The sequence below is a fragment of the Micromonospora alfalfae genome, from assembly GCF_022230925.1.
Taxonomy (GTDB): domain Bacteria; phylum Actinomycetota; class Actinomycetes; order Mycobacteriales; family Micromonosporaceae; genus Micromonospora; species Micromonospora alfalfae.
The window spans coordinates 56803-112539 of sequence record NZ_JAKKFH010000007.1; the positions used below are offsets into that span (position 1 = coordinate 56803).

The 55737-nt window shown below is 69.7% G+C and carries 61 protein-coding genes and 1 riboswitch (2 of these 62 cut by a window edge); of the genes, 52 read left to right on the forward strand and 9 right to left on the reverse strand.

The window, feature by feature from the left end:
- From rpsG to truA, 36 genes are all read left to right on the forward strand, one after another.
- Window positions 1-417 carry the 3' portion of a 30S ribosomal protein S7 gene (gene rpsG, locus MED01_RS06105; protein ID WP_007465317.1) on the forward strand. Its footprint begins 54 nt before the window's first position, so the window shows 417 of its 471 coding nt (coding positions 55-471); its start codon lies beyond the left edge, outside the window; the stop codon is at window positions 415-417.
- Window positions 418-491: 74 nt separating this feature from the next.
- Window positions 492-2588, forward strand: a complete 2097-nt coding sequence (fusA, locus tag MED01_RS06110; RefSeq protein WP_308193421.1) for an elongation factor G — start codon at window positions 492-494, stop codon at window positions 2586-2588.
- Between the two features lie 212 nt (window positions 2589-2800).
- Window positions 2801-3994, forward strand: a complete 1194-nt coding sequence (tuf, locus tag MED01_RS06115) for an elongation factor Tu (protein ID WP_030489585.1) — start codon at window positions 2801-2803, stop codon at window positions 3992-3994.
- Window positions 3995-4344: 350 nt separating this feature from the next.
- Window positions 4345-4653: a 30S ribosomal protein S10 gene (gene rpsJ, locus MED01_RS06120; RefSeq protein WP_007073037.1), complete on the forward strand. Its 309-nt coding sequence runs from the start codon at window positions 4345-4347 to the stop codon at window positions 4651-4653.
- An 11-nt stretch (window positions 4654-4664) separates the two neighbouring features.
- Complete coding sequence (gene rplC / locus MED01_RS06125; RefSeq protein ID WP_091402403.1) at window positions 4665-5330, forward strand: 50S ribosomal protein L3; 666 nt, start codon at window positions 4665-4667, stop codon at window positions 5328-5330.
- Window positions 5327-5977 (forward strand): 50S ribosomal protein L4, encoded by a 651-nt coding sequence (gene rplD / locus MED01_RS06130; RefSeq protein ID WP_030489587.1) that lies wholly within the window; start codon window positions 5327-5329, stop codon window positions 5975-5977. Before rplC ends, rplD begins: the two co-directional genes overlap by 4 nt.
- The gene (rplW, locus tag MED01_RS06135) at window positions 5974-6276 is read left to right on the forward strand and encodes a 50S ribosomal protein L23 (protein WP_007465304.1); all 303 of its coding nucleotides are present in this window, start codon (window positions 5974-5976) and stop codon (window positions 6274-6276) included. Before rplD ends, rplW begins: the two co-directional genes overlap by 4 nt.
- Window positions 6277-6288: 12 nt before the next feature.
- Window positions 6289-7128 (forward strand): 50S ribosomal protein L2, encoded by an 840-nt coding sequence (rplB, locus tag MED01_RS06140; RefSeq protein WP_053653944.1) that lies wholly within the window; start codon window positions 6289-6291, stop codon window positions 7126-7128.
- A gap of 12 nt (window positions 7129-7140) precedes the next feature.
- A complete protein-coding gene (gene rpsS / locus MED01_RS06145; protein ID WP_007465299.1) occupies window positions 7141-7422 on the forward strand; it encodes a 30S ribosomal protein S19 in 282 nt (93 codons plus the stop codon).
- A gap of 41 nt (window positions 7423-7463) precedes the next feature.
- Window positions 7464-7922 (forward strand): 50S ribosomal protein L22, encoded by a 459-nt coding sequence (rplV, locus tag MED01_RS06150; RefSeq protein WP_007465297.1) that lies wholly within the window; start codon window positions 7464-7466, stop codon window positions 7920-7922.
- Window positions 7922-8791 carry a 30S ribosomal protein S3 gene (rpsC, locus tag MED01_RS06155; protein WP_091402401.1) on the forward strand — a complete coding sequence of 290 codons (870 nt, stop codon included), beginning with the start codon at window positions 7922-7924 and terminating at the stop codon, window positions 8789-8791. The genes rplV and rpsC overlap by 1 nt, the downstream gene beginning before the upstream one ends.
- A 3-nt stretch (window positions 8792-8794) precedes the next feature.
- Window positions 8795-9220 (forward strand): 50S ribosomal protein L16, encoded by a 426-nt coding sequence (rplP, locus tag MED01_RS06160; RefSeq protein ID WP_053653940.1) that lies wholly within the window; start codon window positions 8795-8797, stop codon window positions 9218-9220.
- A complete protein-coding gene (gene rpmC, locus MED01_RS06165) occupies window positions 9220-9456 on the forward strand; it encodes a 50S ribosomal protein L29 (RefSeq protein ID WP_007465283.1) in 237 nt (78 codons plus the stop codon). The genes rplP and rpmC overlap by 1 nt, the downstream gene beginning before the upstream one ends.
- Complete coding sequence (gene rpsQ, locus MED01_RS06170; protein WP_030489590.1) at window positions 9453-9731, forward strand: 30S ribosomal protein S17; 279 nt, start codon at window positions 9453-9455, stop codon at window positions 9729-9731. The genes rpmC and rpsQ overlap by 4 nt, the downstream gene beginning before the upstream one ends.
- A gap of 97 nt (window positions 9732-9828) precedes the next feature.
- A complete protein-coding gene (rplN, locus tag MED01_RS06175; RefSeq protein ID WP_007465279.1) occupies window positions 9829-10197 on the forward strand; it encodes a 50S ribosomal protein L14 in 369 nt (122 codons plus the stop codon).
- Window positions 10194-10514 carry a 50S ribosomal protein L24 gene (gene rplX, locus MED01_RS06180; protein ID WP_172899047.1) on the forward strand — a complete coding sequence of 107 codons (321 nt, stop codon included), beginning with the start codon at window positions 10194-10196 and terminating at the stop codon, window positions 10512-10514. Before rplN ends, rplX begins: the two co-directional genes overlap by 4 nt.
- A complete protein-coding gene (gene rplE, locus MED01_RS06185; RefSeq protein WP_091402385.1) occupies window positions 10514-11080 on the forward strand; it encodes a 50S ribosomal protein L5 in 567 nt (188 codons plus the stop codon). The genes rplX and rplE overlap by 1 nt, the downstream gene beginning before the upstream one ends.
- A 1-nt stretch (window position 11081) precedes the next feature.
- Window positions 11082-11267, forward strand: a complete 186-nt coding sequence (locus MED01_RS06190; RefSeq protein WP_007465272.1) for a type Z 30S ribosomal protein S14 — start codon at window positions 11082-11084, stop codon at window positions 11265-11267.
- Window positions 11268-11383: 116 nt separating this feature from the next.
- Window positions 11384-11791, forward strand: coding sequence for a 30S ribosomal protein S8 (gene rpsH / locus MED01_RS06195; RefSeq protein ID WP_124816396.1), 408 nt, complete (start codon window positions 11384-11386; stop codon window positions 11789-11791).
- A 16-nt stretch (window positions 11792-11807) separates the two neighbouring features.
- Window positions 11808-12350: a 50S ribosomal protein L6 gene (gene rplF / locus MED01_RS06200; RefSeq protein ID WP_091402383.1), complete on the forward strand. Its 543-nt coding sequence runs from the start codon at window positions 11808-11810 to the stop codon at window positions 12348-12350.
- A complete protein-coding gene (gene rplR, locus MED01_RS06205) occupies window positions 12347-12736 on the forward strand; it encodes a 50S ribosomal protein L18 (RefSeq protein ID WP_030329901.1) in 390 nt (129 codons plus the stop codon). Before rplF ends, rplR begins: the two co-directional genes overlap by 4 nt.
- Window positions 12737-12769: 33 nt before the next feature.
- Window positions 12770-13384 carry a 30S ribosomal protein S5 gene (gene rpsE, locus MED01_RS06210; protein WP_074314587.1) on the forward strand — a complete coding sequence of 205 codons (615 nt, stop codon included), beginning with the start codon at window positions 12770-12772 and terminating at the stop codon, window positions 13382-13384.
- Entirely contained in the window at window positions 13384-13566 is a 183-nt protein-coding gene (gene rpmD, locus MED01_RS06215; RefSeq protein ID WP_007465262.1) for a 50S ribosomal protein L30, read from the forward strand. Before rpsE ends, rpmD begins: the two co-directional genes overlap by 1 nt.
- Complete coding sequence (gene rplO / locus MED01_RS06220; RefSeq protein WP_030329906.1) at window positions 13566-14009, forward strand: 50S ribosomal protein L15; 444 nt, start codon at window positions 13566-13568, stop codon at window positions 14007-14009. Before rpmD ends, rplO begins: the two co-directional genes overlap by 1 nt.
- Window positions 14010-14241: 232 nt before the next feature.
- Window positions 14242-15570, forward strand: coding sequence for a preprotein translocase subunit SecY (gene secY, locus MED01_RS06225; RefSeq protein WP_238667533.1), 1329 nt, complete (start codon window positions 14242-14244; stop codon window positions 15568-15570).
- Entirely contained in the window at window positions 15571-16224 is a 654-nt protein-coding gene (locus tag MED01_RS06230) for an adenylate kinase (RefSeq protein ID WP_088950228.1), read from the forward strand. It begins immediately after the preceding gene.
- Between the two features lie 87 nt (window positions 16225-16311).
- Window positions 16312-17163: a type I methionyl aminopeptidase gene (map, locus tag MED01_RS06235; RefSeq protein ID WP_238667534.1), complete on the forward strand. Its 852-nt coding sequence runs from the start codon at window positions 16312-16314 to the stop codon at window positions 17161-17163.
- A 144-nt stretch (window positions 17164-17307) separates the two neighbouring features.
- Window positions 17308-17850, forward strand: a complete 543-nt coding sequence (locus MED01_RS06240; RefSeq protein ID WP_238667618.1) for a DUF1707 SHOCT-like domain-containing protein — start codon at window positions 17308-17310, stop codon at window positions 17848-17850.
- Between the two features lie 326 nt (window positions 17851-18176).
- On the forward strand, window positions 18177-18398 hold the full coding sequence (gene infA / locus MED01_RS06245) for a translation initiation factor IF-1 (RefSeq protein WP_007073013.1): 222 nt from the start codon (window positions 18177-18179) through the stop codon (window positions 18396-18398).
- A gap of 91 nt (window positions 18399-18489) precedes the next feature.
- Entirely contained in the window at window positions 18490-18603 is a 114-nt protein-coding gene (gene rpmJ / locus MED01_RS06250; protein WP_043965539.1) for a 50S ribosomal protein L36, read from the forward strand.
- A 266-nt stretch (window positions 18604-18869) separates the two neighbouring features.
- Window positions 18870-19250: a 30S ribosomal protein S13 gene (rpsM, locus tag MED01_RS06255; RefSeq protein WP_030329917.1), complete on the forward strand. Its 381-nt coding sequence runs from the start codon at window positions 18870-18872 to the stop codon at window positions 19248-19250.
- A gap of 87 nt (window positions 19251-19337) precedes the next feature.
- On the forward strand, window positions 19338-19745 hold the full coding sequence (gene rpsK, locus MED01_RS06260) for a 30S ribosomal protein S11 (RefSeq protein ID WP_030329919.1): 408 nt from the start codon (window positions 19338-19340) through the stop codon (window positions 19743-19745).
- Window positions 19746-19758: 13 nt separating this feature from the next.
- The gene (gene rpsD, locus MED01_RS06265; protein WP_030489600.1) at window positions 19759-20385 is read left to right on the forward strand and encodes a 30S ribosomal protein S4; all 627 of its coding nucleotides are present in this window, start codon (window positions 19759-19761) and stop codon (window positions 20383-20385) included.
- 98 nt (window positions 20386-20483) lie between these two features.
- Complete coding sequence (locus tag MED01_RS06270) at window positions 20484-21506, forward strand: DNA-directed RNA polymerase subunit alpha (RefSeq protein WP_053653923.1); 1023 nt, start codon at window positions 20484-20486, stop codon at window positions 21504-21506.
- A gap of 34 nt (window positions 21507-21540) precedes the next feature.
- Entirely contained in the window at window positions 21541-22098 is a 558-nt protein-coding gene (gene rplQ / locus MED01_RS06275) for a 50S ribosomal protein L17 (protein WP_091402374.1), read from the forward strand.
- Between the two features lie 68 nt (window positions 22099-22166).
- Window positions 22167-22997 (forward strand): tRNA pseudouridine(38-40) synthase TruA, encoded by an 831-nt coding sequence (truA, locus tag MED01_RS06280; RefSeq protein WP_238667535.1) that lies wholly within the window; start codon window positions 22167-22169, stop codon window positions 22995-22997.
- A gap of 12 nt (window positions 22998-23009) precedes the next feature.
- Here truA and MED01_RS06285 read toward each other — a convergent pair whose 3' ends face one another.
- Window positions 23010-24110 carry a hypothetical protein gene (locus tag MED01_RS06285; RefSeq protein WP_238667536.1) on the reverse strand — a complete coding sequence of 367 codons (1101 nt, stop codon included), beginning with the start codon at window positions 24108-24110 and terminating at the stop codon, window positions 23010-23012.
- 102 nt (window positions 24111-24212) lie between these two features.
- On the opposite strand from MED01_RS06285, the gene MED01_RS06290 reads away from it, so the two are divergent.
- From MED01_RS06290 to MED01_RS06300, 3 genes are all read left to right on the forward strand, one after another.
- Window positions 24213-24818, forward strand: a complete 606-nt coding sequence (locus tag MED01_RS06290; protein WP_238667537.1) for a class I SAM-dependent methyltransferase — start codon at window positions 24213-24215, stop codon at window positions 24816-24818.
- 41 nt (window positions 24819-24859) lie between these two features.
- Window positions 24860-26539: an ABC-F family ATP-binding cassette domain-containing protein gene (locus MED01_RS06295; RefSeq protein ID WP_238667538.1), complete on the forward strand. Its 1680-nt coding sequence runs from the start codon at window positions 24860-24862 to the stop codon at window positions 26537-26539.
- A gap of 145 nt (window positions 26540-26684) precedes the next feature.
- The gene (locus MED01_RS06300) at window positions 26685-27647 is read left to right on the forward strand and encodes an aldo/keto reductase (protein WP_238667539.1); all 963 of its coding nucleotides are present in this window, start codon (window positions 26685-26687) and stop codon (window positions 27645-27647) included.
- A 176-nt stretch (window positions 27648-27823) separates the two neighbouring features.
- On the opposite strand, the gene MED01_RS06305 is transcribed toward MED01_RS06300, so the two are convergent.
- Both MED01_RS06305 and MED01_RS06310 read right to left on the reverse strand, forming a co-directional pair.
- The gene (locus MED01_RS06305) at window positions 27824-28378 is read right to left on the reverse strand and encodes a hypothetical protein (protein ID WP_238667540.1); all 555 of its coding nucleotides are present in this window, start codon (window positions 28376-28378) and stop codon (window positions 27824-27826) included.
- 72 nt (window positions 28379-28450) lie between these two features.
- Entirely contained in the window at window positions 28451-34282 is a 5832-nt protein-coding gene (locus MED01_RS06310) for a ThuA domain-containing protein (RefSeq protein WP_238667541.1), read from the reverse strand.
- Window positions 34283-34595: 313 nt separating this feature from the next.
- Window positions 34596-34705, forward strand: a riboswitch (TPP riboswitch).
- On the opposite strand from MED01_RS06310, the gene thiE reads away from it, so the two are divergent.
- The 7 genes from thiE (at window position 34700) to thiC (ending at window position 40585) form a co-directional block, all read left to right on the forward strand.
- The gene (thiE, locus tag MED01_RS06315; RefSeq protein ID WP_238667542.1) at window positions 34700-35326 is read left to right on the forward strand and encodes a thiamine phosphate synthase; all 627 of its coding nucleotides are present in this window, start codon (window positions 34700-34702) and stop codon (window positions 35324-35326) included. It overlaps the preceding riboswitch by 6 nt.
- Window positions 35323-36489: a glycine oxidase ThiO gene (gene thiO, locus MED01_RS06320; protein WP_274525363.1), complete on the forward strand. Its 1167-nt coding sequence runs from the start codon at window positions 35323-35325 to the stop codon at window positions 36487-36489. Before thiE ends, thiO begins: the two co-directional genes overlap by 4 nt.
- Complete coding sequence (gene thiS / locus MED01_RS06325; RefSeq protein WP_238667543.1) at window positions 36480-36680, forward strand: sulfur carrier protein ThiS; 201 nt, start codon at window positions 36480-36482, stop codon at window positions 36678-36680. Before thiO ends, thiS begins: the two co-directional genes overlap by 10 nt.
- The gene (locus tag MED01_RS06330) at window positions 36677-37456 is read left to right on the forward strand and encodes a thiazole synthase (RefSeq protein ID WP_238667544.1); all 780 of its coding nucleotides are present in this window, start codon (window positions 36677-36679) and stop codon (window positions 37454-37456) included. Before thiS ends, MED01_RS06330 begins: the two co-directional genes overlap by 4 nt.
- Window positions 37453-38193, forward strand: coding sequence for a thiamine phosphate synthase (locus tag MED01_RS06335; RefSeq protein WP_238667545.1), 741 nt, complete (start codon window positions 37453-37455; stop codon window positions 38191-38193). The genes MED01_RS06330 and MED01_RS06335 overlap by 4 nt, the downstream gene beginning before the upstream one ends.
- The gene (gene thiD / locus MED01_RS06340) at window positions 38190-38975 is read left to right on the forward strand and encodes a bifunctional hydroxymethylpyrimidine kinase/phosphomethylpyrimidine kinase (protein ID WP_238667546.1); all 786 of its coding nucleotides are present in this window, start codon (window positions 38190-38192) and stop codon (window positions 38973-38975) included. The genes MED01_RS06335 and thiD overlap by 4 nt, the downstream gene beginning before the upstream one ends.
- Window positions 38976-38992: 17 nt before the next feature.
- The gene (gene thiC, locus MED01_RS06345; protein ID WP_145790332.1) at window positions 38993-40585 is read left to right on the forward strand and encodes a phosphomethylpyrimidine synthase ThiC; all 1593 of its coding nucleotides are present in this window, start codon (window positions 38993-38995) and stop codon (window positions 40583-40585) included.
- A 338-nt stretch (window positions 40586-40923) separates the two neighbouring features.
- Here the strand turns inward: thiC and MED01_RS06350 are convergent, their stop codons facing one another.
- The 4 genes from MED01_RS06350 to MED01_RS06365 all read right to left on the reverse strand — a co-directional run bounded on the left by MED01_RS06350 (window position 40924) and on the right by MED01_RS06365 (window position 46160).
- A complete protein-coding gene (locus MED01_RS06350) occupies window positions 40924-44040 on the reverse strand; it encodes a hypothetical protein (RefSeq protein WP_238667547.1) in 3117 nt (1038 codons plus the stop codon).
- Between the two features lie 76 nt (window positions 44041-44116).
- Entirely contained in the window at window positions 44117-44425 is a 309-nt protein-coding gene (locus tag MED01_RS06355; protein WP_088987605.1) for a cupin domain-containing protein, read from the reverse strand.
- Complete coding sequence (locus MED01_RS06360) at window positions 44422-45372, reverse strand: LLM class F420-dependent oxidoreductase (RefSeq protein ID WP_238667548.1); 951 nt, start codon at window positions 45370-45372, stop codon at window positions 44422-44424. Before MED01_RS06360 ends, MED01_RS06355 begins: the two co-directional genes overlap by 4 nt.
- A gap of 2 nt (window positions 45373-45374) precedes the next feature.
- The gene (locus MED01_RS06365) at window positions 45375-46160 is read right to left on the reverse strand and encodes an ABC transporter ATP-binding protein (RefSeq protein ID WP_238667549.1); all 786 of its coding nucleotides are present in this window, start codon (window positions 46158-46160) and stop codon (window positions 45375-45377) included.
- A 270-nt stretch (window positions 46161-46430) separates the two neighbouring features.
- Here MED01_RS06365 and MED01_RS06370 point away from each other — a divergent pair, with 270 nt between their 5' ends.
- Entirely contained in the window at window positions 46431-47462 is a 1032-nt protein-coding gene (locus MED01_RS06370; RefSeq protein ID WP_238667550.1) for an ABC transporter substrate-binding protein, read from the forward strand.
- Window positions 47463-47565: 103 nt separating this feature from the next.
- Complete coding sequence (locus MED01_RS06375) at window positions 47566-48423, forward strand: ABC transporter permease (RefSeq protein WP_238667551.1); 858 nt, start codon at window positions 47566-47568, stop codon at window positions 48421-48423.
- Window positions 48424-48552: 129 nt separating this feature from the next.
- Here the strand turns inward: MED01_RS06375 and MED01_RS06380 are convergent, their stop codons facing one another.
- Window positions 48553-49731 carry an ABC transporter substrate-binding protein gene (locus tag MED01_RS06380; protein WP_238667552.1) on the reverse strand — a complete coding sequence of 393 codons (1179 nt, stop codon included), beginning with the start codon at window positions 49729-49731 and terminating at the stop codon, window positions 48553-48555.
- A gap of 444 nt (window positions 49732-50175) precedes the next feature.
- Between MED01_RS06380 and MED01_RS06385 the strand changes: the two genes are divergently transcribed.
- The 4 genes from MED01_RS06385 (at window position 50176) to MED01_RS06400 (ending at window position 54785) form a co-directional block, all read left to right on the forward strand.
- The gene (locus tag MED01_RS06385) at window positions 50176-53322 is read left to right on the forward strand and encodes a sensor histidine kinase (protein WP_238667553.1); all 3147 of its coding nucleotides are present in this window, start codon (window positions 50176-50178) and stop codon (window positions 53320-53322) included.
- Window positions 53319-53726 carry a roadblock/LC7 domain-containing protein gene (locus MED01_RS06390; RefSeq protein WP_007465177.1) on the forward strand — a complete coding sequence of 136 codons (408 nt, stop codon included), beginning with the start codon at window positions 53319-53321 and terminating at the stop codon, window positions 53724-53726. The genes MED01_RS06385 and MED01_RS06390 overlap by 4 nt, the downstream gene beginning before the upstream one ends.
- Window positions 53727-53815: 89 nt before the next feature.
- Window positions 53816-54181 (forward strand): DUF742 domain-containing protein, encoded by a 366-nt coding sequence (locus MED01_RS06395; RefSeq protein WP_007465174.1) that lies wholly within the window; start codon window positions 53816-53818, stop codon window positions 54179-54181.
- Window positions 54162-54785, forward strand: a complete 624-nt coding sequence (locus MED01_RS06400; protein ID WP_030329978.1) for a GTP-binding protein — start codon at window positions 54162-54164, stop codon at window positions 54783-54785. The genes MED01_RS06395 and MED01_RS06400 overlap by 20 nt, the downstream gene beginning before the upstream one ends.
- A 112-nt stretch (window positions 54786-54897) precedes the next feature.
- Here the strand turns inward: MED01_RS06400 and MED01_RS06405 are convergent, their stop codons facing one another.
- A protein-coding gene (locus tag MED01_RS06405) for a uroporphyrinogen-III synthase (protein WP_238667554.1) crosses the window boundary here: on the reverse strand, window positions 54898-55737 show its 3' portion. The gene runs 249 nt beyond the window's last position; 840 of the gene's 1089 nt are visible here — the last part of the coding sequence; its start codon lies beyond the right edge, outside the window; the stop codon is at window positions 54898-54900.

Here is a 55737-nt window from a genome sequence, read left to right on the forward strand (position 1 = left end):
AACTCGCCGCTGGTCACCCAGCTGGTGAACAAGATCCTGCTCCGCGGCAAGCGTCAGCTCGCCGAGTCCATCGTGTACGCGGCCCTCGAGGGCTGCCGCGAGAAGTCCGGCACCGACCCGGTCGTCACCCTCAAGCGGGCGATGGACAACGTCAAGCCGACCCTCGAGGTGCGCAGCCGTCGTGTCGGTGGCGCCACCTACCAGGTTCCGGTCGAGGTCCGCCCGACCCGGGCGACCACCCTGGGCCTGCGCTGGCTGGTCACGTACTCCCGCGCCCGGCGCGAGAAGACCATGGTCGAGCGGCTGATGAACGAGCTGCTGGACGCGAGCAACGGCCTCGGTGCCGCCGTCAAGCGGCGCGAGGACACGCACAAGATGGCCGAGTCGAACAAGGCCTTCGCGCACTACCGCTGGTAACACCCTGGTTCCGGCGCCTCCGGGCGCCGGAACCGCCACCAGTTGAGTCGAGACGACGATAAGTAGGGATTGAAGTGGCCGCCGCAGACGCGCTCGCCAAGGTACGCAACATCGGCATCATGGCGCACATCGATGCCGGTAAGACCACGACCACCGAGCGAATCCTGTTCTACACCGGCATCACGTACAAGATCGGTGAGGTCCACGAGGGCGCTGCCGTCATGGACTGGATGGAGCAGGAGCAGGAGCGTGGTATCACCATCACCTCCGCTGCTACCAAGTGTGAGTGGAAAGACCACACGATCCAGATCATCGACACGCCTGGCCACGTTGACTTCACGGTCGAGGTCGAGCGGTCGTTGCGGGTCCTGGATGGTGCGGTAGCGGTCTACGACGGTGTCGCCGGCGTGGAACCGCAGACGGAGAACGTCTGGCGGCAGGCCGACAAGTACAACGTCCCGCGTATGTGCTTCGTCAACAAGCTCGACCGGACCGGCGCCGACTTCTTCCGCTGCGTGCAGATGATGATCGACCGGTTGAACGCCACCCCGCTGGTGCTCCAGATCCCGATCGGGCTCGAGGGTGACCACATCGGTGTCGTCGACCTGATCGGCATGCGCGCGCTCACCTGGCGTGGGGAGACCCAGAAGGGTGAGGACTACGCGGTTGAGGAGATCCCGGCCGAGCTGGCCGACTCCGCGGCCGAGTGGCGCGAGAAGCTGATGGAGACCCTCGCCGACGTCGACGACGCGGTGATGGAGAAGTACCTGGAGGGCGACGAGATCTCCGTCGAGGAGATCAAGGCCGCCATCCGGCGTGCCACCATCGCCGGCAAGGCCAACCCGGTGCTCTGCGGCTCGGCGTTCAAGAACAAGGGCGTTCAGCCCATGCTCGACGCCGTTGTCGACTTCCTGCCGTCGCCGCTGGACGTTCCGGCGATCGAGGGTACGGCCACCGACGGCGAGACCCCGCTGCTGCGTAAGCCGTCCAACTCGGAGCCCTTCTCCGGCCTGGCCTTCAAGATCCAGACGGACAAGCACCTGGGCAAGCTCACCTACGTGCGGGTCTACTCCGGCACGCTCGATTCCGGTTCCCAGGTGGTCAACTCCACCAAGGACCGCAAGGAGCGGATCGGCAAGATCTACCAGATGCACGCCAACAAGCGGGAAGAGCGTCCGTCGGCGCAGGCCGGCGACATCATCGCCGTGCAGGGTCTCAAGCAGACCACCACCGGCGACACTCTCTCCGACCCGGCGAACCCGGTGATCCTGGAGTCGATGACCTTCCCGGAGCCGGTCATCTCGGTGGCGATCGAGCCGAAGACCAAGTCCGACCAGGAGAAGCTGGGCACTGCCATCCAGCGCCTGGCCGAGGAGGACCCGACCTTCCGCGTCCAGTTGGACGAGGAGACCGGTCAGACGGTCATCTCCGGCATGGGTGAGCTGCACCTGGACATCCTGGTCGACCGTATGCGCCGCGAGTTCAACGTCGAGGCGAACGTCGGCAAGCCGCAGGTGGCGTACCGCGAGACCATCCGCCGCAAGGTGGACAAGGTCGAGTACACCCACAAGAAGCAGACCGGTGGTTCCGGCCAGTACGCCCGCGTGATCGTGAGCGTCGAGCCGCTTCCGCTGGACAACGACTCGCCGACCTACGAGTTCGCCAACGCCGTCAGCGGCGGCCGCATCCCCCGGGAGTTCATCCCCTCGGTGGACGCCGGTGCGCAGGACGCGCTGCAGTACGGCATCCTGGCGGGCTTCCCGCTGGTCGGCGTGAAGCTGACCCTGCTGGACGGCCAGTACCACGAGGTCGACTCGTCGGAAATGGCATTCAAGATCGCCGGCTCGATGGTGATGAAGGACGCGGCCCGCAAGGCCGATCCGGCACTGCTCGAGCCGATGATGGCCGTTGAAGTCACCACTCCTGAGGAGAACATGGGTGACGTCATCGGTGACCTCAACTCCCGCCGCGGCATCATCCAGGCGATGGAGGAGCGCAGCGGCGCCCGCATCGTCCGGGCCCTGGTGCCGTTGTCGGAGATGTTCGGCTACGTCGGCGACCTGCGGTCGAAGACCCAGGGCCGGGCTAGCTACAGCATGCAGTTCGACTCCTACGCCGAGGTTCCGCAGAGCGTCGCGAAGGAGATCATCGCCAAGGCAACGGGCGAGTAACGCTCTGAGCAGGTGATTCGTGGTTGGTCGCGGGAGGGTTCACCCGCTCGCGGCCACCACGATCGGATCGCGTGAGACCGGGCCTGTAGGCTTCATCGCCGCAGAACCCACAAAGGCTCTCCGGCCGTCAGGCCGGAAAGGCTGTCGACAGAGTCCTAAGCGCCGACCGGCGCGCCGGGCGTACGAACCAAGAAGTCCACAGGAGGACACCAGTGGCGAAGGCTAAGTTCGAGCGGACTAAGCCGCACGTCAACATCGGCACCATTGGTCACATCGACCACGGTAAGACGACGCTGACGGCGGCCATCACCAAGGTCCTGCACGACCAGTACCCGGACCTGAACCCCTACACGCCGTTCGACGAGATCGACAAGGCGCCGGAGGAGAAGGCCCGCGGCATCACGATCTCGATCGCGCACGTCGAGTACCAGACCGAGTCGCGGCACTACGCGCACGTCGACTGCCCTGGGCACGCCGACTACATCAAGAACATGATCACCGGTGCCGCGCAGATGGACGGCGCGATCCTGGTGGTCGCGGCGACCGACGGCCCGATGCCGCAGACCCGCGAGCACGTGCTGCTGGCCCGTCAGGTCGGTGTGCCGTACATCGTCGTGGCGCTCAACAAGAGCGACATGGTCGATGACGAGGAGCTCCTGGAGCTCGTCGAGCTCGAGGTCCGTGAGCTGCTCTCCTCGCAGGAGTACCCGGGTGACGACCTGCCGGTCGTTCGGGTTTCGGCGCTGAAGGCCCTCGAGGGTGACCCCGAGTGGACCGGCAAGCTGCTGGACCTGATGACCGCTGTCGACACCTCGATCCCGCAGCCGGAGCGCGAGGTTGACAAGCCGTTCCTGATGCCGGTTGAGGACGTCTTCACGATCACTGGTCGTGGCACCGTCGTCACCGGTCGCGTGGAGCGCGGCGTTCTCCTGCCGAACGAGGATGTTGAGCTCGTCGGTATCAAGGAGAAGAGCTTCAAGACCAAGGTCACCGCGATCGAGATGTTCCGGAAGACCCTGGACGACGCCCGCGCAGGCGAGAACGTCGGCCTGCTGCTGCGTGGTACCAAGCGCGACGAGGTCGAGCGCGGCATGGTCGTCGTGAAGCCGGGCTCGAACACCCCGCACACGGAGTTCGAGGCGACGGTCTACATCCTCTCCAAGGAGGAGGGTGGCCGTCACACCCCGTTCTTCCAGAACTACCGTCCGCAGTTCTACTTCCGGACCACTGACGTCACCGGTGTCGTCACCCTCCCCGAGGGCACCGAGATGGTCATGCCGGGTGACAACACGTCCATGTCGGTGAAGCTGATCCAGCCCATCGCCATGGAGGAGAACCTCAAGTTCGCGATCCGCGAGGGTGGCCGCACCGTCGGCGCCGGGTTCGTCACCAAGATTAACAAGTGAACTAGGTAACCCCGATTAGACCCGCCGCCGGTCGTGCGGCATACTAGTCAGGTTGCGTAACGACAGTTCGTCGCCTGTGTTCGGCTTTCGCTGAACCTCCGGGTGGCGAGGCAGTCGAGCGTAGGGTGGTTGGCGGCCCAGTCGCCAACCACCCTCGTACGGCGTTCAGGTCGCGGTAATGCGATCGGCGCCTTGACCCCCCGTGCGGTCAGCACCACTCCGGTACCTAGGGGCGGAGCTCGGCCCGAGGGCGCGACACGCCCGACCGCGGGGGTCGGCGAAGTGGGCCTGTGCCAGCCGGTACAGGCGCCCGCAACACAGCGGCATCGAGAGAAGGAACAGAAGCCACCATGGCGGGACAGAAGATCCGCATCCGGCTCAAGGCCTATGACCACGAGGTCGTCGACTCCTCGGCTCGGAAGATCGTCGAGACGGTGACGCGCACCGGGGCGCAGGTCGCGGGCCCGGTGCCGCTGCCCACGGAGATCAACCGTTTCTGCGTTATCCGCTCGCCGCACAAGTACAAGGACTCGCGCGAGCACTTCGAGATGCGCACGCACAAGCGGCTGATCGACATCATCGACCCGACCCCGAAGACGGTCGACTCGCTCATGCGCCTCGACCTGCCGGCTGGCGTCGACATCGAGATCAAGCTGTAGGGACCGGACAAATGGACAGGCAAGTCAAGGGGATCCTGGGCGCCAAGCTCGGCATGACCCAGGTCTGGGAGAACAACCGTGTTGTTCCCGTGACCGTGGTCGAGGCCGGCCCGTGCGTCATCAGCCAGGTTCGTAGCGCCGAGAAGGACGGTTACTCCGCGGTCCAGCTCGCGTACGGCACCATCGACCCGCGCAAGGTCAAGAAGCCGATCAGCGGGCACTACGCCAAGGCGGACGTGGCGCCGCGCCGGCACATCGTCGAGCTGCGCACCACTGACGCTGGGGAATACTCGCTCGGCCAGGAAGTCACTGTCGAGGAGTTCCCGGCCGGCGTCACCATCGACGTCACCGGCAAGACCAAGGGCAAGGGCTACGCCGGCCCGATGAAGCGGCACGGCTTCCACGGTCTGGGCGCCGGGCACGGCGTCGAGCGCAAGCACCGCTCGCCCGGCTCCATCGGCGCCTGCGCCACTCCGGGTCGTGTCTTCAAGGGCACCCGGATGGCCGGTCGTATGGGTGGCGTGCGGTACACCGTGCAGAACCTCACCGTCCAGGCGGTCGACACCGAGAACAACCTGCTGCTCGTCCGGGGTGCCATTCCTGGTCCCAAGGGCGCGCTCGTTCTGGTCCGTACCGCGGCCAAGAGCAAGGTGAAGAAGGGCGGTGCGGCCAAGTGACCACCGTTGACGTGCGCACCGTCGAAGGCACCACCAGCGGCTCCGTGGAGCTGCCGGAGGACATCTTCGACGTGCAGGCCAACGTCGCGCTGATGCACCAGGTCGTGGTGGCCCAGCTCGCGGCGGCCCGACAGGGCACGCACAAGGCCAAGACCCGCGGCGAGGTCGCCGGTGGCGGCAAGAAGCCGTACAAGCAGAAGGGCACCGGTCGCGCCCGGCAGGGCTCGATCCGCGCGCCGCAGTTCGCCGGCGGTGGCGTCGTGCACGGTCCCGTGCCGCGCGACTACAGCCAGCGGACCCCGAAGAAGATGAAGGCCGCCGCTCTGCGGGGTGCCCTCTCCGACCGGGCCCGCGCCGGGCAGGTGCACGTCGTCGAGGCGTTCGTCTCGGGCGAGAAGCCGTCGACCAAGGCGGCCCTGGCCACGCTGACCAAGCTCACCGAGGCCCGTCGGGTCCTGGTCGTGCTGAGCAGCACCGACGAACTGAACTGGGTGTCGCTGCGCAATGAGCCGCGGGTGCACCTGATCGAGTCCGGCCAGCTGAACACGTACGACGTGCTCGTGGCCGACGACGTGGTCTTCACCAAGGACGCCCTGGACGAGTTCCTGGGCGTGCCCGCCGAGACCACCGAGGAGGGTGGCAAGTGAGCACGATCGCCGACCCGCGCGACATCATCGTGGCGCCGGTCGTCTCGGAGAAGAGCTACAGCGAGCTGAACCGGAACTGGTACACCTTCCTGGTGCACCCGGACGCGAACAAGACCGAGATCAAGATCGCTATCCAGCAGATCTTCAACGTCCGCGTCCTGACGGTCAACACGCTCAACCGCCAGGGTAAGCGCAAGCGCACCAAGACCGGTTTCGGTCAGCGCAAGGCGACCAAGCGGGCGATCGTGAAGCTGGCTGACGGTGACCGCATCGAGGCCTTCGGCGGCCCGGTCAGCTGAGGGGTGTAGACAATGGCTATCCGTAAGTACAAGCCGACGACGCCGGGCCGACGTGGCTCCAGTGTCGCTGACTTCGCCGAGATCACCCGGTCCACGCCGGAAAAGTCGCTGCTGGCTCCGTTGCCGAAGAAGGGCGGGCGTAACGCCCACGGCCGGATCACCACGCGGCACCACGGTGGCGGTCACAAGCGTCAGTACCGTCTGATCGACTTCAAGCGGGTCGACAAGGACGGCGTGCCGGCGAAGGTCGCTCACATCGAGTACGACCCGAACCGCACGGCGCGCATCGCGCTGCTGCACTACGCCGACGGCGAGAAGCGGTACATCCTCGCGCCGAAGGACATGAAGCAGGGCGACCGCGTCGAGTCCGGCCCGGGCGCCGACATCAAGCCGGGTAACAACCTGCCGCTGCGCAACATCCCGGTCGGTACCACGATCCACAACGTGGAGCTGCGTCCGGGTGGCGGGGCCAAGCTGGCCCGTTCCGCCGGCGTCGGCATCCAGCTGCTCGGCCGCGAGGGCGCGTACGCGACCCTGCGTATGCCGTCCGGCGAGATCCGGCGGGTGGACGTGCGCTGCCGCGCCAGCGTCGGCGAGATCGGCAACGCCGACCAGTCGAACATCAACTGGGGTAAGGCCGGCCGGATGCGGTGGAAGGGCAAGCGCCCGACCGTCCGTGGTGTCGCCATGAACCCGGTCGACCACCCGCACGGTGGTGGTGAGGGTAAGACCTCCGGTGGTCGCCACCCGGTCAACCCGCAGGGTAAGCCCGAGGGCCGCACCCGCCGTAAGGGCCAGCCGAGTGACCGGCTGATCGTCCGCCGCCGCTACGCCACGCGTAAGCGCGGCTGAGGGAGATAAGACATGCCTCGCAGCCTGAAGAAGGGCCCGTTCGTAGACGACCACCTGCTCAAGAAGGTGGAAGTTCAGAACGACAAGGGCTCCAAGAACGTGATCAAGACCTGGTCGCGGCGCTCGACGATCATCCCCGAGATGCTGGGGCACACGATCGCCGTGCATGACGGACGCAAGCACGTCCCGGTGTTCGTGACCGAGGCGATGGTCGGGCACAAGCTCGGCGAGTTCGCGCTGACCCGCACGTTCAAGGGTCACGAGAAGGACGACCGGAAGAGCCGTCGGCGCTGACGCCGCGGGCATACGGATAGAGGGAACAAGGGGTTACAGCGATGCCAGGAAAGGGCGACGCTCCGGTGCTTCCGGGCGCGCGGGCGGTTGCGCGGCACGTGCGCATCTCGCCGATGAAGGCGCGCCGGGTGGTCAACCTCGTCCGCGGCCTGCCCGCGAAGGAGGCGCTCACGGTGCTGCAGTTCGCGCCACAGGCTGCGAGCGAGCAGGTGTACAAGGTGCTCGCTAGCGCGATCGCCAACGCGGAGAACAACGAGCGGCTGGACCCCGACGCGCTGCTCGTCAGCGAGGCCTTCGTGGACGAGGGCCCGACGATGAAGCGGTTCCAGCCGCGGGCGCAGGGTCGGGCGTACCGAATCCGCAAGCGCACCTGCCACATCACTGTGGCGGTCGAAGCGGTCGCGCCGGCAGCGCCGAGGAAGGCCGCGGCGAAGAAGGCCGCCCCGGCCACGGAGGCCGCACCGGCCGAAGCGCAGAGCAAGACGGAGGACGCCGAGTAATGGGTCAGAAGGTTCACCCCACTGGGTTCCGGCTCGGCATCTCGACCGACTGGAAGTCCCGCTGGTTCGCGGACAAGCTCTACAAGGACTACATCGGCGAGGATGTCAAGATCCGCCGCATGATGTCCAAGGGCCTCGAGCGTGCCGGGATTTCCAAGGTCGACATCGAGCGCACCCGCGACCGGGTCCGGGTCGACATCCACACCGCCCGGCCGGGCATCGTCATCGGCCGTAAGGGTGCGGAGGCCGACCGGATCCGCGGCGAGCTTGAGAAGCTCACCGGCAAGCAGGTTCAGCTGAACATCATCGAGGTGAAGAACCCCGAGTCGGACGCTCAGCTGGTCGCGCAGGGCGTGGCCGAGCAGCTGTCCAGCCGGGTCAGCTTCCGTCGGGCGATGCGCAAGGCCATGCAGTCGGCGATGAAGAACCCGGTCTGCAAGGGCATCCGGGTTCAGGTCTCGGGTCGCCTCGGCGGCGCCGAGATGAGCCGGACCGAGTTCTACCGTGAGGGCCGGGTTCCGCTGCACACGCTGCGGGCCAACATCGAGTACGGCTTCTTCGAGGCCCGTACCACGTTCGGTCGGATCGGTGTGAAGGTCTGGATCTACAAGGGCGACGCCGTCCCGGGCCGGGAAGCTCCGGCCGAGGCCGGTCCGTCCCGCCCGCGTCGTGGTGAGCGCGGCGACCGTCCCGAGCGTCCGCGCCGTGGCCGGTCGGGTTCGTCCGGCACCACGGCTGGTGGCACCGAGGCCGGTCGGGCTGCTGCGACCACCATCGCGCAGCAGGCCGAGACGCCGAGCGGCGAGCCGGTGGACAGCGCAGCTGTCGCCGCCACTGCTGCTCCGGCAGAAACGCAGCAGGAGGGCTGACAGATGCTGATGCCGCGCAAGCCCCCGAAGGGCTTCCGCAAGCCGCACCACCCGGACCGCAGTGGCGCGTCCAAGGGTGGTAACCGGGTGGTGTTCGGCGAGTTCGGGATCCAGGCTCTCGAGCCGGCGTACGTGACGAACCGGCAGATCGAGTCGGCACGTATCGCGATGACTCGCCACATCAAGCGTGGTGGCAAGGTCTGGATCACGATCTTCCCGGACCAGGCCCTCACCAAGAAGCCTGCCGAGACCCGGATGGGTTCCGGTAAGGGTTCGCCCGAGTGGTGGGTTGCCAACGTCAAGCCGGGGCGGGTTCTCTTCGAGATGTCCTTCCCCAACGAGCAGACCGCGCGAGAGGCCATGCGTCGCGCGATCCACAAGCTCCCGATGAAGTGCCGCATTGTTACGCGCGAAGTGGGTGAATCCTGATGGCAGCGGGCGTTAAGGCGACCGAGCTGCGTGAGCTCTCCGAAGAGGAGCTGGTCACGAAGCTGCGGGAGGCCAAGGCGGAGCTGTTCAACCTCCGCGTGCAGGCCGCAACCGGGCAGCTGGACAACAACCGGCGGTTGCAGGTCATCCGTCGGGAGATCGCCCGGATCTACACGATCATGCGTGAGCGCGAGCTGGGGCTCTCGGCCGCGCCGACTGAGGTGACTGCATCATGACCGAAGAGACCGCCACCGCCGCCGCGCGGTCGCGCCGCAAGGTCCGCGAGGGCCTGGTGATCAGCGACAAGATGGACAAGACCGTCGTGGTCGAGGTCGAGGACCGGGTTCGGCACGCGCTGTACGGCAAGATCATGCGCCGCACGGCCAAGCTGAAGGTGCACGACGAGCAGAACGCCGCTGGCACCGGTGACCGGGTTCTCATCATGGAGACCCGGCCGCTGAGCGCCACCAAGCGTTGGCGGATCGTGGAAATCCTGGAAAAGGCCAAGTAGCGAAGGCTCGAGCTCGCCCGGCGTTGCGTCGGGCGTAGGTTCCGCCAGGCTCCGGCCGCTACGGCGGCCGGAGAACCGGCAGACATAGGAGATAGACGTGATTCAGCAGGAGTCGCGACTGCGCGTCGCCGACAACACGGGTGCTCGGGAGATCCTGTGCATCCGGGTTCTCGGTGGCTCGGGTCGGCGCTACGCGAGCATCGGCGACGTCATCGTGGCCACGGTCAAGGACGCGATCCCGGGTGCCGGTGTGAAGAAGGGCGACGTCGTCAAGGCTGTCGTCGTTCGCACGGCCAAGGAGAGGCGTCGTCCGGACGGCTCGTACATCCGCTTCGACGAGAACGCCGCCGTCATCATCAAGGACGGCGGGGACCCGCGTGGAACCCGTATCTTCGGCCCGGTGGGCCGGGAGCTGCGGGACAAGCGGTTCATGAAGATTATTTCCCTCGCGCCGGAGGTGTTGTGACCGTGAAGGTCAAGAAGGGCGACACGGTCGTCGTCATCGCCGGCAAGGACAAGGGTGCCAAGGGCAAGGTCATTCAGGCCTACCCGCGGCAGGACAAGGTCCTTGTCGAGGGCGTGAACCGGGTCAAGAAGCACACCCGCATCAGCACCACCCAGCGTGGCGCCAAGACCGGCGGCATCGTCACTCAGGAGGCCCCGATCCACGTCTCGAACGTGCAGGTCCTGGACTCCGACGGCAAGCCGACCCGCGTCGGTTACCGGATCGACGACAACGGCCAGAAGGTCCGCATCGCGCGTAGCACCGGTAAGGACCTGTGATGACCACGGCTACCGAAAAGACCCTGCCGCGCCTCAAGGAGCGGTACCGCAACGAGATCGTGGCCCAGCTGCGTGAGCAGCGCAGCTACGGCAACCCCATGCAGGTGCCGCGGCTGGTCAAGATCGTCGTCAACATGGGTGTCGGCGAGGCTGCTCGCGACGCCAAGCTGATCGACGGCGCGGTCCGCGACCTCGCCACGATCACCGGCCAGAAGCCGCAGGTGCGTCGGGCGACCAAGTCCATCGCGCAGTTCAAGCTCCGCGAGGGCATGCCGATCGGCGCGAAGGTCACCCTTCGCGGCGACCGGATGTGGGAGTTCATGGACCGGCTGCTCTCCATCGCGCTGCCGCGTATCCGCGACTTCCGCGGCCTGGACGGGCGCAAGCTGGACGGGCACGGCAACTACACGTTCGGTCTGACCGAGCAGTCGGTGTTCCACGAGATCGACCAGGACCGGATCGATCGCCAGCGGGGCATGGACATCACGGTGGTCACGACCGCCACGACCGACGACGAGGGCCGGGCGCTGCTCAAGCTCCTGGGCTTCCCGTTCAAGGAGAACTGAGATGGCCAAGAAGGCGCTGATCATCAAGGCGGCCGCGAAGCCGAAGTTCTCGGTTCGCGCGTACACCCGCTGCCAGCGGTGCGGGCGTCCGAAGGCGGTCTACCGCAAGTTCGGGCTCTGCCGGGTCTGCATCCGGGAGATGGCTCACCGCGGTGAGCTGCCGGGCGTGTCCAAGGCTTCCTGGTAAGGGCGACCGCGTCCCGGCCGTCGGCCGGGAACTCCTGCACCGATTAGGTATTGCTCTTCGCCGTAGGCCCGGGGCTGATGCCCCGGGAACCCCGGCGAGAAAGGCTGACGAAATCCATGACGATGACCGACCCGATCGCAGACATGCTCACGCGTCTGCGTAACGCCAACCAGGCGTACCACGATCAGGTGAAGATGCCCTACTCCAAGATCAAGGCGAACATCGCCGAGGTCCTGAAGGCCGAGGGTTACATCTCCACCTGGTCGGTCGAGGAGCCCGAGGAGGGCGCCGTCGGCAAGCGACTGGTCGTCGAGCTGAAGTACGGCCAGAGCCGCGAGCGGAGCCTGGCCGGCATCAAGCGCGTGTCCAAGCCCGGTCTCCGGGTGTACGCCAAGTCGGACGGGCTCCCGCGGGTGCTCGGTGGGCTGGGCGTGGCGATCATTTCGACGTCCCAGGGGCTGCTGACCGACCGGCAGGCCCGCAAGCGGAGTGTTGGCGGGGAAGTCCTCGCCTTCGTCTGGTAACGGGAGACAGGTAGAAATGTCGCGAATTGGACGTAAGTCGATCCCGGTGCCAGCCGGCGTCGACATCACGATCGACGGGCAGACCGTCAAGGTCAAGGGCCCCAAGGGCCAGCTCCAGCACACCCTCGCCGAGCCGATCACGGTCGAGCGGGCCGAGGATGGGCAGCTGAGCGTCAACCGGCCGAACGACGAGCGCAAGGCCAAGGAACTCCACGGCCTGAGCCGTACGCTGGTTGCCAACATGATCGTCGGGGTCACCGAGGGCTACCGCAAGAGCCTGGAGATCGCCGGCACCGGTTACCGGGTCACCGCCAAGGGTTCGGACCTCGAGTTCGCGCTCGGGTTCTCGCACCCGGTGGTCGTCCCCGCCCCGGCGGGCATCACCTTCACGGTGGAGCGGCCGACCCTGTTCCACGTGGCTGGCATCGACAAGCAGCAGGTCGGTGAGGTCGCCGCCAACATCCGGAAGATCCGCCCGCCGGAGCCCTACAAGGGCAAGGGCGTCAAGTACCAGGGCGAGGTCATCCGCCGCAAGGCTGGAAAGGCAGGTAAGAAGTGAGCGCCACGCTGCTCAAGCGCCGCCGCGGTGTCGCCGCCAAGCGCGCCGTTGGGCGTGCGCGTCGACACTTCCGCGTCCGCAAGAACGTCAGCGGTACGGCCGAGCGTCCGCGCCTGGTCGTCACCCGCTCGCTGCGGCACATGGTCGCCCAGATCGTCGACGACACCAAGGGTCACACCCTGGCGTCGGCGTCGACCCTGGACGCCTCGCTGCGCGGTGCGGAGGGCGACAAGAGCGCCCTGGCTGGCAAGGTGGGCGCGCTGCTCGCCGAGCGGGCCAAGGCCGCCGGCGTCTCCAAGGTCGTCTTCGACCGCGGCGGCAACCGGTACGCGGGGCGAGTCGCCGCGCTTGCCGACGCCGCCCGCGAAGCCGGGCTCGAGTTCTAACAACCCCGTCACGAGAGAGAAGGAAGGCTGCTGATGCCAGGTCAACAGCGCCGTGGCGGCGGGTCCGGTGGCAACGAGGGTGGTCGCCGCGACAACCGCCGTGAGGGCGGCCGCGGAAACGCGCCCGTCGAGAAGACCCCGCACCTTGAGCGGGTCGTCGCGATCAACCGCGTCGCCAAGGTCGTGAAGGGTGGTCGTCGCTTCAGCTTCACCGCCCTGGTGATCGTGGGCGACGGCGACGGCACGGTCGGCGTGGGCTACGGAAAGGCCAAGGAGGTGCCCGCGGCCATCGCCAAGGGCGTCGAGGAGGCCAAGAAGCACTTCTTCAAGGTCCCGCGGATCGGTCAGTCGATCCCGCACCCGGTGACGGGTGAGGACGCCGCTGGTGTGGTGCTGCTCAAGCCGGCCTCGGCCGGTACGGGTGTCATCGCCGGTGGACCGGTGCGTGCCGTGCTGGAGTGCGCTGGGATCCACGACGTGCTCTCCAAGAGCCTCGGTTCGTCGAACCCGATCAACATCGTGCACGCCACGGTGGCGGCCCTGAAGGGGCTTGAGTCCCCCGAGCAGGTCGCGGCGCGTCGTGGTCTGCCGGTGGAGGACGTCGCGCCGGCCGCCATGCTGGCGTCGCGTGCGGGGGTGGCGCACTGATGGCACGCCTGAAGGTCACCCAGCTCCGGTCCGGTATCGGGACCAAGCACAACCAGCGTGAGTCGCTGCGTTCGCTCGGTCTCAAGCGGATCAACGACGTGGTGGTCAAGGAGGACCGGCCCGAGATCCGCGGCATGATCTTCACTGTGAGCCACCTCGTGAAGGTCGAGGAGGTCGAGTAATGACGATCAAGGTGCATCACCTGCGCCCGGCACCCGGTTCCAAGACCGCGAAGACCCGTGTGGGTCGCGGTGAGGGTTCCAAGGGCAAGACCGCTGGTCGCGGTACCAAGGGCTCCAAGGCCCGCAAGAACATCTCGGCGGCGTTCGAGGGTGGGCAGATGCCCATCCACATGCGCCTGCCGAAGATGAAGGGCTTCAAGAACAAGTTCAAGGTGGTCTTCCAGGTGGTCAACCTGGACCGACTCGCTGAGCTGTTCCCGAATGGTGGTCAGGTCGGCCCGCTGGAGCTCGTTGAGTCCGGCGCGGTCCGCAAGGGTCACCCGGTCAAGGTCCTCGGCACCGGGGATCTCGGCGGTGTGGCGCTCCAGGTGTCCGCGCACGCGTTCAGTGCGTCGGCCAAGGAGAAGATCGCTGCTGCCGGTGGCTCCGTCACCGAGCTGTAAGGCCTACGACCATGGCGCCCGTCCAGTTGAGAGCAACTGGCGGGCGCCGTGGTCTGCCTGGGGCCTGAGCGCCCGGTAACATCGGAATCGATTTATGTAGTCGGGCGCATCTGCCCGGACCGGGGTGAGGCTGTTAGAGTCCCATCCCAGCCATGGATTGCGGGCACTCGCTCGTGATCCACCCCGACCCGCCAGGGATCACCGGCGGCCCGCCGCGCGCAGGAGGAAGAAGTTGCTGTCCGCCTTTCTCAGTGCGTTCCGTACGCCTGACCTGCGCAAGAAGCTGCTGTTCACAGTAGGCATCATCGCGGTCTACCGGCTGGGTGCAACGCTCCCCAGCCCGGGCGTCTCGTACGGCAACGTGCAGAAGTGCCTCGACACCATCCAGGGTGACACCACCGGGGTGGTGAACCTTCTCAACCTCTTCTCCGGCGGAGCGCTGCTACAGCTCTCGGTCTTCGCGCTGGGCATCATGCCCTACATCACCGCGTCGATCATCCTGCAGCTGCTGACCGTCGTGATCCCCCGCCTGGAGCAGCTCCGCAAGGAGGGCCAGGCCGGTCAGGCGAAGATCACCCAGTACACCCGCTACCTGACTCTTGGTCTCGGTGTGCTGCAGGCGTCCGCGTTCGTGGCCCTGGCCCGCTCGGGCCAGCTGTTCCAGAACAAGTGCGACCAGTTCCCGATCATCCCCACCGGCACCGGCATCCCGGACTGGCTGACCCTGGCCATCCTGGTGATGACGATGACCGCCGGCACCGGCATGGTCATGTGGCTCGGTGAGCTGATCACCGACCGCGGCGTCGGCAACGGCATGTCCGTCCTGATCTTCACCTCGATCGCGGCGCGGCTGCCCAGCGAGGGCTGGCAGATCAAGACCAGCAAGGGCTGGGACATGTTCGCCTTGGTCATCGCGCTGGTCCTGGTGGTCATCACGGCGGTCACCTTCATCGAGCAGGCGCAGCGCCGGATCCCGGTGCAGTACGCCAAGCGGATGATCGGCCGGCGGATGTACGGCGGCACGTCGACCTACATCCCGCTCAAGGTCAACCAGGCGGGTGTGATCCCGGTCATCTTCGGCTCGTCGCTGCTCTACCTGCCGCAGTTGGCGCTGCAGTTCTTCGACCAGACCGACAAGAGCAAGACGCAGATCTGGATCGAGAACAATCTGGCGGCACCAGACAGCCCGATCTACATCTCGGTCTACTTCCTGCTGATCATCTTCTTCACGTACTTCTACGTCTCCATCACGTTCAACCCGACCGAGGTCGCTGACAACATGAAGAAGTACGGCGGATTCGTGCCGGGCATCCGCCCGGGCAAGCCGACTGCCGACTACCTCGACTTCATCCTCAGCAGGATCACCCTGCCGGGCGCGCTCTACCTCGGCGTCATCTCGATCTTGCCGAACTTCTTCTTCATCTGGCTGGACAACCAGCAGTACCAGAACTTCCCGTTCGGCGGCACCGCTGTGCTCATCATGGTCGGCGTCGGTCTGGAGACCGTGAAGCAGATCGAGAGCCAACTCATGCAGCGGAACTACGAAGGGTTCCTGCGGTAGATGAGACTCGTTCTGGTTGGCCCGCCGGGCGCGGGCAAGGGCACGCAGGCCGAGTTCATCGCCGCGCACCTCTCGGTGCCGAAGATTTCGACCGGAGACATCTTCCGGTCGAACGTCACCCAGGGCACGCCGCTCGGTGTCGAGGCGAAGCGGTACATGGATGCGGGCGAGCTGGTTCCGGACGAGGTCACCATCAACATGGTCCGGGACCGGCTGGCCGAGCCCGACGCCAGCGAGGGTTTCCTGCTCGACGGCTTCCCGCGGACGACTCCGCAGGCGGCCGCTCTGGACAAGCTCCTGGCCGATCTGGGCACCGCCCTGGATCTGGTCCTGGAGCTGGTCGTCGACGACGACGAGGTGATTCGGCGGCTCTCCGGCAGGCGTACCTGCCGGGGCTGCGGCAAGATCTGGCACGTCGAGTTCGATGCCACCACCCGGCCCGGCATCTGTGACCGGTGCGGCGCCGAGCTGTTCCAGCGCGACGACGACAAGCCGGAGACCATCGCCACGCGGCTTCGTGAGTACAGCGAGAAGACCGCACCCCTGGTCGACTACTACGGCGCTCAGGGCAAGCTGGTCGGGATCGACGCCACCGGGCCGGTGGAGGACGTCACCACCCGGGCCATCGACGCGTTGCGGTCGTACGGCGGCTGAGGTCCGGCCGGGCCACGGCGGATAGAGTGCGAACAGCGGGGTACGCGTTATGTGCCCCGCTGTTCGGCAACGAAAGGTAACCGCTCCATGCGTCGTCCCCAGCTGGACATCCAGCTGAAGACCCCTGACCAGATCGAGAAGATGCGGGCCGCCGGGCTGGTGGTGGCCGAGGCGTTGCGCCGGATGCGGGAGGCTGTCGCCCCCGGTGTGAGCACCGCCGATCTGGACGCCATCGCCGAGGCGACTATCCGCGAGGCGGGCGGCGTTCCGTCGTTCAAGGGCTACCACGGTTTTCCGGCGTCGATCTGTTCCTCGGTCAACGAGCAGATCGTGCACGCCATCCCGTCGCCGAAGCAGGTGCTCCAGGCCGGTGACCTGATCTCCATCGACTGCGGCGCGGTGCTGGACGGGTGGCACGGCGACTCCGCGATCACGGTCGGGGTCGGTGACGTCGACCCGGCGCTGCTGAAGATGGCCGAGGTCGCCGAGGACGCGATGTGGGCCGGCATCACCGCCGCCGCGCGTGGTGCGGCCAGCGGCAAGGGCCGCCTCACCGACATCTCGCACGCAGTGGAGACCGCTGTCCGCAAGGGCGGCCGGTACGGCATCGTCGACGGCTACGGCGGGCATGGCATCGGCACCGAGATGCACCAGGACCCACACGTGCTCAACCACGGTCGGCCGGGCAAGGGTCCGCGACTGGTCCCCGGTATGGCGCTGGCCATCGAGCCGATGATCACCATGGCGTCTCCGCGTACCGTCGAGTTGGCCGACGGGTGGACGGTCGTCACCCGGGACGGCTCGGTGGCCGCGCACGTCGAGCATTCGATGGCGCTGTTGCCGGACGGCGTCTGGGTGCTCACCGCGTTCGACGGCGGCCGCGCCCGCCTGGGCGACCTGGTGACCGCCCGCCAACCCGCAGCCACCAAAACCCCCTAACCCCACCCCAACCCTCGTCGATCATGAAGTTATTGCCCTGACACGCCGGTGAGGCTGGCAATAACTTCATGATCGACCGAAGCGCGGGGTCGGATGGGCTGGCGCGACGGTGGCATGCTTGCCGGCATGGACGGGCGCGACGGGATGGACGGGCGCGACGGGTTGCGGGCCGCAGACTCGGACCGTGCGGCGGTGGCCGACCGATTGCGGGTCGCCCTCGACGAGGGCCGACTGGATCTGCACGAGTATGACGAGCGGTTGCAGCGGGCCTATGCGGCACGCACGTATGCCGATCTTGAAGCCCTGCTCACCGACCTGCCGCCGGTGACGCCGACGCAGTGGTCCGGCCTGGCCCCGACCACCGGGCCGACGGTGAGCCCGCTGGGTGACCCGCTCGGTCAGGCCCTCACCCGGGGCGCCACCGCCCGTTGGCTGGCTGAGGTGTGGTTCCCGTACCTGCGGGTGATCGCCATCGTGGTGACCATCTGGGCGGTGACGTCGGTGCTCAGCCAGGATCTGCTCTACTTCTGGCCGGCCTGGGTGGCCGGGCCGTGGGGTGCGGTGCTGGTGGTCCGCACGGTTACCGGGCTGGCCGGGCGCGAGCCCCAGCGCCAGGCCATCAAGCGCCAGCGCCGCCGAGAACGCAAACAGGCAAAGCGCGCCATCAACCCAGACAACCCCCAATAACCCCCCCCCGAGCCCTGCCGCCCCCTCCGTTGATCATGAAGTTATTGCCATGGCACGCCGGGGTTGGGGGCAACAACTTCATGATCAACGGGGCTGGAGGTGGGGTCGGTCGGGGTGACGCGCGGGTTGGTGGGTGGTCGGTTTGGCGGGGGACTGCAGGCCGGCGTACACTTTCAGATCGGCGCACAGCGTCCACTCCGGCATGCCCACCCTGCGCTTCGGTGGGAGCTGGAGCCGCGGCTGGCGCGGGCTTCTGATTCTGATCAGATTTCCGTGTAAGACGTTGTGGGCCGCCCGGAGCAATCGACGTCAGGACAGCGGAGGACATGCCGAAAAAAGACGGAGCCATTGAGATCGAGGGTCGGGTCATCGAGCCCCTGCCGAACGCCATGTTCCGGGTGGAGCTCGCGAACGGCCACAAGGTGTTGGCTCACATCAGCGGCAAGATGCGGCAGCACTACATCCGCATTCTTCCGGAGGACCGGGTCGTCGTCGAACTTTCGCCGTACGACCTGACCCGCGGGCGCATCGTCTACCGCTACAAGTAGTCCTGACGACGGCCGGGAAGTCCCGTGTCCGTCTTCGACGTCCGGCGTCGCGCTGAGCGCGTAGCCGGGCCAGATGGGAAGTAAGGCAACCGTGAAGGTCAAGCCGAGCGTCAAGAGGATCTGCAACAAGTGCCGGGTTATCCGCCGGCACGGCCGGGTCATGGTCATCTGCAGCGACCCGCGCCACAAGCAGCGCCAGGGCTGACTCAGCCCGTCCGGCCGGAGCACGGCCGGGTGGCGTTGGTCCGGGCAGATCCCCAGCGACACACACATCACACATGCTCGTCCCAGCCGCGAGCGGTACGCCAGACGTACCTCTGCGTGGTTGACCCCCGGTCGGAGGCCGGGGCCCGCTCGGGCAGCGACCGATCCCGGTCGCCGGCGCTCACCGCGTCGGAAAGACGGGACGGCCGGTAGCGGGGTGGGACGGGTCCACACCTCCGCCACACATCACGAGGAGTACGCCCGCACATGGCACGTCTAGTCGGCGTGGATCTCCCCCGCGAAAAGCGGTTGGAGATCGCGCTCACCTACATCTTCGGGGTCGGTCGCACCCGCGCCCTGGAGACACTCGCCGCTACCGGCATCTCGCCGGACAAGCGCGCTCGGGACCTCACGGACGAGGAGCTCGTGCAGCTCCGCGACCACATCGAGGGCAACTACAAGGTTGAAGGCGACCTGCGCCGCGAGGTCGCCGCTGACATCCGCCGCAAGGTTGAGATCGGCTGCTACGCCGGCATCCGGCACCGCCGGGGCCTGCCCGTGCGTGGCCAGCGGACCAAGACCAACGCACGGACCCGCAAGGGCCCGAAGCGGACCGTCGCCGGCAAGAAGAAGCCCGGCAAGAAGTAGTTCTTGACCGGATGACGGGGTCGGCCGCCGCCGAGGTGGGTCAGGCCGCAACCCAATCCGGAAAGTCAACTAGGAGCGCACAGACTTATGCCACCGAAGGCTCGTGCCGGAGCCGCTGTAAAGAAGGTCCGGCGCAAGGAACGCAAGAACGTCGCCCACGGGCAGGCGCACATCAAGAGCACGTTCAACAACACCATCGTGTCCATCACGGACCCGACCGGTGCGGTCATCTCCTGGGCCTCCGCTGGCCAGGTCGGCTTCAAGGGCTCCCGCAAGTCGACTCCGTTCGCTGCGCAGCTGGCCGCCGAGGCTGCCGCGCGTCGCGCCATGGAGCACGGCATGCGCAAGGTCGACGTGTTCGTCAAGGGCCCCGGCTCCGGCCGGGAAACCGCCATCCGTTCGCTGCAGGCAGTGGGCCTTGAGGTCGGGCAGATCGCCGACGTCACCCCGCAGCCGCACAACGGGTGTCGTCCGCCGAAGCGTCGCCGGGTCTGAGAGGTAGAGAGAGATGGCTCGTTACACCGGTGCAGACTGCCGCCGTTGCCGGCGGGAGAAGATGAAGCTGTTCCTCAAGGGCAGCAAGTGCGATGGTCCGAAGTGCCCGTTCGAGTCCCGGCCGTTCCCGCCCGGGCAGCACGGCCGCGGCCGCACCAAGGAGACGGAGTACCTGCTCCAGCTCCGCGAGAAGCAGAAGGCCCGTCGGGTTTACGGCGTGCTGGAGAAGCAGTTCCGCGGTTACTACGAGGAAGCCGTTGGCAAGCAGGCCAAGACCGGTGAGGTCCTCCTGCAGATCCTCGAGTCGCGGCTGGACAACGTCGTTTACCGGGCCGGCTACGCCCACTCGCGGGACATGGCCCGCCAGCTGGTCAAGCACGGTCACTTCACTGTGAACGGCAAGAAGGTCGACATCCCGTCGTACCGCGTCAAGGAGCACGACATCATCGAGGTTCGGGGCAAGAGCAAGGAGCTCACCCCGTTCATCGTCGCGCAGGCTCAGGCCGGCTCGAAGACGGTTCCGGCGTGGCTTGAGGCCATCCCGAGCCAGATGAAGGTGCTCGTGCACTCCCTCCCGGCCCGGCAGGTCATCGACACGCAGGTCCAGGAGCAGTTGATCGTCGAGCTCTACTCCAAGTAGTCCGAGCTCGTTCGGTGGCCCGCCCTTCGGGGCGGGCCACCGGAACAGTTTGTGTCGTGGGCGTCAAATAGCGGGCGCCCCGGAAGAGAAGAGAAAAGATGCTCATCAGCCAGCGACCCTCCCTCTCCGAGGAGTCGATCAACGAGACCCGGTCCCGGTTCGCCATCGAGCCGCTGGAGCCGGGCTTCGGCTACACCCTGGGTAACTCGCTGCGACGTACGTTGCTGTCGTCGATCCCGGGCGCGGCCGTCACCTCGATCAAGATCGACGGTGTGCTGCACGAGTTCACCACGATCCCCGGTGTCAAGGAGGACGTGGTCGAGCTCGTCATGAACATCAAGGAGCTGTGCGTCAGCTCCGAGCACGACGAGCCGGTCAGCATGTACCTGCGCAAGCAGGGTCCGGGCGACGTGACCGCGGGCGACATCCAGCCCCCGGCCGGCGTCTCGGTGCACAACCCGGATCTCAAGCTCGCCACCCTGAACGGCAAGGGCCGGCTCGACATGGAGCTGACCGTCGAGCGGGGCCGGGGCTACGTGACGGCTGCGCAGAACAAGCAGTCCGGCGCCGAGATCGGCCGGATCCCGGTCGACTCGATCTACTCGCCGGTGCTGAAGGTGACCTACCGCGTCGAGGCAACCCGTGTCGAGCAGCGCACCGACTTCGACCGGCTGATCATCGACGTCGAGACCAAGCCGTCGATGGGTCCGCGTACCGCGCTGGCCTCCGCCGGTTCGACGCTGGTGGAGCTGTTCGGGCTCGCCCGGGAGCTGGACGAGACCGCCGAGGGCATCGACATCGGGCCGTCCCCGCAGGACGCCCAGCTGGCGGCGGACCTCGCTCTGCCGATCGAGGAGCTGGACCTCACCGTCCGCTCCTACAACTGCCTCAAGCGCGAGGGCATCAACTCCGTTGGTGAGCTCATCGGGCGTACCGAGGCCGACCTCCTCGACATTCGCAACTTCGGTCAGAAGTCGATCGACGAGGTCAAGATGAAGCTCGCCGGGATGGGTCTCGGGCTGAAGGACTCGGCTCCGAACTTCGACCCGGCGAACGTCGTGGACACCTTCGGCGAGGCCGACTACGACACCGACGACTACCGCGAGACCGAGCAGCTCTAGTCCGCGCTGCCGCCACAACTGAGGAGCACCAAAAATGCCCACGCCCACCAAGGGCCCCCGCCTCGGCGGCAGCCCCTCGCACGAGCGGCTGATGCTGGCCAACCTGGCGACCGCGCTGTTCCAGCACGGGAAGATCCAGACCACCGAGACGAAGGCCCGGCGGCTGCGCCCGCTGGCCGAGCAGCTCATCACGAAGGCCAAGCGCGGTGACCTCGCCTCGCGGCGTCGGGTGCTGGGTGTCGTCAAGGACAAGGACGTGGTCTACGCCCTGTTCGACCAGATCGCGCCCCGGTACTCCAACCGCCCCGGCGGTTACACCCGGATCGTGAAGACCGGTCCGCGCAAGGGTGACAACGCGCCGATGGCCATCATCGAGCTGGTGGAGGAGCTTCAGGTCGCCGAGCCGAAGGCGAACAAGAAGACCGCCGCCCGCAAGGCCGCGCAGCAGGACAAGGTCGAGGCGCTCGCCCCGGCCGACGAGGCCCCGAAGTCGGCTCCGGCCGACCAGGACTCCGAGGCGCCGGTGTCGGCGTCCGGTGACACCGACGCCGCCCGCGAGGACAGCGACGAGGCCACCGAGAACAAGGCCTGATCAAAGGGCATTGTCGGGCCCGGCACCCCATCGGGGTGTCGGGCCCGACCCGTAACGGGAGGTACGAGGTGGACGAGCGGATCCGGCTGCGGCTGGACGTCTCGTACGACGGCACCGACTTTTCCGGCTGGGCAGCCCAGCCGACCAGGCGCACCGTCGCGGGGGTGCTCGTCGAGACCCTGGACCTGGTCCTCGGCGTCGGTACGGCCACCGGGCTGACGGTGGCCGGGCGAACCGACGCGGGAGTGCACGCCACTGGGCAGGTGTGCCATGTGGACCTGCCCGTGGACGTGTGGCGGCAGCACGAGGGACGGCTGCTGCGTCGCCTGGCCCGGCTGCTCCCCACCGACGTGCGGGTACGGGCGATGACCGAGGTGCCGGCCGACTTCGACGCCCGGTTCTCGGCCACCTTTCGGCGCTACGAGTATCGGGTCACCGATGCGCCGTTCGGCGCCGAGCCGTTGCGCCGCCACGAGGTGCTGGCCTGGCCGAAGCCGTTGGAGTTGGCCGCGCTGAACGCCGCCGCGGCCGGGCTGGTGGGGGAGCACGACTTCGCCGCGTACTGCCGGCGCAAGGAGCACGCCACCACGCTGCGCGAGGTGACCCGGCTGGACTGGCGTCGCGACCCGGACGGCATCCTGGTCGCGACCGTGCAGGCCGACGCGTTCTGTCAGGCGATGGTGCGCAGCCTGGTGGGTGCGATGCTGGTGGCCGGGGACGGCCGCCGCCCGGTCGAGTGGCCGGGAACTCTGCTCACCCAGCGGGAGCGCTCCAGCGAGGTGACTGTGGCCCCCGCACGCGGGCTGACGCTGGTCGCCGTCGGCTACCCGGCAGATCCGGCCGAGTACGCCCACCGCGCCACCCTCACCCGCCGGTTGCGGGTCCCGATCGAGGGTTGACCGTCGGCGGGGTCAGTCGCCCGGCAGATCGCCCTGGTCGGCGTTGCTGCCGGTAGGTGCCGTCGTCGGTTGTGCGGCGGTGCCACCGTCGGCCCGGCTCTGCAGCACGCCCCGGCTGAGGTGCAGCTCGATCATGTCGAACAGGATCTCGCGGACCTTGGCGTCACCCGCCTTGACCGCCGCCCCGTCCTTGCGGACCACCAGCGCGTACGCCAGGTAGTGGCCACGGACCTGCCAGCCGACGCGTGCCGGAGCGTTGGCCAGGACGTCGGTGCCGTCGCCGTCGTTGGCGGTGAGGCCACGGAAACGGCCCTGCCGCTCGTCGAGCAGTTGCCGGAGCCGGTCTCGGGCTCGTTCCGCGCTGACCTTGTCGGTGAGGTTGAACAGGCCGGTGGTGACCAGGTGGCTGTCGTCGGGCGTACTCAGCGTGGCCCGGACGATCTGGTTGCAGCCGAGCCGGACCAGCAGGTCGGCGACCTCGTCGGTGGCGGCGACGGCGCAACTGCCGCTGGACTGTGTCTTGAGCACCTGGTAGCTCGGCTGGCCGTCGGTGAGCTTCAGCTCCTTGCCGGGAAAGAGTTCCTTGGCGGTGAGCGGGGCCTGGTCGGTGTCCCGGGAGTCGAGGGCCAGCCGTTCCGCCGCTGCCGACGTCGGGGCGGCGTTCGGCTGGTACGTCGGGTTGCTCTGCGGCTGCTCGTCGCGGTTGATGAGCAGCGCGGCGGCGCCGAGGCCGCAGAGGGCGAGCAGCACCAGGACGGCTGCGCCGCCGATCAGTACCTGCCACAGCCGGCCGCCGCCGCGCCGGGTGGGCGGCTCCGCAGACGTGGCCGAGGTGTAGATCTGGCTGCGCGGCGGGGCGGGCGGGATGTCGGCACGCGTCGGCAGTGGCTGCGGCGCATCGGCGCGGGCGGCCTGCCCGAGCTGCGGACGAGCCGGCGCCGGCTGCGACGAGGGCAGCGAGAGCTGGTTCGGTCGGGGCAGCGACGGCGTGGGGAAGCGCGACGGAGAGGGCCCGGCCGCTGGGGGCGGACCGGCGCCGAGCACCGACAGGTCGGACCCGGGCTCCGGGTACTCCTCGAAAGCGTCCTCATCGGACTGGTACCGATACACCATGTCGCCCAGAGTAGGAGTCATTGTCCCTTTAGGGGGTAATATCGGGGAAATGTGCGTGTGGGCCGTGTCAGGTCCGCCCCGGACCGGTGCGAGAATTGCCGGGTGACCGGCGACCACTACTTCACCGCTCAGCCCACCAGCGACGCCCCGGCGCGCGAGGTCGAGTTCTCCGTCGCCGACCGCGACTACCGGCTCACCTCGGCCGGCGGGGTCTTCTCCGCCAGCCGCCTCGACCCCGGCACCGCGGTGCTGCTGCGCAAGGCCGAGCTGCCCACCGTCGACACCACCGGCGACCTGCTCGACCTCGGCTGCGGGTTCGGGCCGATCAGCTGCGTGCTGGCCGACCTCGCGCCCGCCAGCACCGTCTGGGCCGTCGACGTCAACGCCCGGGCCCGCGAGCTGACCGCAGCCAACGCGGCTCGGGTCGGCGCCGCCGACCGGGTCCGGGTCAGCGCGCCGGACGACGTTCCGGACAGCGTCCGCTTCGCCCAGATCTGGTCGAATCCGCCCATCCGGATCGGCAAGGACGGGCTGCACGACCTGTTGCTGCGCTGGCTGCCCCGACTCGCCCCGGACGGCGTCGGCTGGTTGGTCGTCGCCCGGCACCTCGGCGGCGACTCGCTGCAACGCTGGCTCACCGAACAGAGCTGGCAGGTCGAGCGGTACGCCAGCCAAAAGGGCTTCCGGGTGCTGCGCGTCACCCGGTAATTGGATATACCCCCCGACCCTCACTGGGGCAGGATCCCGGCGTGGGATACGTGGACGTGGCAGCGGTCGGGCACATCCTGCCCGACGGTCGGGAACTCTTCGCCGACGTGTCGTTCCGGGTCGGGGAGGGCAGCAAGGTCGCCCTGGTCGGGCCGAACGGCGCGGGAAAGACGACGCTGCTGAGGATGGTCGCCGGCGACCTGCCGGTGCGCAGCGGCGTCGTCGCGCGGGCCGGCGGGCTTGGTGTGATGCGCCAGTTCATCGGCATGATCGGTGACGAGTCCACCCTCGCCGACCTGGCGTTGTCGCTGGCCCCGCCGGCGCTTCGCGATGCCGGCCGGCGGCTCGGCGAGACCGAGGCGGCCATGCGGGCGGCCGAGGCCCACGGCAAGTTCAGCAACGCCGCCGGCAAGGCCCAGCTGGCGTACGCCGACGCGCTCGGCGCCTGGGGTGAGGCCGGCGGGTACGACGCCGAGGTGCTCTTCGACACCGTCGCGACCATCGTGCTCGGCCAGCCGTGGGACGCCGTACGGGACCGTCCGGTGCGTACCCTCTCCGGCGGCCAGCAGAAGCGCTTCGCCCTGGAGTTGCTGCTGCGCGGCCCGGACGAGGTGCTGCTGCTCGACGAACCGGACAACTTCCTCGACGTGCCCGGCAAACGCTGGCTGGAGGCGCGACTGCGCGAGTCGACTAAGTCGGTGCTCTACGTCTCGCACGACCGCGAGTTGCTGGCCCAGAGCGCCGACCGGGTGGTCGCCGTCGAGGGTGGCAGTGCCTGGGTGCACCCGGGCGGCTTCGCCAGCTGGCACGAGGCTCGGGTGGCTCGGCACGCCCGCCTCGACGAGCTGCGCCGGCGCTGGGACGAGGAGCACCAGAAGCTGCGCGAGCTGATGCTGATGTACAAGCAGAAGGCCGCGTACAACGACGGGTTGGCCTCGCGTTACCAGGCCGCGCAGACCCGGTTGCGTAAGTTCGAGGAGGCCGGGCCGCCGCCCGTACCGCCGAAGGACCAGGACATCCGGATGCGCCTGGCCGGCGGACGGACCGGCAAGCGCGCTGTCGTCTGCGAGCAGCTCGAGCTCGACGGCCTGACGTTCCCCTTCGACCTGGAGATCTGGTACGGCGACCGGGTGGCGGTGCTCGGCGCCAACGGCACCGGCAAGTCGCACTTCCTGCGGCTGTTGGCCCGCGGCGGCACCGACCCGGACCCGGCGAACGGGCCGGTCGACGGCGCGGGCGCGCTCGCCCCGGTGGTGCACGAGGGCACGGCTCGCCTCGGTGCCCGAGTCCGCCCGGGGCACTTCTCCCAGACCCACGACCGGCCTGAGCTGATGTCGAAGACGCTCGTCGAGATCCTCTGGCGGGGCGACGAGCACCGCACCGGGATGGACCGGCACGCGGCGATGGGTGTGCTCAGTCGCTACGAGCTGGCCGCGCAGGGCGACCAGCGCTTCGGCACGCTCTCCGGCGGGCAGCAGGCCCGGTTCCTGGTGCTGCTGTTGGAGCTGTCCGGGGCGACTCTGCTGTTGCTCGACGAGCCCACCGACAACCTCGACCTGGCCAGCGCGGAAGCGCTCGAAGCGGGCCTGAACGCCTTCGAGGGGACGGTGATCGCTGTCACCCACGACCGCTGGTTCACCCGCTCGTTCGACCGGTTCGTGCTGTTCCGAGGTGACAGCGAGGTGGTGGAGACTCCGGAACCGGTCTGGGACGTCGGGTGATCCCCACCGGCGCAGGCGTTGCTCGGTGGTCTCGGCGGCAGCAGTCCGGCCGAGCTGGCCGCGACCATCAACGCCGCCCGTGAGCTGGTCACCGAGGTGGTCGGCTGAGCCGCCGCCGCAGTGGCCCGCGCCGGGCCGGCATAGGGTGGATCTCGTGACTGAGATGACCTATCGCCGGCTGGGCGACTCCGGGCTCGTGGTGTCCGTGGTCGGCATCGGCTGCAACAACTTCGGCCGCAAGCTCGACCTCGACGGCACCCGGGCGGTGGTGGACGCCGCTCTGGACGTCGGGATCACGTTCTTCGACACCGCCGACATCTACGGTGAGCCGCAGGGCAGCTCCGAGGAGCTGCTCGGGCAGGCGCTCAAGGGTCGCCGGGACGACGTGGTGGTGGCCACCAAGTTCGGCATGGACATGAACGGCCTCAACGGGCCGGACTACGGCGCGCGTGGTGCACGGCGTTACATCGCCCGCGCTGTGGAGGCGTCGCTGCGCCGGCTCGGCACCGACCACATCGACCTGTACCAGATGCACGAGCCCGACCCGGGCACCCCGATCGACGAGACCCTCGCCGCCCTGGACGACCTGGTCCGCGACGGCAAGGTGCGCTACCTGGGCAACTCCAACTTCACCGGCTGGCAGATCGCCGACGCGGACTGGGTCGCCTCGTCCAACGGCCGGTCCCGCTTCATCAGCGCGCAGAACCACTACAGCCTGGTGGAGCGCTCGGTGGAGGCCGAGGTGATCCCGGCGTGTGAGCGGTTCGGCCTCGGCATGCTGCCGTTCTTCCCGCTCGCCAACGGTCTGCTCACCGGCAAGTACAGGCGCGAGGCCCAGCCGCCGGCCGGCAGCCGGCTCTCCGGCGGTGGCCGGTACGCGGAGCGGCTCGCCGCAGCCGACTGGGACACCATCGAGGCGATCGAGGCGTACGCGGCCGAGCGGGGGCTGACGATGCTCCAGGTGGCGATCGGTGGGCTGGCCGCTCAGCCGGCGGTGACCTCGGTGATCGCCGGTGCCACCACGCCCGAGCAGGTGCGCGCCAACGCCGCCGCCGGCACCTGGGAGCCCAGCGACGACGACCTGGCGGCGCTGCGCGCCATCCTCTGAGCGCGGCGGGACGGGGCTCGGCGCCTTGATCCACTCGTGTTCCCGAAAGTCGGGGTGACCCGGGGGCCGGGAAGGCGCGGCTTCATGAATGTCGAGTCGATCACGCCCGGGTCAGACGACAACGGGCCGGGCCGCTCGTCGCGGCCCGGCCCGGTCGTTGAACGCGCGTTGGTTGATCAGTCGGTGCGGCGGCGGCCGAACAGCATGGCCACCCCCATCGCCGCGGCCACCAGGACGAGACCGGCCGCCGCGAACGGCCACCAACCGGCGCCCGCCCCGCCCGCCCCGTCCGTCGCCTTGTTCACCGCGACCGGCTCGGGCACCGGCGGCGACTGCGCCGCGCGGGCCTGCACCGTGGCGGTGGCCTTGCTCTGCAACGGGGCGGGGGAGTTCACAGTCACCTTCCAGGTGCCAGTGGAGAGCACCGGACCGCTGCTGTAGAAACCGTGCCCCTCGGGCTGCGGTTCCAACTGCACAGGCCCGACCTTCTGCCCGTCGGGGCCGGTGGCGGTGAGGACCAGTCGCACCACCTGCTCCAGCCGGCGACCATCGGCGTAGCTGGCCTGGATGGTGACGCCCTGAGCCCCGTCGCCGGCCACAGCGAGCTTGAGCTTGTCGGCCTGAGCCGCCGGGGCGGCCTGAGCGGTCCGCGCCGCCGCCGGGGCGGCGGCGGACACTGTCACTGCCAGTCCGACGAGGACGGCGGCAAACACCTTGCGGATACCCGTCACGGACATCCCCTCCCTACCAAATGAGGGAAGCCCCTCCCCGACGCCGCAGCGTCGGGGAGGGGCCTCGTCGGATCAGAGCTGACGACCGGGAGCCAGCCGGGTGGCGTCGCCACCGAGCCGCCCGGTGCCCTTGACCGAGTCACCGTCGTTCGCCTTGACCCCGGCCTTGCTGGCCGCGCCGCCGAGCCGAACGATCATGGCGTCGGCGTCCCGGACCAGGACGTCCCGAACCTCCGCCTCGGGCACCAGCGTGGCGTCGCTGGCGAGCGTCCGGAACGCGGTCAGCTGCCGGACGGCAGCCTTGTCGTCGCCGGCCGCCTCGGACGCGCGAACAGCGTCGAGCTTGTTCGACAGCTGCTTGTGCGCCTTGGTCGAGAGCCGCCCCGTCGCCTTGAACCGGTCCAGCAGACTCTGCATGTCCCGGAACGAGGTGGTGACGAAGAACCGGACCGTCGAGGTGGTCTTGTTGCCCGCCTTGTCGGTTGCGGTCACTGTCAGCTCGTGCAGGCCGAGTGACAGGTCGTACATGGCCTGCAGGGTGCCACTGGTGTACGCCTGGCCGTCGAGCTGACCGACCACGCTAGCGATGCCCGAGGACGCGTCGACGGCCTGCCAGGCCACCCGGACGTCCTGGCTGTCGCCGTAGAGCTGGCCGTCGGCCAGCCCGGACACCAGCAGCGTCGGCTTGGTGCCGTCGATGCGCAGCACCGCCGACTTCAGCGTCTCGACGTTGCCCGCCTTGTCCGCCGAGCGGAACAGCAGCTCGTGCTGCCCGTCACCGGTCACCTCGATCGGCGTCGAGTACGGCGCCCACGCACCACCGTCCAGCGACCACTCCACCGTCTTGACGCCGGAACCGGCGTCGGTGGCGGCCAGCACGACCGGGATGGTCCCGTTGTGCCAACCGGCGTCGTTCGCCGGAGCGAACGTCGCCGAGGTCACCGGCGCCGTGGCGTCGATCTTGACCGAGACGGTCTTGGTCGCCTCCACGTTGCCGGCCTTGTCCGTCGAGCGGAACCGGAGCTCGTGCTCGCCGTCCCCGCTGACCGCCACCGGAGCGGTGTACGCCGCCCAGGTGGTGGCCCCGTCCAGCTGGTACTCCGTACCGGCGAGCCCGCTACCGCCGGCCTCGTCGGCACCGGTGAGCGTGATCGTCACCGGCCCGGTGTGCCACCCGTCGGTCGGGGTGCCGGAAACCGCCGCGGTCGTCACCGGCGCCGTCTCGTCGGCCACCTTCGTGCTGAGCCGGAAGTAGTCGAACGAGGCGGTCTTCGACGCCGTCTGGTTGGCGCCGAGGGTGAACAGCCCGACCTTCGGGGTTGCCCCGACCGCGCTGTTTGTCAGCGCCGTCAACGCGGTCCAGGTCGTCCCGTCGGCCGAGTACGACGCGGTGAACGTGTCGCCCGTGCGGGCCAGCCGCAGGTGCCACACCGCCGAGGTCAGGGTGCCCGCCTCGGGCTGCGGGTTCTGGACCACCCCGGCGATCTCGCTGCGGAACTCGATCCGCCGCGTCACCGCCTGGCCGGCCTGGTTGTCAGCGATGAAGTCGAGCTTCAGGTAGTTGTCGTCGTCCGCCTGCACGAGCAGACCGGCCTGCTGGTACTGCTCGTTCAGCAGGCTGCCGTCGACCTTCGTCTCCAGGGTCCAGTCGCCGGACGGCGCGGTCTGGAGGATGAAGTTCTTCGGCCCGGTGTTGTCGGTGCCGTAGATGTCACCGTTGGGCACGTCGATCCGCAGCGCGCCATCGGTGACCCGGTAACCGCTCGGGTCCTCCCGCGTCACGGCGTCCCACCGGCACTTGTCCAGCGTGCTGCCGGTGAACTCGTCCGACGGGTCGACCGGGCCGGCCGGAGCGTCCGGCGTGACCTGGAAGGAGTCGAACGCGGCGTCGACAACCGGCGCCTCGGTGCCTCCGTTGAGGGCGAAGACCCCGATCCGCGGGTTGGTGATGCCCTCGAGCGCTGCCGAACGGCCGACCGGGGTGAAGGTCTGCCCGTCGCCCGAGGCGGACGCGGTCAGGTTCGTCCCGTCGCTGGTGATCCGCAGGTACACGGTGTCACCGGCAGGTGCGGCGGTGGCGTCGGCGGCCTCGTTGCGAGGCGTCGCCGCCGTCTCCCGGATGAACTCCACCCGACGGCTGCCGTTGTACAGCAGGTCCACCTTGGCGTAGTTGTCGTCGTCGCCGTAAACCAGCAGGCCGGCCTGCTGGTAGTTGGCAGTCACCGGCAGGGTGACCTTGGTGGTCATCTCCCACGCGCCGGTCGGGGCCGCCTGGAGCACCAGGTTGGTGGCGTCGTTGCGAGCACCGTAGAGGTCACCCACGCCGGTGGGCAGCCGCAGCGCACCGCCACTGAGCGAGTAGAGCTGGTTCTCCCGGACGATGCTGGTCCAGCGCTCCTTGTCGAGGCTGTTGCCGTTGAAGTCGTCCGAACGCGCCCCGAAGCAGGACGTGTCAGGTGCGTCGACCCTTACCGGCACCGTGGCGTACGACTTGGCGCCCTTGCTGTCGGTCACCGTGAGGGTGGCCGTGAAGGTGCCCGGACTGGTGTAGGTGTGGCTGGCGTCCAGTGTGGTCGCCGAGCCTCCGTCACCGAAGTCCCAGGCGTACGTCAACGGGGTGTCGCCCTCGGCGTCGGTGGCAGTGCCGTCGAAGGCGACGGTGACCGGTGCGGTGCCGGTGGCCGGGGTGGCCGTGGCGCTGACCACCGGCGGCCCGTTCTCGGTGACACCGCGGCCGACGAAGTCCATCCAGTTGACGTTGAACAGCGAACCCGTTCCGCCGTTCGGATCGCGGGCCACGAAGTACAGCGAGCCGCTCGCGGCACCGGTGACCGGTGCGCTCACGTCCGTGTACGTCTGCCACGCGCCGGTCGACGGTACGACGGCAGTGGCGACCACCGGTCCGTCGACAGCACCCGCGCGAACCTCGATCCGACCGCCAGCGGCGGCGGAGGCGGCCCGGAAGCGGATCTCGGTGATGTTGGTCAGGTCCGCCGGAGCGACCGACCACCAGTCACCGTCCTCGATGAACGCGATGCTCTGGCCGCCACCGGCGGTGTCGGCGCCCGCCTCCCGCTGCACGCCGGGGTCGCCACCGCCGGTGCTCACCGGGGCGCGCCCGGTGGCGGTGAAGTACTCGGCCTGCTTCTGCTTCGGCTGGAGGACCTCGATCTGCCGGCCGGTCAGGGCACCGGCGCCGCCGGCACCACCCTCGTCGGTGTAGGTGGCCTCGAAGACCGCGAAGACGTTCGCCTCGGCGCCGTGCCCGGAGGCGAGCGACGTCTGGACGGTGCCGGTGCAGCCGGTGTGCTGCTCCAGCGGGTGGGCGTGCTCGTCGTGACCGAGCAGCACCTGAAGCTGCACCCGGTCACAGTCGATCTGCCCGTCCTCGGGGTCGGTCACCTTGATCGAGTAGCGGACCTGGTCACCCCAGTTGAAGAAACCGCCGTCCGGTGGGAACTCGATGGAGACCGTCGGCGCGGTGTTGCCCACTGTGACCGGCACGTTGGCCACAGCGGTCCGACCCTTGGGGTTGGTGACGGTGAGCTGGGCGGTGTAGTTGCCCGCCGTGGCGTACGTGTGGGTCGGGTTGGCCTCGGTCGAGGTCTGCCCGTCGCCGAACGTCCAGGCGTAGGTGAGCGTGCCACCGTCCGGGTCCCGGGAGCCGGCGCTGGAGAAGGTCACCGTCAACGGTGCCGGACCCGAGGTCGGGTTGGCGGACGCCGCGGCGATCGGGGCGCGGTCACCGGCGGTGTAGTCGATCCGGTAGACGCCCGAGTTGTCGTTGTTGCCGCCGAAGCCGCTGCCCCACTCGATCAGGTACAGCGCCCCGTCCGGGCCGAACTCGAAGTCCATCGGTCGGATCATGCTCATGCCGGTGAGCAGCTGGTTGATGTCCACCAACGACTTGCCGTCGGGGGTCACCTGCATGGTGTACATCTTGTTCTGGTTCCACTCGCCGAGCAGAGCCTTGCCGTCGTAGTACGCCGGCCACTTGCGGTTCGAGTTCACGTCGGCGTCGTAGCGGTAGACCGGGCCGCCCATCGGAGCGCCACCGCCACCGATCTCCGGGTAACGCGCGTCACCGGCGTACCCGTAGTCGACAGTCGCCGGGACCACCGGCGGGAGGTTGGTCAGGCCGGTGTTGTTCGGCGAGTTGTTCACCGGCGCCGCGCAGTCGAACTTCGCGCCGCTCGGGCCGGACGGGAACGTGTAGTCGTTGTACGCCTCGTTCGTCCCGGTGCAGTACGGCCAGCCGTAGTTGCCCGGGGTGACGATGTTCCACTCGACCAGACCGCGGGGGCCCCGGTTCGGGTTGTCCGTGTTGGCGTCCGGCCCGTAGTCGCCCACGTACAGCGTGTTGGTCTTCGGGTCGGTGCCGATCCGGAACGGGTTGCGGAAGCCCATCGCGTAGATCTCGGGACGGGTCTTCTCGGTGCCCGGCGCGAAGAGGTTGCCGGTCGGAACGGTGTACGTCCCGTCGTCCTCCGGGTGGATCCGGATCACCTTGCCGCGCAGGTCGTTGGTGTTGGCGGAGGTGCGCTGCGCGTCGTAGTCCTGGCGGCCCGACCGCTCGTCCAGCGGCGAGTACGAGTTCGACTCGAACGGGTTGGTGTTGTCACCGGTGGCCAGGTAGAGGTTGCCGTCGCCGTCGAAGGTCATGCTGCCGCCGGCGTGGCAGCAGGTGTTGCGTTGGGTGTCGACCCGCAGCACCTGCTTTTCGCTGGCCAGGCTGATGGTGTCGCCGGTCACTGTGAACCGGGACAGCAGGTTGCGGGTGACCCCGTCGTTCGGGGCGTAGTACAGGTACACCCAGTTGTTTGTGGCGAAGTCCGGGTCGAGCCGGATGCCGATGAGGCCGTCCTCGTTACCGGTGAAGACGTCCAGGTCGACGGCGGTGACGGTGTTGCCGGTGTCCGGCTTCACGATCTGCACCCGACCGTCGCGCTCGATGTAGAAGACGCGCCCGTCGGGGGCGATGTCCAGCTCCATCGGGTTGCTGGTGTTGCTGTCCAGCGTGACCTTCTCGAAGTTCGAGGTCTTCGAGGCGCCGCAGTCGGCGTTCTCGACGCCGGCCGCGGTGCGGATGCCGCCGAGCAGGTGGGAGAGGAACTGGGGCTCGGCGTACGACTCCCGGGTGTGCCCCAGGCCCGTGTACCAGGAGCGGCCACCGTCGTAGTCCTGACACCAGGCGACCGGGTGGTCCGCGCCCATCGCACCGGCGCCGGGGGTGTAGCTCTTCTCGTCCAGGCTGGCCAGCACGTGCACGTCCGGCCGGGGGTTGCTCTGGTAGTTGTACCACTCGTCGAACCGGGACCACCGGTCCGGCAATCCGGCCGTGGACGGGTGGGCGTGGTCCTCCACCTTGACGGTGGCCTGCTGGTTCTGCGGGTGGTTGGCGAAGTACGCGCCGACCAGGTCGCCGTACCAGGCCCAGCTGTACTCGGTGTCCGACGCGGCGTGGATGCCGACGTAACCGCCGCCGGCCTTCACGTAGCGCTCGAACGCCGCCTGCTGGTCGGCGTTGAGCACGTCACCGGTGGTGGAGAGCCAGATCACGGCCTTGTACTTCGCCAGGTTGGCGTCGTTGAATGCGGCGCCGTCCTCGGAGTTGTCCACCGTGAATCCGTTGTCGACGCCGAGCTGCTGGATGGCGGCGATGCCGGTGGGGATGGAGTCGTGCCGGAAGCCGGCGGTCTTGGAGAAGACGAGGACGGAGAAGGGATCGGCTGCGGCCTTTGGCGCCTTCGGCGCCACCTGGCTGACCGGGGCTGCGGCTTTCGCATCCCGTGGGGGAACCTGGGCGGCCGCCTGCGCGGGCGCGCCGAACAGGGTGGTCGAGGCCATGGCCAGGGAGATCAGGGTTGCGGTGATGGGTACGCGGGCACGACGAGAACGGGACACGCCGCCTCCTGTGTCGTAGTGACAGAGCTCGAGGGAGTCGGCTCGCCGAAGGCCCTCCCTGATGGAGCCGGTGGTCACACCGTGCCAGGGTGCCCCCACCGACATTTTGTCGAATCGCTGAACAAATTAATTCGGCTGGCTCGATGTCGGGCAAGATGCGGACGGGTAACGGTTCTGCAACGGGGGGCGACATTCCGAACAGGACTGTATGAAGTGCCCCATTGGATCTCGCTTGTTTTGACGCGGCCCGGCCGGCCGGCCACCGCCGACCCCACGCCTTGGCAGGCCGGCGGATCTGTCGTACGGTGACACGCAAGTAACCCACGGGAGCCCGGTGTACCGGGCTGAGAGGGGGGCTGACAGCCCCCGACCGTCGAACCTGATCCGGGTAATGCCGGCGCAGGGAGGAGCGTTGCCGTGCCGTCCCTGGGGCGATTGCATCTCATCACCGACACCCGACCGGGTCGCGACCCACTCGCAGTGGTTCGCGCCGCCCTCACAGTGGCCCACGCCGACCTGGTGGTGCAGGTGCGGGTCGAGGATTCCGCCACCGACCGCGAGGCGTACGACCTGACCCGGCGGGTGCTGGCGCTCTGCGCGCCGTACCAGGCGACCTGCCTGGTCAACGACCGGTTGCACGTGGCGCTGGCGGTCGGCGCCGCCGGTGGACACGTCGGCGCCGACGACCTGCCGGTCGCCGCCGCCCGCCGGGTGCTCGGCCCCGCCGGTGTGCTGGGCGCCACCGCTCGCGCCCCGGGCCCGGCGCGCGAGGCCGTCGTGGCGGGCGCCAGTTACCTGGGCGTCGGGCCGTGTCACACCACAAGCACCAAGACCGGCCTACCGGACCCCATCGGGCCCGCCGGAGTACGCGCCGTCGTCGACGCCGTCGACGTCCCGGTCATCGCGATCGGCGGAGTGACAGCCGCCCGGGTGCCGGCGCTGCGGGCCGCCGGGGCGTACGGGGTGGCGGTGGTCGGTGCCGTCTCCGCCGCCGCCGACCCGGCACTGGCAACCGCCGAACTGATCGAGGCCCTGACGTGCTGACCGGCCGGTCCCCGTCACCGCCGTCGCGCGACCGGGTCCGGCCGGACGTGGCAGTGGTGGGGGCGGGGCCGATGGGGCTGGCGATCGCCTGGCGTTGCGCCGCCCGCGGGCTGCGGGTGGTGGTGCACGATCCGGCGCCCGGCTCGGGTGCGTCGGCGGTGGCCGCCGGCATGCTCTCCCCGGTCGCCGAGGCGTACTTCGGTGAGCGGGAGCTGACCGGGTTGCTGCTGGCGTCCGCCGCCCGCTGGCCGGCGTTCGCAGCCGAGTTGACCGGGACGACGGGAGTCGAGATCGGCTACCGGACCGAGGGCACAGTGATGGTCGGGCTCACCGGCGACGACCTGGCCGAGGCGCGCCGGCTGTGGGCGTACCAGCAGGGGTTGGGTCTGCCCGTGACGCCGCTGCGCCCCAGCGAGCTGCGCGACCGCGAACCGGCGCTCGCCCCACGGGTGCGCGGCGGCGCGTTCGCGCCCACCGACCACCAGGTCGACCCACGGCTGCTGGTGCCGGCGCTGCGCACTGCCGCGCAGCGGGCCGGCGCGGTGCTCGTGCCGCAGCCGGTCCGCTCGCTGTCTGATGTGGACGCGCCAGTCACTGTGGTCGCCGCCGGCTGCGGGGCGGCCGCGCTCACCGGCCTGCCCGTGCGGCCGGTGAAGGGCCAGATCCTCCGGCTCCGCGCGCCCGACGGCGTCGCACCGGGCTTCCGGCACGTGATCCGGGGGTACGCCGACGGCGAGCACGTCTACCTGGTGCCCCGCGCCGACGGTGAGGTGGTGCTCGGCGCGACCGTCGAGGAGCGCGCGGACACCACTGTCACCGCCGGTGCCGTGCAACGGCTGCTGCGTGCCGGGGTCGACCTGCTTCCCGAACTGGCCGAGTACGACCTGGTCGAGGCGGTCGCCGGGCTGCGCCCGGGCACCCCGGACAACGCGCCGATCCTCGGGCCGCTGCCCGGCCGACCGGACGTCCTGGCCGCCACCGGGCACCACCGGCACGGCATCGTGCTCACCCCGATCACCGCCGACCTGATCGCCGACCTGGTGCTCGGCGGCATACCCGACCCGCTGCTCGCGCCCTTCCGGGCCGACCGCTTCGGCGCTGCCGCCGCGGTGGCCGCGTCGGGCGGCCCTGAACCGACGTTGGAGGGGGACCTGTGGAATTGACTGTGAACGGGGCCGGGCGCAGCGTCGCCGCCGGCGCGTCCGTGGCGGACCTGGTCCGCGACATCGTGGCGCACCCACGTGGGGTGGCGGTCGCGGTCAACGGCGAGGTGGTGCCCCGGACCGGCTGGCCGGCCCGAGCACTGCGCGACGGTGACCGGGTCGAGGTGCTCACCGCGGCGCAGGGCGGGTGAGCGGCGTGCCCCTCGAACTGGGTGGGAAGACCTTCACCTCACGGCTGATCCTCGGCACCGGCGGCGCCGCGAACCTGCACGTCCTGGAGCAGGCGATCCGGGCGTCCGGCACCGAGCTGGTCACGCTGGCCCTGCGCCGGGTGGGCACCGCGCCGGGCTCCACAGGTGGGCTGCTGGAGTTGCTGGACCGGTGCGGCGTACGCCTGCTGCCGAACACCGCCGGCTGCCACACCGCCACCGAGGCGGTGACAGTGGCCCGGTTGGCCCGGGACGCGTTCGACACCGACTGGGTCAAGCTGGAGGTGATCGGCGACGAGCGGACGCTGCTGCCCGACGGGGTGGAACTGCTCCGCGCCGCCGAGGAGCTGGTCGCCGATGGCTTCACGGTGCTGCCGTACACCAGCGACGACCCGGTGCTCGCCCGTCGCCTCGCCGACGTCGGCTGCGCCGCGGTGATGCCGGCCGGCTCGCCGATCGGCTCCGGGCTCGGCATCGGCAACCCGCACCACATTCGACTCATCAGGCAGGGTGTGGACGTGCCGGTGATCCTCGACGCCGGCATCGGCACCGCGTCCGACGCGGCGCTGGCAATGGAGCTGGGCTGTGACGGGGTGCTGCTGGCGAGTGCCGTCACCAGGGCGGCCGACCCGGTGGCGATGGCCACCGCGATGCGGTACGCGGTCGAGGCGGGCCGACTGGCGGCCCGGGCCGGTCGGATCGAGCGCCGCTTCCACGCGCTCGCCTCCACCCCTGACGAGGGAAGACCCGAGCTGTGACCCCGCCGTCAGGGGTTGTCGTGTTGACCGACCGGCTCGTCGCGCGGTGCGGGCTCGACCGGGTGGTGGCGGGGGCCGCGGCCGGGGGAGTGCGCTGGGTGGTGCTGCGGGAGAAGGACCTGCCGCGCGCCGAACGCGCCGCCCTCGCCGCCGACCTGCGGGCGATCCTCGCCGACGTCGGCGGAACCCTCATCGTGGCCGGCCCCGACCCGCTCGGTGGCGACGCAGTGCACCTGCCCGCCGCCGGCCCGTACCCACCGCCAACCGTCGGCCTGGTCGGCCGCTCCTGCCACCACCAACCCGAGCTGGACCGCCTGACCACCGAGCACTACGCCACCATCTCCCCGGTCTGGCCCACAAAGACAAAACCGGGCTACGGCCCACCCCTGGATGTTGCTGGGCTGGGCAGCCTGGTCCGCTCCAGCCCGGTGCCCCTGCTCGCCCTCGGCGGCATCGAAACCCCAGAACAGGTAACCGCCTGCGTCGAGGCGGGAGCCGTCGGAGTAGCAGTACTAGGCGCGCTGATGCGAGCCAACGACCCCGCCGAAACAGCCGCCACCCTGACCAGCGCTTATGTCGAGGCGGTCACCCCTGAACCTTTCCAAGCCGGCGCGGGGTCAGCCAGGTCCCCACGACGGGGGCTGCGGCCGACAGTGCCCACGCAGGGATCAAGCCTGACCGCCCGGAGTGGGCACTGTCGGCCGCAGCCCCAAACCGCAACCAAGGGGGAGAAGTGACACCGCGCACCGTCCTCACCATCGCCGGCTCGGACTCCGGCGGCGGCGCAGGCATCCAGGCCGACCTCAAGGTCTTCGCCGCGCTGGGCGCGTACGGCACCAGCGTCCTCACGGCGGTCACCGCGCAGAACACCCGGGGTGTCGACGCGGTGCTGCCGCTGCCCCCGCGCACTGTCACCGAGCAGTTGGACAGCGTGCTCACCGACTTCACAGTCTGCGCCGTGAAGACGGGGATGCTCGGCACCCCGGCGATCGCGGACGTGGTGGCCGAGGCCGCCCGGGACGGTCGCCTACCTCACCTCGTCGTCGACCCGGTGCTGGTCGCCACGAGTGGTCACCGGCTCGGCGTGGTGGGCGCTGTGGAGCGGCTGCTGCCGTACGCCACTGTGGCGACCCCGAACTGCGCGGAGGCCGCCGCGATCACCGGACGCCCGGTGGACGACGTGGCCGCGATGGTCGTGGCCGCCGAGGCCCTGGTGGCCGGCGGCCCGGAGTACGTGGTGGTCACGGGCGGTGACCTGGACGGGGGCGAGGCGGTCGACGTGCTGCACGGCGGCGGCGTCACCACAGTGTTGCGCGCACCCCGGGTGGCCACCCGGCACACCCACGGCACCGGGTGCTCGTTCTCGGCGGCGATCGCGGTGCGGCTCGGTCTGGGCGATGCGGTGCCGGCCGCCGTGGGGGCCGCCAAGGAGTACGTGCTCCGTGCGCTGACCGGCGCGCGGGGCTGGGAGCTGGGCGCGGGGCGCGGACCGCTGAACCACTTCGGCTGGTCCGCTTGATCACCAGGGAGGCTGTCATGCACGCACGAGGCAAGGTGTACGTCGAGGGTTCGCGGCCGGATGTCCGGGTGCCGTTCGCGGAGGTGGGGCTGACCGGGGACCTGCCGCCGGTGCGGCTCTACGACACGTCCGGACCTGGTTCGGACCCGGAGGTGGGGCTGCCGCCGCTGCGCGGGCCGTGGATCGCCGAGCGGGGTGACGTGGCCCCGGTACGGGGTGCGGGCACGCCACTCGCCGGGGTGGACGGCCGTCGGCCCACCCAGCTCGCGTACGCGCGGGCCGGTGTGGTGACACCGGAGATGGAGTTCGTGGCGATCCGGGAGAACGTCGACCCGGAACTGGTGCGGGCCGAGATTGCCGCCGGCCGGGCGGTGCTCCCGCTCAACGTCAACCACCCGGAGTGCGAGCCGGCGATCATCGGCAAGGCGTTCCTGGTCAAGGTGAACGCCAACATCGGCACCTCGGCGGTCAGCTCGTCTGTCGCCGAGGAGGTGGAGAAGCTGACCTGGGCCACCCGCTGGGGCGCGGACACAGTGATGGACCTGTCCACTGGTAAGCGGATCCACGAGACCCGTGAGGCGATCGTGCGGAACTCGCCGGTGCCGATCGGGACGGTGCCGATCTACCAGGCGTTGGAGAAGGTCGGCGGCGACCCGGTGAAGTTGAGCTGGGAGGTGTTCCGGGAGACCGTGATCGAGCAGGCCGAGCAGGGCGTGGACTACATGACAGTGCACGCCGGGGTGCTCCTGCCGTACGTGCCGCTGGCCGTGGACCGGGTCACCGGGATCGTGTCCCGCGGCGGTTCGATCATGGCGGCGTGGTGCCTGGCGCACCACGAGGAGAACTTCCTCTACACCAACTTCGAGGAGCTGTGCGCGCTGCTCGCGCGCTACGACGTGACGTTCTCCCTCGGCGACGGGCTGCGCCCCGGGTCGATCGCCGACGCCAACGACGAGGCGCAATTTGCCGAGCTGCGGACCCTCGGTGAGCTGACGAAGATCGCCTGGGCGTACGACGTCCAGGTGATGATCGAGGGCCCCGGTCACGTACCGATGCACAAGATCAAGGAGAACGTGGACCTTCAGCAGGAGTGGTGCCACGAGGCGCCCTTCTACACGCTCGGTCCGCTGACCACCGACATCGCGCCCGCGTACGACCACATCACCTCGGCGATCGGCGCCGCGATGATCGGCATGTTCGGCACCGCGATGCTCTGCTACGTCACGCCGAAGGAGCACCTCGGCCTGCCGGACCGGGACGACGTGAAGGCGGGCGTGATCGCGTACAAGATCGCGGCACACGCGGCGGACCTGGCCAAGGGGCACCCCGGCGCGCAGGCCTGGGACGACGCCCTGTCGAAGGCGCGGTTCGAGTTCCGCTGGGAGGATCAGTTCAACCTCTCGCTGGACCCGGAGACGGCGCGCTCGTACCACGACGCGACACTGCCCGCGGAGCCGGCGAAGACAGCGCACTTCTGCTCGATGTGTGGCCCGAAGTTCTGCTCCATGAAGATCACCCAAGAGCTCAAGGAGTACGCGGCGCGCGGCATGAAGGACAAGTCGGAGGAGTTCGTCTCCGGCGGAAGCCGGGTCTACCTGCCGCTCGCCTGACCCCTGCCCAGGCGGGGCTGTCCCGGTGGCGTCCCGGTGTTGCGGGGGCGACGCCGGGACGGCCGGCGTGGCTTGGTGCGCATGGCCTCGCGGGGACGGCCGGCGCTGGCCTGGTGCGCATGGCCTCGCTTGGGGTCGACCGGCCTGGCCTGGTGCGTGGGGTGTCGCGGGGTCGGCTGGCGTGGCCGGTGCGTGGGGTGTCGCGGGGTGATCGACTCGGGTTCATTGATGTCGGGGTGTCGGGCCGCGTGGGACAGCCCGTTATCAGTGAACCCGAGTCGATCAAGCGACCGATCGGTGCTTCTGTGCGCCGTGTGGTGCGGGTCAGCCGCTGTGGGTCAGTCGCGGTGGTGTCGACCGGTGGAGCGCAACGACCGGCGGCCGTTCTCCTGCTCGGGCTCGTTGTCCGACACCGGCTTGCTCAGACCGGCGACCCAGTCGACGAATTCCTCGTCCTGGGACGCCAGCGGCTCGGTTGCGTCCGACGTCTTCGGGCTCTCCTCGTCGGCGCGGGCCCGGTTGCGGCGGAACAGCCCACCGAGGCGCCCTCGCCGGGAGGGCTGCTCTGCCACCTTCGGGTGCGTCGGAGTTGCCGACGTGGCGTCGGTAGCCGCCACATCGCCGGTGCCGGTGGTATCGATGGTGCCGGTGGTATCGGTGGTGCTGCCGGTGGTGGCACTGGCGGTGGCAGCGGAGGGCGCGCCCACCGTGCCGGGGAACTCCGGCCGGCCCTGGGACTCGGCCGGAGCGGTCGCCTCGCCGTCTTCGGCCGGAGCTGTCCGTGCCGTCGAGCTGTCCTGCGATCCCGCCGACCCGCGGCGCCGAGAGGTGTCGAACGCATTCCAGGTGCCGGCCCGGCTCAGGTCCGGCAACGGTGCCCGATGCCGGGGCCTGGGCGTCGGCCCGGTCGGCGCGTCGGGCCTGCTCGACCCCTCCGATGCCGTCGCCTCCGGCTCGGCGGCCTGCGGTGGCACCGTCCACGTCGCGGTGACGGGCCAGGCCGACGGCGCTGGCGTCCACCGGTCGCCGTCCGGGTCATTGGCGGCGGTGGCTCCGAACAACCCGGCGACGGGAACGTCCTCGGCAGCGGCCCGCTCGCCGTCGGTGCCACGAGCGTCGGCGATTGCAGAATCACCGGTCGCAGAGGTCGCAGAGGTCGCAGAGGTCGCAGAGGCCGCGGAGGTCGCGGAGGTCGCGGAGGTCGCAGAGGTCGCGTCGGCCGGTGCCGCAGTGCTGCCCGTGCCGGCCTTCGGGACCCGCGAATTGGCGTCCGCGCCAACCTGGCTGGCCGCGGTGGTCGGTGCTGGTGTCGCCCCACTCCCGCTGGTCGGGGTCTGTGCGGCGTCGGTTGCCGTGGTCGGCGGCTCCCTGTCGACCGGCACCTGCGTCGTGCCGGTTTCGGCGGCTGTCGAGGCGGCCGGTGCTTGCTTCGCGCCGGTGGCGGGGGTGGCCGGTGTTCGCTTCGCGCCGGTAGTGGTTGTCCGGGATGCCGCCGCGCCGGAGGTGGCAGCCGAGGTGACCTCGGAGGTCGAACTCGACAGTTCACCCACGCTTCCCCGGCTGGGCGCCGGAGTGTCGGTGCCCGCGTCCGAAGCGGTGGTGTCGGCGGACCTGCCCGGCCGGGTGCCCTTCGCGACGAGGCCAGTGGGCGTTGCGTCGGTGGTCGTCTCGCCTGTGGTTCGCGGGCCGGCAGGGGAGATGTCGTCAGCCACGTCGGAGGCGGTGGCGTCCGGCTTGGCTTTGGACTTCCGGCCGCGTCGCGGCTTGATCGTCAGGGGCGCCTCAGGCGTGCCGTGGTCGGCCGTGCCCGCACTGCTCGCCTCCGTGTTCGTGCCTGACTCCGTGCCCGTCGAGGCTGTGGCTGCGGGACTGGGAGTGTCAGTGCCAGTCGGTGCTGTGCTGGTCGCCTCGGTGCCGCTGCCCGTACTGGTCGCGGTCGCGCTGGTCGTGACAGAACCGGGTGTGCCAGTGCCGCTTGGAGTGTCGACGGACTTGCGTGTGGCGCGCCCACCGGTCGGCCTGCCACCGGTCGCCGTGCTGCCGCTCGTGCAAGTCGCTGTGCTGCTGGTCGGCTCGTCGACCGCTCGGCCGCCCGTCGGGGTCGCGGCGTCGACGCGTCCGGCCGTTGTGCCGGTCGCTGTGGCGTCGGTGTCGATGCTGACGTCGGTGCCGGCCGAGGGCTCGGTAGTGGCCGGGACATCATCCTGGCGCGGGGACGTCTGCCCGGCGGCGGTGAACTCACCGGTCGGTGCGGTCAGCCAGGCCGCGGGCTGAGTCGGGGCGGCGGGCTTCGGTGCGGCGGGAGTCGCGGTGGCGGGCCCCGGACCGTGCTGTCCGCTCGCTGTGGTCTCCGGCCAGTCCCAGTGGGCCGGGACGGTGCGTACGGCATCGGAGTCGCCCGTCGCCCACGGACCCGCGACGACGCCGGCGGGCTTCGTGCTGGTGGCCAGTTCGGCGTTTGTCGTCTCGGTGTCGGTGCGCTCGGCGCCGTCTCTGTCGTTCGCCGCGCCGTCCCGGTCGTGCGCCGCGCTGGGCAGCGCCGGGCCGGCCGGCAGCGGGCGCAGGATGGCGGTGGGCTCGATCGCCTGCGGATCGGCGGTACGGGTGCCCGTCGGCCAGCGCAGCAGCGCGGCGGCGGCCGCGCCGAGCGCTCCGGCGAGGATCGCGATCAACGAGCCGTAGTAGGGGGCGGCCTGGTAGCGGTCCACAGCGTCACCCGGACCGGCCGTCAGGTAGGCGAACGCCAGCAGCACCGGACCGGCCACCCCGGTGGCCCCGCTGACCAGTGGAGCCTGGCCCCGCCAGCGAGCCAGCCCGGCGGTCGCCGCGCCGGCCAGCAGCGCCACGATGGGCAGCAGGAGCAGCGCCAGCCGCTGCGCGGCGGCGTCGTCGAGCCAGCTCGGCTCCAGTACGCCGAGCCGGACAGTCGGCAGTGGGCCGGCCGTTCCGAGCGACGGGAGGACGGAGATCAGCGCCAGTAGCCAGACCGCGCCGGCCACTGCCGCCATGTTCCATCCCAGCTCGGGCCGGAACAGGACGGCGATCGCCGCGCCCGCCCCGATCACCGCACCGACAATGGCGCAGATGCCCACCGCCCAGACCGGGTCAACGGAGATCAGCTCCGCGGCGCGGGCGGGCTGCATGCAGAGCGGGGCGATGACTGTGGCGCCGAGCGCTGCCGCGCCGCCGACCGCCAACTGCCGGCCGGTGCTGACCGCCGGGGCGTCGCGGCGAGCGAGGCGTCCGGTCAGGACGGCGCCAGCGACTGCTGCGTTAGCGGCGAACCAGCCCACCCAGACGAGCTGGGCCGGCCACTGGTTGACTGTCGTACCGGTGAATGCGCCGGTCAGGCGGACGATGCCGAAACCGTACGCGACGCCGAGCTGGCCGGCTCCGGCCAGCACGCTCACCCCGAGCGCCGTGAGCAGCAGTCTGCCCCAGGTCCGAAAGGCCATGTCCGGCACGTTACGCACCTGGTACACCCGATCGCCACCGGCGCGCCGCGAGGCACGCCGGTGGCCCTCGGCGGGTCTACTTGAGTTCGACCAGCCGTGCCAGGTAAGTCGTATCCCCGACATTGGTCAGCATGTGCACAGCGCCCGGGTCCCGGTAGACCACTCCGCCGGTGGGCTCGTCGGCGTCGATCCGGGTGCCGTCGATGGTCTGCACGACGTTCTTGGCGCCCTCGATCGCCACCACCAGGTAGGGGTGGTCGTGCCGGTGCAGCGGCTGCCGCTCGCCCGGCTCAAGGCGGATGTGCCAGACCCGGACCCTGTCGTTCTCGAAGACGATCTCCTGGCCGACCGGCCCGAGTTCGGTTCCGTCGATCACGTCGGTCATAGTGCTCCGTCCAGTTGGGGCAGCACCTCGGCGGCGATCAGCTCGAGGTGGTCGAGATCGTCGAAGTCGATCAGGCGCAGGTGGACCCGGGTGGTGCCGATCGCGGCGAACTCACCGAGCCGCTGCGCGAGCTGCGCGGGGGAGCCGACCACCGGGTCCTCCGGTGGCAGCGCGCTCTTCTCGTGCAGAGGCGCGGCCCGACGCTGGGCCTCCGCGTCGGTCCGGCCGATGGCGACGACGATCCCGGCGGAGAGCACCAACGGCGCACGCCCGGAAGCCGTCCGTCCGGTGCGCTCACACGTCTCGCGCACCCGGTCGTACGCCTCGGCGGTGGCGGCCACGGACTTGAACGGCATGTTGAACTCGTCGGCGTACCGGGCGGCCAGTTCGGGAGTGCGCTTGGGGCCACGCCCGCCCACGATGATCGGCGGGCCGGGCACCTGCACCGGCTTGGGCAGGGCGGGAGCGTCCACCAGCCGGTAGTGGTCGCCGGTGAAGCTGTAGGTCTCGCCGGGCGGGGTTCCCCACAATCCGGTGATCACCTCAAGCTGCTCTGCCAGCCGGTCGAAGCGCTCGCCGACAGCCGGGAACGGGATTCCGTACGAGGTGTGCTCGCGCTCGTACCAGCCGGCGCCGATGCCGAGGTCGACCCGACCACCGCTCATCTGATCGACCTGCGCGACCATCACCGCGAGCGGGCCGGGCAGGCGGAACGTGGCCGACGTCACCAGGGTGCCGAGTCGGATCCGCTCGGTCTCCCGGGCCAGCGCGGCGAGGGTCAGCCAGGCGTCAGTGGGGCCGGGCAGGCCCGGATCGGCACCCATCGACTGGTAGTGGTCGGCGCGGAGGAAGCCCTCGTAGCCACAGGCCTCGACCAGCCGGGCGAACCGGAGCTGGGTGTCGTAGCTGGCGCCACGGTTCGGCTCGGTGAAGACCGACACCCGCATGGTCAGTGTCCTTCCGCGCCGGCGGTGGCCGGCTGTTCGCGTTCCATCAGCAGTTCGTGCAGGTCGGCGCTGACCTGGGCGACGTCGGCCAGGTGGGCGTTGCGGCCCAGGGTGCGGGGCCGGGGGATGGTCACGTCGACGACCTTGCGGATCCGGCCGGGGCGGGGGCTCAGCACGACCACCCGGTCGGCGAGCAGCACCGCCTCGTCGATCGAGTGGGTGACGAAGACGATTGTCGGCTTGTTCTCCATGTGCACCCGCTGGAGTTCGCCGGACAGTTCCTCGCGGGTGAGCGCGTCCAGTGCGGAGAACGGCTCGTCCATCAGCATCACCCGGGGCTCACCGATCAACGACCGGCACAGCGACACCCGCTGCTGCATGCCGCCGGAGAGCTCGTGGGGCAGCCGCTTCTCGAAGCCGGCCAACCCGGCGACGTCGAGCAGTTGCTGGGCCCGCTCCCGGTGCTTGGCGCGGCTCCAGCCGAAGATCTCCACGGGCAGCAGGACGTTGTCCAGCACGGTGCGCCAGGGCAGCAGCGCCGGCTTCTGGAACAGCATGGCGATGTCCTGGCGGGGGCGGGCGATCGGCGTACCGGCGACGGTGATCTCCCCGGCGCTCAGCGGGAGCAGCCCGGCGATCAGCCGCAGCAGTGTGGACTTGCCGCAGCCGGAGCGGCCTAGCACCGCGACGAACTCGCCCTCGGCGACGTCGAGGTTGATGCCGCGCAGCGCCTCCACCCGGCCGGATCGGCCCTCGAAGGTACGGGACACCCCGGACAGTCGGATCATCTCCGGCGCACCTCCGCTGAGTGGACGGTCAGGAATCCGACAAAGGCTAACCGCCCTGTCGAGGTATGGGACCGGCTGGGGTGGTCGTCAGGTTGTTTCCGTTCCGCAACCCGATGCGCCTGGCGTCGGGAGTGTGGGTTTCTCGTACGCTGTGCCCGCGAAGAGTCCCCCCACGACGGCGGAGCCGGCTTCCACCCCTCCCGCCGGCCCGTCATAACAACCCCCTCCGGTGGCCTGCCGGCCCCGGTCGGAAAGGACATGGTGCAACTGATGAGAAGGCTGACCCGTACGGTCGCTACGGCCGCGCTGGCCACCGCCCTCGCCCTTGTCTCCGCCTGCAGCAGCGGGTCGGATTCGGCCGACGATGCCAAGGGCGGCGACGGGGCGACGCTGACGAAGGTGACCTACCTCACCTCGTTCGGCAACTTCGGCCGTGACTCCTACGCCTGGGTGGCGAAGGACAAGGGCTTCTTCAAGGAAGCCGGTTTCGACGTCGAGATCAAGGCCGGTCAGGGCACCGGTGGTGTGATCCAGACCGTCGTCGGCGGCCAGGCCGACTTCGGCCCGATCGACCTCACCGGCGGCCTGCTCCAGCTCGGCAACGGCCAGGCGAAGGACTTCACCGCGGTGGCCGCGATCCAGCAGCGCACCATGGCGGGCATCGCCACCGTCGAGGGCAAGAACATCAGCTCGCCGAAGGACCTGGAGGGCAAGAAGCTCGCCGACACCCCCGGGTCCGTGGTGCGCAACCTCTTCCCGACGTACGCCCGGCTCGCCGGTGTGGACGCGAGCAAGGTGACCTGGGTCAACGGTGAGGCGCAGAACCTGATCGGCACGCTGGCCGCGGGTTCGGTCGACGGCATCGGTCAGTTCGTCGTCGGTCAGCCGACCATCGAGGCGGTGGCCAAGAAGAAGGCAGTCATGCTGCCGTACAGCAACGTGATGCAGGACCTCTACGGCAACGTGCTGATCACCTCCTCGAAGATCGCCAAGGAGAAGCCCGAGATGGTGAAGAAGTTCACCGCGGCGCTGCTCAAGGGCCTGGAGTACAGCCTGGCGAACTCCAAGGAGGCCGCCGACATCCTGAAGAAGAACGTCGACGCCACCAACCCGGTCTCCGCCGCCGCCGAGCTGGAGCTGATGGCCGCGTACGTCCGTTCCGGCAACACCGGCACCGCGATCGGCACCCTGGACAGCGGTCGGGTCGCCAAGAGCATCGCCATCCTGCAGGGCGCTGGCGCGCTGAAGCAGAACATCACCCCCGAGCAGATCATCGACTTCAGCCTCGCGCCGAAGGCCTGATCGTCCGGTCGTCATCAGGGGGTACGTCCCGCCGATCCCGGTGGGGCGTACCCCCGTCGCTCGTCGGCCCCCGGCGGGCCGTGGGATTTCGAGGAGGACAGAGATGACCGACGTCCGGTCAGCGGACCCGGCGGTGGCGGAACCCCCGCCCCCGAGTGGCGGCCCTGAAGCGGGACGCGTGGGTCGAGGTGCCGGTCTTCGGGCCGGGGCCGACGCCGTGCTGCCCGCTGTCGGCATCCTGGTCGCGCTGGCGGCGTGGTGGCTGATCGCCCGGCTGGAGCTGGTCCACCCCGCCGCCCTGCCGCCGCCCGGCGACGTGCTCACCGCGTTCGTCGACAAGCCGGCGCAGCTGCTGGAGCACACCTGGGACACCACGTTGGAGATCCTGACCGGGTTCGCCCTGTCGGTGGCCGCCGGTGTGTTGATCGGGCTCTCCCTGGCCAGTTCCCGCACTGTGGAGCGGATGTTCACGCCGCTGCTGGTGGCGGTGAACGCGGTGCCGAAGATCACGCTGGGCCCGCTGCTGGTGGTGGCGCTCGGCTGGGGCCAGAAGCCGATCCTGACCATGGTGTTCCTGCTCTGCTTCTTCCCGATCGTGCTCTCCACGGCGACCGGGTTGACCACCACGCCGTCCGACCTGGCCGAGCTGGTGCGTTCCTGGAACGCCTCCCGCTGGCAGGCGTTCCGCAAGGTACGTTTCCCGGCCGCGCTGCCGCAGATCTTCGTCGGGCTCAAGGTGGCCATGCCACTGGCCGCGATCGGTGCGGTGATCGGTGAGTTCCAGGCGGGCGAGAGCGGCCTCGGCTACGTCATCACGCAGTACGCCGGCGTCGGCGACACCGCCACCGCCTGGGCGGCGATCATGCTGGTGGCGCTGGTGAGCATCCTGCTCTACTCGGCGCTCCTGCTGATCGAGCGGTTCGCCCTGCCCTGGGTACGCGAGACCACAAGCAGCCGCTGACCCACCAGCGCCAAGGCAGGATCAACACCAGGAAACGCGAAGGGCCGGCCTCCCGTTGAGGAGGCCGGCCCGTTTCATCGACACCCGACCCGGCACCCCGACGAACCCGCCAGATGCAAGGCCCGAGCGTTACCCAGCCAACCGCCAGCGACCGTTGCGGGCGACCAGCGTGGTGAGCGCCTGCGGCATCAGGCCGCTGTGGTTGTCCGGCGTCATGCGGATCGGGCCGGAGAGGCCGTCCATCTGGGACGTCTCCAGCACGTCCCGGAGGCCGTTGCGGTCCACCTTCCCGATCTCACCACCGGCGCGCAGTTCGGCGTCGGCGATCAGCTGGACGGCGTCCGCGGCGAACGACGAGGACCCGTTGTAGCCGCCGAAGCGGGCCGTGTAGTCCTGGAACCACTGCCGCCGCGCCGCCTTGGCCGGCGTGGTCGCGATCACGTCATCGATCACCATGGTCTGCGTGAAGATCAGCGTGGCCTTCTCGGTCGCCTTGGCCGCCGCGCCGAGGAAGAGGTCCCCGGCCGCCGCCGCGTCGAAGTAGATCGACCCACGGAAGATGGTCTGCTGGACGCTGGTGGCGGCAAGTGTCGCCTGCTCCGGCGGGGTCCAGAAGACCATCGCGTCGGGCTTGCCCGACGCGAGCTGCTGGACCTGCCGGCTGACGTCGGTGTCGGTGGTCTTGATCCGCTGCTGTCGGAGTGTGATGTTGGCCTTGTCCAGCTCGTTCTTGAGCGCGGTGGCGCCCTCCTGGCCGTAGTCGTCGTCGCTGACCAGCATCCCCACCTTGCGGATGTTGTTGCGGCGCAGTTCGGTGGTCAGCGCGGCGGCGCTGTCCGGGGCGTTGGGGCCCAGCTTGAACACGTAGCGCCGTTCGGCGGCCGGCGCGGCGATCGCGCCGGAAGCGGCTAGCGCAATGGTGGGAATCCGCTTCTCGTTGATGGTGCCGACCGCTCCGACAGCGCATTCGTTGCAGCCGCCCATGATGATGGCGCTGACCTTCGAATCGCTGCTGAAGTCGACGATGTTGCGAAGTGACTCGGCCGAGTCGGAACGGTTGTCCTTCACCTTCAGGTCGATCTTCCGGCCGTTCAGTGCTCCGGAGGCGTTCAACTGATCGACCTTGAGTTTGAGGGCTCGCTGGTATGTCCGGCCAACAGTGGCCGCGGCGCCGGAGAGTTCGAGATCGGCAGCGATCACGATCGGACTCGTGTCCTTCTCCGCCTCGCCAAACTGGCAGCCGGTGAGCGTGGTGGCCACTACGGCCGATGCGAGCGCCGCGATGGTCGCGGAGCGGATGGGGCTCAACTCAGTCCTCCAGGTGCGGGCGCGGGCGCTGCCCGGTCACCGCCGCTAATCCGTCCTCAGTGGAGGACGGGATCTCCTCTGCCGTACGGTGTGCGCGAAGCCTGCAAAACCTTGCCAATGGCCGGCGCTGTGGTCAAGCGCGGACCCCGGCAGCATTTTCGGGACGGCCATCCCACATGCTGGGGTAACGCAATGTTTGCAAAAGCTCACTTTGCATACACGCGTGACCACTCTGGAGTTACATGCCCTGTTCAGGGGCTTGCGGAAATGAAGGTATCAGTTGCCCGGATCACGGGATGCGCTCCGTCCGACCGTTTCCTACCTCACTGCGGCTTCCCAAACACGATCATCTCTGATGAAATCGCGGCCGTGCCGCGCGTGGTCCCCTCCGCTTACGGCATGGCTCGGCGGCTCAGGCGGGGAAGAAACGACGGAGGCGATGTCGTGAGCACCGGACCGACGACCCTGCCCGCGCTCGGCGACAGCGGTCGGCCTGCGCGCCGACGGATGCCGAGACTGCGCGATGCCCGGATCCGGTCCAAGTTGGCGTTGATTCTGGTCGTCCCGGTGGCGGCGGTGATCGCGCTGGCCACGGTCCGCCTGATCTCCGTCGGCGAGGGCGCGTTCGACGCCACCCGGGCCCGGTCACTGACGGCCCTTTCGGTAGACGTCAGTGCCCTGACCCAGGACCTCCAGGCCGAACGGATGGCCGCGGCCGCCTACCTCGCCGCTCCGCAGCAGCCGGCCGACGCGTACAACCTGCGGGTCCGCCAGACGCAGCAACGGGTGGACGAGTACCGCGCCGAGCGGGGCCGGATCGGCGACGTGCCGACCGCCCTGCGGGACCGGCTGGCCGCCATCGACGACCACCTGGCCACCCTGGACGGCACCCGTCAGGAGGTGCTGGACCGCCGGCAGATGGCGGTCGCCGAGGCGGTGCTCCGCTACGGAGTCATCCTCACCGACCTGGTCTCGTACGGTGACGGCCTGGCCCAACTGCCCGGCGACGAGAGCCTGGCGGACAGCCGCCGCGCGGTCGCCGCGTTCGCCCGCGCCAAGGCTTCCGTCGCCGAGGAAGAGGCCGTCGCCTTCACCGCGCTGACGGCCGGCCAGCTCGACTCGGAGCAGTTCTCCTCCTTCGTGGCGACGTTGACTGGTCAGCAGGAGGCCCTGGTCGCCTTCTCGCTGGCCGCCGACCCGGTGCAGCGCGCCCTGGTCGACAGCACCGTCTCCGGCGACGCGGTCGGCCTGGCCGACCGGGTGGCCACCGACATCACCCGCTCGGTCGGGCAGCGTCCGCTGGTTACCGCTCAGGACGCCACCGCTGCGATCGGCGCGGTGAACGACCTGATGCGCTGGGCCGAGATCCAACTGCAGGACCGACTGTTCCAGCAGGCCGACCAGGCCCGCTCGGACGTCATCCGGCAGGCGGTGGTCGAGTCGGTCCTGGTGCTGTTGACCCTGATCATCGCCGTGTCGCTGGCAGTGGTGCTGGCCCGCTCGCTCAACCACTCGCTGCGCCGACTGCGCGAGGGCGCTCTCTCGGTGGCCAACCACGACCTGCCCGACGCCGTGCAGCGGCTGCAGAACATGGGCAGCGTGGGTGACGGCGGGGTGGACGAGATCGTCCGCCAGGTCCGGGACCCCATCCAGCTCAACACCCGCGATGAGGTCGGTCAGGTGGCACTGGCCTTCAACGTCGTACACCGGGAGGCGGTGCGGGTCGCCGCCGAGCAGGCGGCACTGCGTACCAGCGTTTCGGCGATGTTCCTCAACCTGGCCCGCCGTAGTCAGACCCTGGTCGACCGGATGATCGGCGAGCTGGACGCGATCGAGCGCGGCGAGGAGGACCCGAAGCGGCTCGCGCAGCTCTTCGAACTGGACCACCTGGCCACCCGAATGCGCCGCAACGACGAGAACCTGCTGGTCCTGGCCGGCGCCGACTCCGCCGCACCGCGTCACGACAACGCGCTGGTGGTGGACGTGCTGCGCGCCGCCCAGTCCGAGGTGGAGCTCTACAACCGCATCGAGTTCGGCACCGTGGACACGGACATCTCGGTGGCCGCGCACGCCGTCAACGACGTGGTACGCCTCGTCGCCGAACTGCTCGACAACGCCACCCGGTTCTCGCCGCCGAACACCACGGTGGTCGCCGACGGTCGCCGGATCCGCGACTACGTGCTGATCCAGATCGAGGACCGCGGGCTCGGCCTCACCGACGACCAGCTCGACTCGCTCAACCGGCGGCTGGCAGCCCCGCCGAGCGTCGACGTCGCCGCGTTCCGACTGATGGGTCTGGCCGTCGTGAGCCGGCTCGCCTCCCGCTACGGCATCCGGGTGGAGTTGCGCCGCAACGTCGAGGGCGGCACCGTCGCCCAGGTGACGTTGCCCGCCGCCACCGTGGTGCTACCCACCAACCGGGGCCGCGAGCAGGTCCTCACCCGGCCGCGTCAGCCGATGGCAGTGGAGCAGGCGCCGCTCTCCCCGGCCGGCCACGCCGAGCAGTTCGCCGGTGCCGCCACGACGGCGGCGACGCTGCCCGACCAGTGGCGGACCAGCACGCCGGCACCCGCCCAGTGGCAGTCGCCGCTGAACTCGCGGGACACCACCCCGGCCGTGCAGGCGGGTGGCTACACCGGTCCGCGCTCGACCATGCCACCGGCCCCCGCCGCCCCCGCACCCGCCGCCCCGCTCCCACCGGCCCAGCCGGCCTACGGCAACGGCGCGGGCGCCTCGCTGGGCAGCCCGACAGTGGCCTACCCGACCGTCGACCCGCTGCCCCGACGCGGCTCCGCCCCGGACACCGCTGACACCGCGGATGGACGCGGTGCCCAGGGCCTCCCGGTCGGACCGGTCGCCGGGCCGAGCACCGTGGCACCGCCGGCCGTTCCGTCGGTGCCCGCCGCTCCGGTCAGCACGCGGCCCGACTTCCCAGCCGAGGCGCCGATCTTCCGGGAGATGGAGGCGGTCTGGTTCCGGTCGCACGGCGACGACGCCACCGCGATCTTCACTCGGCCCAACTTCGATGAGCCGCCCGCGCCCGCCACCACCGCGGCGGCCGACGCCGGCCTGCGTACCGGCAACGGCGGCTCACCCAGCGCCGGGTCGGTGCCGGCCGCGTCGCCGGCCCGACCGAAACTGCCGACCCGTACCCCGGGCAGCTCCGGCACCGACGGGACGGCAACCCCGGGCGCCGACGGCCTCGGGGCCACAATGGACGGGTTCGGGGCACGGACGTCGGCACCGCCGACGTACACCCCGGCCCCGGCCGGCCGGACGGCTCCGCCCGCGCCCGCCCCCGCGCCCGCCCCCGACCCGGCGGCCTGGCGTACGGCGGCGGACGAGGGCTGGTCCCGGGCCAGCCGGGCTGCCGAGCCGGCTCCCGCCGGGACCACCCGCTCCGGGTTGCCCAAGCGGGTGCCGCAGCAACAGCTCGTGCCGGGTGGCATCGAACCGAAGAGTGGCCGGGACCGCAGCCGGCGGACCCCGGATGAAGTACGTGGTCTGCTGTCGGCCTACCACCGCGGTGTGCAACGCGGCCGCACGGCCGGAACGGACCTGAACAGCACCTCGACCAAGGAGAGCCGATGAACAGGCCAGCTGCCATGCAGGACATGGGTTGGCTGCTCACCAACTTCGCCGACAGCGTGGCGGGCATCGCCCACGTGGTGGCGGTGTCCGCCGACGGGCTGCTGCTCGCGTCCTCCCGGGATCTGCCGGGAGACCGGGCGGACCAGCTCGCCGCGATCACCTCCGGGGTGGTGAGCCTGACCGAGGGCGCGGCCCGGATGTTCAGCGCGGGCGGGGTGTTGCAGACAGTCATCGAGATGGACAGCGGGTATCTCTTCCTGATGTCGATCAGCGACGGCTCCTCGATGGCAGTGCTGGCCGCCCGCAGCTGCGACGTGGGCCAGGTCGGCTACGAGATGGCGCTGCTGGTCGAGCGCGTGGGTGCCGCGCTGGTGCCGCTGCCGCGCGACGCGGTGCGCTCTTAGGACCGGAAGGCGGCGCTCGTTCCGAGCGCCGGACCAGGGACGAGAGGCGGCGCAGTCCGGCTCAGCAGGGGACGAGGAGGTGATCGGGAATGGACCAACGACGCGCTGACCCGCGTGGCGCGCTGGTGCGTCCGTACGCGGTCACCCGTGGTCGTACCGAGCCCCGGCAGGACATCGCTCTCGAGGCCGTCCTGACCGCCTCTCCCACCCAGGTCGCCGAGTCCCGCTTCGCCGGGCACGACAAGCACCGCATCGCCACGGTCTGTGAGGGCCGAGCACAGTCGCTGGCGGAGATCGCCGCGTATACCCGGATGCCGCTGGGCGTCGCCCGGGTGTTGGTCGCCGACATGGTGGCCGAGAGCCTGCTGACGTTACACACTGCTGCTCCCGCCGAGGGGTTCGAGGAGCGGATGGAACTGCTTGGAAGGGTGCTAAGTGGACTTCGCAGGCTATGACCCCGCAGGGGGGCGGCCGGGCCGGGGAATCGTCTCCGCGAAGATCGTCGTCGCGGGCGGCTTCGGCGTCGGTAAGACAACACTGGTCGGGGCGATCTCCGAGATCACACCCCTGACCACCGAGGCGTTGATGACCGCGGCGGGTGTCGGCATCGACGATCCGTCCAAGGTGCCGGGCAAGGAGACCACCACGGTCGCCATGGACTTCGGCCGCATCACGATGGCCCAGGACCTGATCCTGTACCTCTTCGGTACACCGGGTCAGACTCGGTTCTGGTTCATGTGGGACGAGATCATCCGGGGGGCGGTGGGTGCCGCCGTGCTGGTGGACACCCGCCGGATCACCGACGCCTTCGCCCCGCTGGACTACTTCGAGAACCGCAACCTGCCGTACGTGGTGGCGCTGAACAAGTTCGACGGCGCACCGCAGTACGAGGCCGAGGAGGTCCGCGAAGCGCTGGCCATCTCGCCGCAGGTGCCGCTGGTGATGACCGACGCCCGGCAGCGGGACTCGGTCAAGCAGGTGCTGGTGACGGTGGTCGAGCACGCCATGCTCCGGCTCCAGTCGGAGCACGGGCGGGGCTTCCCGACGCCGGTCGGCTGAAACGTCGCGTCACGGCCGGCTCGCGACGGCCGGCCGTGACGCCTTCAGGGCGTGTGGCGAAGCCCTCTGCCGGACAGCCGTCCGGCCTCGACCGGGGACTTCGGCACACTCCCTAGTCGACCCGGAGTCGGTAGCCGCGCTTCACCACTGTCTGCACCACGCGGGGTGCGCGCAGGCCGGCCCGTAGCCGGGCGACGGCCATCTCCACGGCGTGCTCGTCCGCGCCCCGGGGCAGCGTCCTCAGCAACGCCGTGCGGGACAACACCCGACCCGGGGTCTGGGCCAGCGCCCGCAGCACCGCCATCGGCGCGGGCGCGAGTGGCCGCAGCTCGCCGTCGATCACTGCGGCGTGCCCGCGCAACGTGAGCAGGTGCCCGCCGGCCTTGAACGTCACTGTCCGGCGGGGCAACTCGTCGACGATGGTCCGCACCAGCGCGCCCAACCGGGCCCGACCGGGCGCGCTCACCGGCACCCCGTGCCGCAGCAGCGGCTCGGCGGTCACCGCCCCGACGCAGCTGGCGAGCACGTCGCTGCGCAACGCGGACAAAACCGCGTCGGTGCGGTCCCCGGCGGCCCGCAGCAACGCCTCGGCCGCCGGCGCCGAGGTGAACGTCACCGCGTCCACCAGCCGACCGGCGATCAGGTCGATCAGCCGGTGCAGCGGCGCCGGATCGGTCGGCGGCGCCCAGCGGTAGACCGGCACCTCGATGACAGTGGCGCCCGCAGCCTCCAGCGCGAGCGTGCACTCGGGCTGCCGCTCGCCGTGCAACTGCATGGCGATGACCTGCCCGGCCACGCCGCGCCGACGCAGGTGGTCGACCACCTCGTCGCAGCTTTCCGAGGCGGGCGACCACTGGTCGTGCAGCCCGGCCGCCCGGATCGCGCCGCGTGCCTTCGGGCCGCGCGCCACCACATACGAGCTGGCCAACACGGAGCGCAGCGGCTCGGCCAG

Coding starts and splice junctions, on each gene's coding strand:
- MED01_RS06370 (WP_238667550.1), top strand. CDS start 46,431: ATGAGAAGGCTGACCCGTACGGTCGCTACGGCCGCGCTGGCCACCGCC.
- thiC (WP_145790332.1), top strand. CDS start 38,993: ATGCACGCACGAGGCAAGGTGTACGTCGAGGGTTCGCGGCCGGATGTC.
- rplP (WP_053653940.1), top strand. CDS start 8,795: ATGCTGATGCCGCGCAAGCCCCCGAAGGGCTTCCGCAAGCCGCACCAC.
- infA (WP_007073013.1), top strand. CDS start 18,177: ATGCCGAAAAAAGACGGAGCCATTGAGATCGAGGGTCGGGTCATCGAG.
- rplE (WP_091402385.1), top strand. CDS start 10,514: ATGACCACGGCTACCGAAAAGACCCTGCCGCGCCTCAAGGAGCGGTAC.
- rplF (WP_091402383.1), top strand. CDS start 11,808: ATGTCGCGAATTGGACGTAAGTCGATCCCGGTGCCAGCCGGCGTCGAC.
- rplC (WP_091402403.1), top strand. CDS start 4,665: ATGGACAGGCAAGTCAAGGGGATCCTGGGCGCCAAGCTCGGCATGACC.
- MED01_RS06285 (WP_238667536.1), bottom strand. CDS start 24,110: ATGGTGTATCGGTACCAGTCCGATGAGGACGCTTTCGAGGAGTACCCG.
- rpmC (WP_007465283.1), top strand. CDS start 9,220: ATGGCAGCGGGCGTTAAGGCGACCGAGCTGCGTGAGCTCTCCGAAGAG.
- MED01_RS06230 (WP_088950228.1), top strand. CDS start 15,571: ATGAGACTCGTTCTGGTTGGCCCGCCGGGCGCGGGCAAGGGCACGCAG.
- MED01_RS06375 (WP_238667551.1), top strand. CDS start 47,566: ATGACCGACGTCCGGTCAGCGGACCCGGCGGTGGCGGAACCCCCGCCC.
- rpsC (WP_091402401.1), top strand. CDS start 7,922: ATGGGTCAGAAGGTTCACCCCACTGGGTTCCGGCTCGGCATCTCGACC.
- MED01_RS06350 (WP_238667547.1), bottom strand. CDS start 44,040: ATGGCCTTTCGGACCTGGGGCAGACTGCTGCTCACGGCGCTCGGGGTG.
- rplV (WP_007465297.1), top strand. CDS start 7,464: ATGCCAGGAAAGGGCGACGCTCCGGTGCTTCCGGGCGCGCGGGCGGTT.
- rpsH (WP_124816396.1), top strand. CDS start 11,384: ATGACGATGACCGACCCGATCGCAGACATGCTCACGCGTCTGCGTAAC.
- MED01_RS06355 (WP_088987605.1), bottom strand. CDS start 44,425: ATGACCGACGTGATCGACGGAACCGAACTCGGGCCGGTCGGCCAGGAG.
- MED01_RS06360 (WP_238667548.1), bottom strand. CDS start 45,372: ATGCGGGTGTCGGTCTTCACCGAGCCGAACCGTGGCGCCAGCTACGAC.
- rpmD (WP_007465262.1), top strand. CDS start 13,384: ATGGCACGCCTGAAGGTCACCCAGCTCCGGTCCGGTATCGGGACCAAG.
- MED01_RS06395 (WP_007465174.1), top strand. CDS start 53,816: ATGGACCAACGACGCGCTGACCCGCGTGGCGCGCTGGTGCGTCCGTAC.
- rplQ (WP_091402374.1), top strand. CDS start 21,541: ATGCCCACGCCCACCAAGGGCCCCCGCCTCGGCGGCAGCCCCTCGCAC.
- map (WP_238667534.1), top strand. CDS start 16,312: ATGCGTCGTCCCCAGCTGGACATCCAGCTGAAGACCCCTGACCAGATC.
- rpsM (WP_030329917.1), top strand. CDS start 18,870: ATGGCACGTCTAGTCGGCGTGGATCTCCCCCGCGAAAAGCGGTTGGAG.
- MED01_RS06365 (WP_238667549.1), bottom strand. CDS start 46,160: ATGATCCGACTGTCCGGGGTGTCCCGTACCTTCGAGGGCCGATCCGGC.
- rpsQ (WP_030489590.1), top strand. CDS start 9,453: ATGACCGAAGAGACCGCCACCGCCGCCGCGCGGTCGCGCCGCAAGGTC.
- rpsJ (WP_007073037.1), top strand. CDS start 4,345: ATGGCGGGACAGAAGATCCGCATCCGGCTCAAGGCCTATGACCACGAG.
- rpsK (WP_030329919.1), top strand. CDS start 19,338: ATGCCACCGAAGGCTCGTGCCGGAGCCGCTGTAAAGAAGGTCCGGCGC.
- rpsS (WP_007465299.1), top strand. CDS start 7,141: ATGCCTCGCAGCCTGAAGAAGGGCCCGTTCGTAGACGACCACCTGCTC.
- MED01_RS06390 (WP_007465177.1), top strand. CDS start 53,319: ATGAACAGGCCAGCTGCCATGCAGGACATGGGTTGGCTGCTCACCAAC.
- rplO (WP_030329906.1), top strand. CDS start 13,566: ATGACGATCAAGGTGCATCACCTGCGCCCGGCACCCGGTTCCAAGACC.
- MED01_RS06190 (WP_007465272.1), top strand. CDS start 11,082: ATGGCCAAGAAGGCGCTGATCATCAAGGCGGCCGCGAAGCCGAAGTTC.
- rpsE (WP_074314587.1), top strand. CDS start 12,770: ATGCCAGGTCAACAGCGCCGTGGCGGCGGGTCCGGTGGCAACGAGGGT.
- MED01_RS06240 (WP_238667618.1), top strand. CDS start 17,308: ATGGACGGGCGCGACGGGTTGCGGGCCGCAGACTCGGACCGTGCGGCG.
- rpsD (WP_030489600.1), top strand. CDS start 19,759: ATGGCTCGTTACACCGGTGCAGACTGCCGCCGTTGCCGGCGGGAGAAG.
- MED01_RS06270 (WP_053653923.1), top strand. CDS start 20,484: ATGCTCATCAGCCAGCGACCCTCCCTCTCCGAGGAGTCGATCAACGAG.
- rplB (WP_053653944.1), top strand. CDS start 6,289: ATGGCTATCCGTAAGTACAAGCCGACGACGCCGGGCCGACGTGGCTCC.